We start from the raw sequence: 54,561 nt of genomic DNA on the forward strand, positions 1-54,561 counted from the left end.
TCTCGTTCGACAGATCGACGCCGGTCCGGGAGGGAACATTGTAGAGGATCAGCGGCAGCTGCACCGCCTCCGCCACCGCTTCGAAATGGGCGATCAGCCCCGCCTGGGACGGACGGTTATAGTAGGGCGTGACGACGAGAGCTCCGTCGGCACCGCAGGCCTTGCCGTGAGCGGCCAGATCGATCGATTCGTAGGTCGCGGGCGAACCGGCCCCCGCGATGACCCGGATCCGCCCGGCCGCGACCCGGACGCACAGCGAGGTCACGCGCTTGTGCTCCTCGATGGTGAGGCCACCGCCCTCGCCGGTCGTGCCGACGGCGACGATACCGTGCACGCCTGCGGCAATCTGGCGCTCGACGAGGCGTTCCAGCGCGGCTTCGTCCACGTTTCCGTCACGAAGTGGTGTGATCAGGGCGGTGATCACACCCTTGAACAAGGGGGCGGTCATTGAAACAAGTCTACCTTGCGTGGGGATGGCGACGGGCGCCTGAAACGAGACGCAAGAGGGTAGGTTGCCGGGCTCAAACCCGCAACCGGGATGAATGGGGATCGGACACATCATGCTCGCGACCAGCCTCGCGGCCCTACTGGCCGTTCTCGCGCCTGTTCCGCAGACCGTCGATCTGAACCGACAGCCGACGCCCTATGTGGCGGGCCCGAGCGGATATCAGGCCCGTATTCTCAGCGACGCAGACACCGCTTCCTTCCGTGAGGGTCTGGCCGCCGCCCGCGCCCGCGACGTGATCGGAACCCAGGCCGCCCTATCCCGCATCGGCGACCAGACGGCCCGCAAACTGGTTGAATGGGCTCTGGTCGACACGGCCGCCGCCCAGCTTTCATACACAGAGCTGTCCAACGACGTTCAGTCCCTGCGCGCCTGGCCCCGCGCCGAGACCCGGATCGCCGCGGGCGAACAGGCGCTGGAGCGCGCGGGCATGGGCACCGATGCGACCCTGGCCTTCTTCGGCTCCTCGCGCCCGACCACGGTGCAAGGCGCGATCGCCCTGACCGAGGCCCTCGACCAGGGTGGTCGTCAGGCCGAAGCCCGCGCCCTGATCGGCGAATGGTGGAGGACCCAGTCGTTCGACGAAGCGACCCAGAGCCGCATCCTCGGCCGCTGGGGCTCTTGGCTGACACCGGTCGATCACGACGCCCGCATGAACATGTTGCTCAGCGGCCCCCACGGCCCGGCGACGCGCGCCATGCTCAACCTGGTCTCGATGGAGCGCCGCGCGACAGCCACCGCCGCGATGACCCTGCGCAGTGCCTATTCAGCCGACGGCGTCGTCGCCAACCTGTCGCCGTCGCAGGCGATGGACCCGGCGGTGGTGCTGGAACGCGTCCGCATCCTGCGCGCCGCCAACCGCCAGTCCGAGGGCTTCGCCCTCCTGTCCGCCCTGCCCGCGGCGCCCCTCCATACCGATGGCCAGACCGCTCTTTGGAACGAGCGCCGCAACTATTTCCTCGACGCCCTGGAACGCCGCGAATGGCGCGCGGCCTATGACGCCATGGCCGGTCACGGCTTCCCGGCGGGCGAGCGCAAGGTCGACGCCGAGTTCTTCGCCGGCTGGGCCGCCCTGACCAAGCTCGGCGATCCCGCCCGCGCCGCCGGTCATTTCGAGACCCTGCGCCAGTCGTCCTCGACCCCGATCACCCAGGGTCGCGCCCTTTACTGGCTCGGCCGCGCCGCCGAGGCGCAGGGCGATCAGGCCCGCGCCCAGGCCTTCTTCCAGGGTGGGGCGCGTCACATCCAGACCTTCTACGGCCAGCTCGCCGCCGAGAGGGCCGGGATCACCACCCTGACCCTGCCCGCCGAGCCCGTCCCGACCCGGAACGACGTCGGCACCTTCGAGGCCAACGAGGTCGTCCGCGCCGCCCGCATCCTGGGCGAGACCGGCGAGATGAGCCTGTATCGCGTCTTCGCCTACCACCTGGACGACACCCTGCCGGGCATCAACGACCTGGCGCTGCTGATGGACATGACGCGCGGCTATGGCGACGGCTTCGCGGCCATGATGGTCGGTCGCGCCGCCAGCCAGCGCGGCTTCCTGCTGCCCGAGCGCCAGTACCCGATCCGCATCCCGCCCGAGGTCGCCGGCGCCGCCCCCCTGGCCTTCACCCTGGCCATCACCCGTCAGGAATCCAGCTTCGACCCCCGCGCCCGCTCCGGCGCCGATGCCCGAGGCATGATGCAGTTCCTGCCCTCGACCGCCTCGGGCGTCGCGCGTCGTCTGGGCATGAGCTATTCGGCCGAGCGGCTGTGGGACGCGGACTACAACATGACCCTGGGCAGCTATCATCTCGGCGAGCTGATGAGCCAGTTCCGGGGCTCCATGCTGCTGACCACCGTCGGCTACAACGCCGGCCCGGCCCGGTCTCCGCAATGGGTGGCCCGTTGCGGCGATCCGCGCGGCGGCGTTGCAGGGGGCGGCATCGATCCGGTCGATTTCATCGAGTGCGCGCCCTTCACGGAGACACGCAACTACATGATGCGGGTGATGGAGAACATGGCAATCTACAAGGCCCGCCTGAACGGCGGCTCCGCCCCGCTCACGACTTCGGCCGACATCGCGCGCGGCGCCGGAGGTCCCCAGCCCTACCAGCCCTGAGCGTTCAGGGCTTGAACAACCCCGTGAAAAGGGCGTCGAGCATGGTCCGGGTCAACAGGTTGCGATCGACCCAGCCGAAATAGGGTTTGGTGATCACCAGCGAGACGACGCCGTGCGCTCCTGCCCAAAGTGTCTGGGCCGTGGCGCGGGCATCCCCTCGAAGATGGCCGGCAGCGCCCGCCTCCTCGACGATCGCCTCGAACCCCCGAAACAGGTCGCCGCCCAGCATCTGGGCCGCACTCTGGGCACCGTCCCGCGCCTCGATCGGTCGGGTCAGATAGGTCAGGCGATAGGCGTTGGGGTTCTCGAAGCCGAAATCGACATAGGCCTCCATCAGCCTGCGCAGGATCACGTCCGGCGACCCGCCCTCCGCGACAACCGCCGCGTTCGCAGCCTGCAGCCGCGCGAAGGCCAGGCGGCAGATCTCGTGAAGGATCTCGCTCTTTTCGGAGAAGTGCATGTAGAGCGCCGTCGACGACAGGCCGACCTCGTCGGCGATCCGGCGGATCGTCGCGCCCTCGTATCCAACGTCGACGAAAATGCGCTCCGCAGCTGCGAGAATCTCCGCACGGCGGGCGTACCCCTCGCCTTTCGGCTTGCGGGTCGAGCGGGACGGAGCTGTTGAGGACATTACGGTTTCAGCCGACACGCTGAGCTCCCTGAAGGAGAACCGACGCGCCAACGGGGCCCGCCTCAACCCTGCATAGCCCGATTGCCGCGACGGCGCCAACGGCTTGCCCCATACACAACCTTGAGATATTTCGTTAACCATGGCGAGTATTCAGGGCGGCACGATCACTTCGGCGCGCGGGTATCCCTACCGAGCGGATATGCGGTCGTGCGGCCTCGGCCAATCGATCGTCGCCGCGATGGTCGCCGGTAGTCTGGCATGGGCCCTCGCCACGAACGGCCCCGTCACCGCGTTGGTTCTTGTCCTGCTGGCGCAGATCATCTTCCTCGCCGCATCCGCCTGGCGCGTCCTGCTGATCATGGTGAGCCTTCGCCTCGACCCCGATCCGGAGCCGGCGACCGAACTCCCGCGCTACACCATCCTCGCCGCACTGCTCGACGAGGCGGAGATCCTGCCCCAGCTCATCGAACGCCTCGACTCGATCGACTATCCCCGCAACCGGCTCGAAGGCTTCCTGCTTCTGGAGGCGCACGATCATCCAACCCTTGACGCTGCCGCAGAATGCGCGCTCCCGGCCTGGCTGAAGGTGCTCGTCGTGCCGGACAGGGGGCCGAGAACCAAACCGGCGGCGCTCAACGCGGGCCTCGCGGTCGCTTCCGGCGCGCTACTGACGGTCTATGACGCCGAGGACGATCCGGACCCTCAGCAGTTGCGCGAGGCCGCCGCCCGTTTCGCGGCAGATCCAACGGGCCGGCTGGCCACACTCCAGGCACCGCTGCGGATCCGTCCGCCGGCCGGCTCCGGAAGCCGCTTCCTCGATCGGCAGTTCGCGGTCGAATACGCTGCCCTGTTCGAAGTCACCCTTCCCGCCCTGGCGCGGCTGGGGCTTCCATTTCCACTCGGCGGCACCAGCAATCACTTCAACGTCCAGGCTCTGCGCGCGGTCGGCGGATGGGACGCCCACAATGTGACCGAGGACGCCGACCTGGGATTCCGCCTGTGGCGCAGCGGCTACCGCCTCGGTGCCATCCGGCGTCCGACCTATGAGACACCGCCCGGCGGCATGATCGACTGGCTCCCGCAGAGGACACGCTGGCTCAAAGGCTACATGCAGACCTGGGGCGTCCACACCCGATCGCCGGCCGGGCTGGGCTGGCGCGGCGGCCTCTCACTGACGATGACCCTGGGGATGTCACTCCTGGCCGCCCTCGCCCATGCGCCTTCACTGGCCTGGCTTATTGCCACGATCGCCATTTCAACGATGGCGGGTCTGCCGCCGGAAGCGCCGCGGTTCGCCCTGGCAGTTCTCGTCGCAGGGTTGGCCGCCGCCTGGCTGAACGGAAAGATCGGCGCGCGACGGGCGGGCGCGCCCTACACCGCCGCCGACATGATGGTGGCCCCGGCCTACTGGTCGCTGCTGACGCTCGCATTCGGCCACGCGGCCTGGCGTCTGGCGGCCGAACCCTTCGCCTGGGACAAGACCCGACACCGCCGCGATCCGGCCATCGAGATCGCGGCCCTCGCGGAGGTCGACGCTGGACGCGAGGCCGCCTGACGGCAGGGCTCTTGATCGGTTGAGGAGGAATCGCCACGCGATTCCGCTGATGCCATAGATCAAGGCCCAGCTTGATTCTGGAGCCTGATCTGGCCGGAAAAGCGCTTACACTTTTCCGGATCAGGCTCTAGAGCCATGCCGATGCCGCCCGTCCTGTCCCCTCTGCCCGAAACCCTCGTCACGCGCGGCTGGCCGGATTATGCCCTGCTGGACAGCGGCGATGGGCGGAAGCTGGAACGCTATGGCCGGTACACGGTCGTCCGGCCCGAGCCCCAGTGTTTCTGGAAGCCCCGCGACCCCGCCGCCTTCGACCGCGCCAACGCCGTCTTCGACCCCCAGCAGGAGGAGGAGGACGCCGGCCGCTGGCGCTTCGACGCACAGGGCACGATCGATGCCTTTCCGCTGAGCTGGCGCGATGTCCGTTTCACGGGCCGTTTCACGCCGTTCCGCCACCTCGCCTTCTTCCCGGAACAGGCCGCCAACTGGGACTGGCTGAACGCGCGCATCCGCAACCTGCAGCGCCCGAAGGTTCTCAACCTCTTCGGCTACACCGGCGTCGCTTCCCTGGCAGCCGCTGCAGCCGGCGCCGAGGTGACCCATGTCGACGCCTCCAAAAAGTCCGTCGCCTGGGCCCGCGAGAACGCCGAGCTCTCGGGCCTGTCCGACAAGCCGATCCGCTGGATCGTCGACGACGCCCGCAAATACGTCGCTCGCGAGGTCCGCCGCGGTGCCAAATACCAGGGCATCATCCTCGACCCGCCCAAATACGGACGCGGCCCGACGGGCGAGGTCTGGCGCCTGTTCGAGGACATGCCGGGCCTGCTCGCCGACTGCGCCGCCCTCCTGGCCGACGACGCCGATTTCCTGCTGATCAACGCCTACGCCGCGCGCATCTCCGGCCTGTCTCTGGCGCACCAGATGAAGGAGGCCACGGCCGATCGCGGCGGCCGGATCGACTGGGGCGAACTGGCCCTGTCCGAAGAGGGTCCCGACGCCCGCGCCATCGGTCTAAGCTTCTTCGCCCGGTGGTCGGCGTCATGAGCGAAGACCGCCTGATCACCTCCCTGACCAATGACACGGTCAAGGCCGTCCGCGCCCTGCACATGCGCAAGGAGCGCGAAGCCACCGGCCTGTTCCTGGCCGAGGGTCTGAAATTCATCGGCGAGGCCCTGGACCAGGGCCGCGCGCCCCGGATCCTGCTCATCGGTATGGAAGCCCGTCCGCATCCCCTGCTGGACCGCGCACGCGCCGAGACCCTCAAGGCCGGCGGCGAGATCGTTGTGGTCACCCACCCGATCCTCGAGAAGATCAGCCGTCGCGAGAACCCCCAGACCGTCCTGGGCGTCTTCGAACAGGCCTACACCCCCCTGTCGGCGCTGCAGCCCGGGACCGCGCCCTGCTGGGTCGCCCTGGAACAGGTCCGCGATCCCGGCAATCTCGGCACCATCATCCGCACGGCCGACGCGGCCGGCTGCGGCGGCGTCATCCTGATCGGCGACTGTGTGGATCCCTTCTCGGTCGAGGCCGTCCGCGCCACCATGGGCTCGGTCTTCGCCGTCGCCATCGCCCGGACGAGCCCGACCGACTTCCTGGCCTGGCGCGAGACATGGCCAGGCAGCGTCGTCGGCACGCGCCTTGACGCCACCGTCGACTATCGTTCGGCCGCCTACGCCAGACCCAGTTTGATCCTGATGGGCAATGAGCAGGCCGGTCTGACCGATGCGCTGGCGGCCGCCTGCGACGTCAACGTCAAGATCCCGATGCGCGGAAAGGCGGACAGCCTGAACCTGGCCATCGCCACCGGCGTGATGGTCTATGCGGTGACCGACTAGTCCTCGTCCTTCAGACGGGACATGCCGATCAACGCCAGAACCGTGACCACCGCCGTCGCCGCCAGATACAACCCCACCGCCGGCACGCCATAGGTCTTGGCCAGAGACGTCGCCGCATAGGGCGCGACCGATGCCCCGGCGATTCCCGCCAGGTTGAACGCCATCGACGCGCCGGTGTAGCGGACCGCCGCCCGGAACGGTCGCGCCATGGCGGAACTGAGCGGTCCGTAGGTCGCCCCCATCAAGGCGAAGCCCAGCGAGAAAAAGATCAGCAGCCCCGTCAGCCCGCCGTTGAACAGCGGCGCGATCAGGAAGCCGAACAGGCCGATCCCGACCGAGGCGATGATCAGCACCTTGATCTGTCCGAACCGATCGGCCGCCAGGGCCGAGATCGGGATGAAGGCCCCGAAGAAGATCACGCCGACCAGCTGGGTCGGCAGGATGTCGGCGCGGGTGAACCCCATGGTCGTCGTCGCCCAGCTCAGGGCGAAAACCGTCATCAGATAGAACAGCAGGAAGGTGGTCGTCGCGCCGAGCGTCCCCAGGATCAGCGCGCCCTTGTAGCTCGCCAGCAGGGTCAGAACCGGCGTCCTGACCCGTTCGGCCCGCTCGATGACCCGGCTGAACTCCGGCGTCTCGGTGATCTGGAGCCGAACCCACAGGCCGACGATGACCAGGACCGCGCTGGCCAGGAACGGTGTCCGCCAGCCCCAGCTCAGGAAGGCCTCGTCGCTCATCGTCGAGGTCAGGACGATGAAGGACCCGGTCGACAGGATGAAGCCGATCGGCGCGCCCAGCTGCGGGAACATGCCGAACCAGGCCTTGCGTCCCGGCGGCGCGTTCTCGGTCGCCAGCAGCACGGCCCCACCCCACTCACCGCCCAGCCCAAGCCCCTGACCGAACCGGCATACGGCCAGAAGCAGCGGCGCGATGACGCCGATCTGGGCATAGGTCGGCAACAGGCCGATAGCGACCGTCGAGACCCCCATAGTCATCAGAGCCGCGACCAGGGTGGCCTTCCGCCCGATCCGGTCTCCGAAATGGCCGAACACGACGGCGCCTATGGGTCGGGCGAAGAAGGCAAGAGCGAACGTGGCAAAGGATTGTAGTTGCGCCGTCAGGGGGTCGCCACCGGGGAAGAACAGGGCCGGGAACACCAGCACTGCCGCCGTGGCGTAGATGTAGAAGTCGAAGAACTCGATCGTCGTGCCGATCAGGCTCGCGAACAGGACCCGGCGCGTCGAGGCCGGGCTGGGCGCGATCAGCAGTGCAGGTTCGGTCAACGGTATTCCCCTGGGGCATTATCACTTGAGACAGAACCGCTACGCGGTTCTGGCGAAGGCGTGAATCAGGCTCTCGCTCATTTCTGGGGCCTGATTCACCGCATCGGCGGACTCGCGTAGCGATTCCTCCTCAACGGATCAGGCTCCAAGTCGTCGACCATCGTTGCGTCGGACACCGTCCGCTGGTCAAGCGGTTCAGGTCCCTCTGGGCTTCACCCTGTTGGTCGGCGGCGCCTCGGCGGGGTTTTCGGGCCACGGATGCCTCGGATAGCGACCCCGCATGTCGGAGCGCACATCCTTCCACGACCCGCGCCAGAAGCCCGGCAGGTCCTTCGTCATCTGGATCGGCCGCCGCGCCGGCGACAGCAGGGCCAGGGTCAGCGGCACCCGTCCGCCACCCACCGCCGGATGGGTCGTCACCCCGAACAGCTCCTGCACCCGGATATCCACGCGCGGCCCGCCCTCCGCGCCGTAAGCGATGCCCGACGATCCCAGCGGCGTCGTCAGCCGCGCCGGTGCCAGTTCATCCATCAGCCGCCGTCGATCCCACGGAACCAGCGCCTCCAGCCCCTGGGCCAGCGCCTCGTCCCTGATCTGCGACAGGTCCTCCACACCCTCCAGCAAGGGCCACAGCCAGTCCTCGCGCCGCGTCAGCAGGGCTGCGTCCGAGACGTCCGGCCAGTCGGCGTCCAGCCCATGAAGGAAGGCCAGCCGCGCCCGGAACGCGCTCGACCGTTCGCCCCACCTCAACCCCGCCAGCCCGTCCGCCTCGACCTCGTCGCGGAGTGCCTTCGTGATCGCGGCCCGGTCCGGCACGCCGGTGATCTTCTCGTCGAACACGATGGCCCCGACCCGCCGGATCCGACGCATCACCCTCCGTCCCGAGGGCTCGCGCACCAGCCGGTCCTCGCGCGTCAGCCGCGCCTCCAGCGACGCCGGATCCAGCGGCGCCGCCAGTCGGATGCGGTCCCGCGCCTCCCCGCCCCCCAGATCACCGACCGCCAGCCAGCTCTCCCGCGCCAACGCGTCCGTCGGATCGAGAAACGCCCCGCGCCCGGACGCCAGCAGGACCTCGCCCGGCTTGCCCCTCGCCCTGGCCACCCGTTCGGGGAAGGCCTCGGCCAGCAGATCACCGGGCTCGATATCGCCTCCGCCGGTCCGACCGCCCGCCGCCCGGGCCCAGCGTTCGACCAGCTTGCGCGCGTCCTGGGCCCGCGCCGAGCGATCCCGCTCGAACCCGCGCAGCCGGTCTCTCAGGTCGACGTCGTTCCCGCCCAGTCCCGGCTCGCTCAGCACCGCCGCGATCCGCGCGCCAAGCGCTCCATTCCCGCGATCCGCTGCCACGACGACCAGATGCGCCAGCCTCGGCGCCAGGGGCATCCGCGTCAGCCGCCGCCCATGGGCTGTCAGCCCGCCCGCGTCATCCAGCGCCCCCAGCCGCGTCAGCACGGCCCGCGCCTCCGCCAGAGCCCCGGCCGGCGGCGCGTCGAGCAGCGCCAGTCCCTCCGTCGTCCGCGCGCCCCATCGCGCCAGATCGAGCGCCAGACCGGTCAGGTCCGCTTCAAGAATCTCCGGCCTCTGATGCGGAACCAGCCCCCGCGTCGATTCCTCGTCCCACAGCCGATAGCAGACCCCCGGCTCCGTCCGCCCGGCCCGCCCGCGCCGCTGTTCCGCCGACGACCGGCTGACCCGCACCGTCGCCAGCCGCGTCAGTCCACTGGACGGTTCGAACCGGGGCACGCGCGACAGGCCGCAATCGACGACCACCCGGACACCCTGGATGGTCAGACTGGTCTCGGCCACCGACGTCGCCAACACGATCTTTCGTCGTCCGGGCCGAGACGGCTCGATGGCCCGGTCTTGCGTCTCCTTGTCCAGCGCACCGTACAGGGCGACGACATCGACCGCCGGATCCCGCAGCCGTTCGCCGATCCTGTGCGCCGTCCGATGGATCTCTCCCTGCCCCGGAAGGAAGGCCAGCACCGAGCCCGACTGATCGCCCAGCGCCGTCAGACAGACGCGCGCCGTCGCATCCTCGATCCGCTCGATCGGGTTTCGGCCAAGGTAGATCGTCTCGACCGGAAACGCCCGCCCCTGCGCCTCGATCACCGGGGCACCCTCAAGGAGCCTGGACACCCCCGCGATGTCCAGCGTCGCCGACATGACCACCAGCCTCAGGTCGTCCCTCAGCACCGACTGGCTGTCCCGCGCCAGGGCCAGGCCCAGATCTGCGTCCAGACTCCGCTCATGGAACTCATCGAACAGGACCGCTCCGACGCCCTCCAGACCCGGATCGTCCAGAATCATGCGCGTGAACACCCCCTCGGTGATCACCTCGATCCGCGTCTTCGGCCCGATCCGGCTCTGCAGCCGGGTGCGATAGCCGACGGTGTCCCCGGCCTTCTCGCCCAGCGTCTGCGCCATCCGCTCCGCCGCCGCCCGCGCGGCCAGCCGACGCGGCTCCATCAGCAGGATCTTCCGATCGCCCAGCCAGTCCGCATCCAGCAACGCCAGCGGCACAACCGTCGTTTTCCCCGCGCCGGGAGGGGCAGCGAGGACGACCGCCGGATTCGCCGCGACCGCGATCTTCAGCTCTTCCAGCACGGCGTGAATGGGCAGGATCATCCCGCCTGCACTAGCGCGGTGCCGCCCTGCGACCAAGGAATGTGCGTTCTCATAGTCACTTGCGGGGTCACCAAACCGTTGCGGGCCCTTCATGGATCGGAAACCGCGTTGCGCCTGCGATGATCCGTCGCTAGCGTCCCGCGCTGGAAGGCGGCCCGGGGAGGGTTCGCCGCGTTTTTGTATCGAGGGGGCGCGACGTATGTCCGCAGATGGCCTTAGGCCCAAGGGGAACCGACTGTTCCTCAAAAAATCCGTAGCGCAGATCCAGAAGGAAGCCGCCAAGAGCGAACTGAAGCGCACGCTCGGCAAGTGGAATCTGATGAGCCTGGGCATCGGCGCCATCATCGGTGCCGGCATCTTCGTCCTGACCGGTCAGGTGGCCGCGGCCAACGCCGGTCCTGCCATCATGCTGTCCTTCGTGGTCGCCGGCATCGCCTGCGGCCTGGCCGGCCTTTGCTATGCCGAGCTGGCCTCGACCATGCCCGTCTCGGGTTCGGCCTATACCTACGCCTATGGCACCCTGGGCGAGGTCTTCGCCTGGATCATGGGCTGGCTGCTGGTGCTGGAATACGGCGTTGCGGCCTCGACCGTGGCCGTCGGCTGGTCCGGCTATGTCGTCTCGATCCTGACCGACTTCGGCATCAGCCAGCAGATATTCCCGACCATAGCCTACGCCGGCGGCGAGGGCCCTCAATGGGCGACGCCTCTGGTTCAACTGGTCCAGGACGCGGGCGCCACGTCCTTCCCGCTGACCGGCACCTTCAACCTGGTCGCCGCCATCGGCATCGCCGCAGTCTGCGGCCTGCTGGTTCTGGGCGTTTCGGAATCGGCCAGCATCAACAACGTCATCGTGGTCATCAAGATCATCGTCCTGCTGACCTTCATCGCGGTCGGCATCGGTTATGTGAACCCGGACAACTGGGTGCCCTTCATCCCTGAACCGACCGGCGAGGCGGGACAGTTCGGCGTCGGCGGCATCTTCCGGGGCGCGGCGATCATCTTCTTCGCCTACGTCGGTTTCGAGGCCGTCTCGACCGCTGCGGCCGAGGCCAAGAACCCGTCCAAGGACGTACCGTTCGGTATCCTGGGCGCCCTGTTCGTCTGCACCCTGATCTATATGGCCGTCGCCGCCGTCATGACCGGCGTGGTTCCCTATCTGGAACTGGCCAGCCCTGCCCCGGTGGCCGTCGCCATCGACCGCATGAGCCTGGAGTGGGCCAACACCCCGATCATCCTGGCCAGCGGAGAACCGCTGAACCTGATCAGCTTCATGATCAAGATCGGTGCCATCACCGGACTGTCGTCCGTCATGCTGGTGCTGTGCTACGGCCAGACCCGGATCTTCTACACGATGGCCCGTGACGGCCTGCTGCCGCGCGCCTTCGCCGTGATCCATCCCAAATACCGTACGCCCTGGATCGGCACCATCCTGCTGGGCATCCTGATCGCCATCGCGGCGGCCTTCCTGCCCATCTCGATCCTCGGCGACCTGGTGTCGCTGGGTACGGCCACGGCCTTCTCGATCGTGTGCCTGAGCGTGATCTTCCTGCGCATCAAGCACCCGGACATGCCGCGTCCGTTCAAGGTCCCGGGCGGCATCTTCACCGCCGTCCTTGGCATCCTGGCCTGTCTGTTCCTCGCCAGCCAGAACCTGATCCCGATGTTCCAGCACGCGGCGGAGGACAACCCCCTCCCGCTGATGCTGCTGGGCGGCTACGCCGCCGTCGGCGCGGTGATCTACGCCGCTTACGGCTTCTGGAACTCCAAACTGGCCAAGGGCATCGACATCACCGAGGAGACCACCATGTCCTCCCCGGCCGAGGCGATGGGCACCGGCGTCGACAACCAGAAGGACTGAGTTCTCTCGGTCCAGACAAACGGAAGGCCCGGGAGCAATCCCGGGCCTTTTGCTTTTGAGGGCCTCCGCTTCGGAAACCCCGCGCTCAAGCGGCGAGGCTCCGCGAGCCGAGCGGTAGCGCCCAAGACGCGCTCAAGCAGCGAGCCGCCGCGCGGCGAGCGTTAGCGCTCTAAAAATGTTGGTGCGGATGAGAGGACTCGAACCTCCACATCTTGCGATGCCAGAACCTAAATCTGGTGCGTCTACCAGTTTCGCCACATCCGCGTGGCGGCGTGTCTAGGACCTGACGCCGCCTGCGACAACCGTCATGTCAGTTCAGTCTGGGCTAACTGATCCACCATCCCCTAGGACGGCCCCGCCCGATCCGGCCGGGCACCGTGACTGCCCGGCGAGATCGATCATGACGCCCGGAGCGATCGCTGTCCTGTCTCTGAGCCTGTCCACGGACGCCTTCGCCGCCGCCGTGGGCCGCGGTGCCGCACATCGGCCGTCGTGGTGGTCGGCGGTCAAGGCCGGGGCGGTCTTCGGCGTGATCGAAGCGATCACGCCCCTGATCGGCTGGGGCCTGGGCCTGCTCGCCGCGGGCTTCGTCGAGAGCGTAGACCACTGGATCGCCTTCGTCCTGCTGGCCGTCGTCGGCGGCAAGATGATCTGGGAGGCGGCCAGGCCCGCCCACCCCGACGCGGCTCCGACCCGCTCCGGCCCCTGGGCCCTGGTCGCCATGGCCGTGGGCACCAGTATTGATGCGGCGGCCATCGGAGTGGGTCTGGCCTTTCTGGGCGCCAACATCTGGGTCATCGCCCTCAGCATCGGCCTGACGACCTTCGCCCTGACCACGATCGGCATGCTGATAGGTCGGGCGGTCGGGTCTCGCTTCGGCAAGTTCGCGGAACTGGTCGGCGGCCTCGCCCTGATCGCCCTCGGCACGACGATCCTGCTCGAACACCTCGGGTTTCTGGCCGTCTGAGGCCCGGCCGAAAGGTCACGTTAACCTTGTTCGTCGAGGGTCGGCCTCAGTCTCCATAGCTCCCCAGTGTCGATGAACGCCGCCGAACGTCCGATCATCATCAAGAAGGTCAAGAAGGTGGTCGGCGGCGGCCACCACGGCGGCGCGTGGAAGGTTGCCTACGCCGACTTCGTGACCGCGATGATGGCCTTCTTCCTGCTGATGTGGCTGATCAACACGACCGATCCGGAACAGAAGCGCGGCATCGCCGAGTATTTCGCGCCCGCCAGCGTATCCCAGACCACCTCCGGCTCCGGTGGCATCCTCGGCGGCACCTCGCTCGGGGAGGACGGCTCCAAGAGTTCCGGCTCGATGTCGGTCATGGAGCAACAGGCCCCGGAAGCGCCGGTCGATGCGCCCGAGGAAACCGGGAGCGCCGCCAACCTCGCCGCCGCCTCCGAAGAGCAACTGCGCGAGGAGATCGCCGCCCGCGAGGCCGCCGAGTTCGCCTCCGCCGCCGAATCCCTGCGCCAGGCCATGCAGCGCCTGCCCGAACTGGCCGAACTGTCGAAGCAGCTGATCATCGACCAGACGCCGGAAGGCCTGCGCATCCAGCTGGTCGATCAGGAAGGCCGCTCGATGTTCGAACAGAACTCGGCCCGGCCCAACGCCCGCGCCCAGGTCCTTCTGCGGGCCATCGCCGGGGTCGTGAACCAGCTGCCGAACCGCATCTCGATCTCGGGCCACACCTCGGCGGTCGCCGGCTCGGGGCGCGCTTCGGTCGCCACCGACTGGCCCCTGTCAGCGGGCCGCGCCGACGCATCGCGCGCGATCCTCCAGGGTGCCGGAGTCGACGCGGACCGGGTCTATTCGGTCGCCGGAAAGGCGGGATCCGATCCTCTGTATCCGGACGATCCGTCGCTCGCGGGCAACCGCCGCATCGCCATCGTGCTGCTGCGCGAGGCGCCGGTCCTGCCTACGGACACCAGTCTTTGAAACCCGCGCCGTTCACGGGCGGCGCGAACGGACTTGCGGCCCGGCACGGATTGACGCCAGATCGTCCGATGGAAGCGTGCCTGCCACACCCCGGACGAAATCGGATGCGGACGTAGTGACGTGACGCAGCACGTACCGACACGCCAGCTTCGCTTCTTCATGACGGCGGTCGCGCCCTGCCCTTACCTGCCCGGCATGACCGAGCGAAAGGTGTTCGCCAACCTGCCCTTCTCCGACGGGGCCCACGTCAATGACGAACTGACCCATGCCGGGTTCCGCCGCAGCCAGAACATCGCCTACCGCCCCGCCTGCGAGGGTTGTGACGCCTGCGTCTCCGTGCGCCTGCCGGCACCGGAGTTCGTCTTCTCGCGCGGCCAGCGCAAGGTCCTCGCCCGCAATGACGACCTGTCTCGTGACCTGGTGGAGGCCGAGGCGACCCAGGAGCAGTTCGCCCTGCTGAAACGCTATCTCGCCCGACGCCACCCCGGCGGCGGCATGACCGACATGACCTGGCCCGACTATCTGGCCATGGTCGAGGACACGGCGGTCCGCACCCATCTGATCGAATACCGCCTGCCCTCCACCGACGAGGGTCCGGGCGATCTGGTGGCGGTGACCCTGGCGGACCTGCTCTCCGACGGCCTGTCCATGGTCTACAGCTTCTTCGATCCGGACAGGGTCAAGCGGTCGCTGGGCGTCTTCGCCATCCTGGATCACGTGCGTCAGGCCCAGGCCGTGCGCCTGCCCTTCGTCTATCTGGGCTACTGGGTCGAGGGCTCGCCCAAGATGGACTACAAGGCGCAGTTCCGGCCGATGGAAGTGCTCAAGCCGCTCGGCTGGATGCGGATCGACTAGCTGTGGGGAACTGCGGTCGAGGTCGTCTGCGGCACGGCCATACCCACAGGCAGGCCCGTCTCCAGCAGGTCCGGATCCCAGGCCCCCGGATCGCGTCCGCCGCCGAATTTCACCAGGGCCGCCACGCGCTTGTCGATCGAGGGATGGGTGGCGAACAGGCCGTCGACGAAACCCTCCTTGCGATTGTCCAGAAACAGACCCTGGAGCTCATCGGGCGCTTCCAGCCGCGACCGGCCGGACACTTTCCGCAGGGCTGAGATCATCGCGTCGGGGTTCCTGGTCAGTTCGACCGCCCCGGCATCGGCCACAAACTCGCGGCTGCGCGACAGCATCAGCCGAATGACGATGGCGAGGACGAAGCCGATCAGGGCGATGATGAAGCCGATCACGAGCAGCGGGCCGGCGTTCTTGTTGTCCTTGCCTCCACGCAGATAGAAGATCCCGCGGAAGACGATCTCGGCAATCACGGTGATGATGCCGGCGAAGATCGAGGCGATCACCATGGTCCGCACGTCCTTGTTGATGACGTGGGTCAGTTCGTGGGCCAGGACCGCCTCCATCTCGTCACGGTCCAGCGCCGCGATCAGGCCCCGGGTAACGGTCACGCTGTAGTGACCCTCGCGGATGCCCGAGGCGAAGGCGTTCAACTCCGGCTGTTCGATGATCCTCAGGGTCGGGGTGGTCAGGCCGCGGGAAATGGCCAGATTTTCCAGCAGGTTATAGATCTCCGGTTCCGCCGAACGCTCGACCTTGCGGGCGCCGGTCAGGCCGTCGATGATGGCCTGATTGCCGTTCCAGGCAATGAAGAACCAGAGCCCGGCGATGGCAATCGCCAGGGGAATCGTGCCCCACAACATCGTCAGGGCCAGGGCAATGTCCTGTTCCAGCGTCCCGCCTGAATTTGGCAGATAGCCCAGTCCCATCAGGATCAGCTGGATCCCGAAGATGACGCCGACCAGCATGACCGGAAACCCCGCCAGCAGCAGGGTCGACCGGGTGTTGTTCGCCCAGATGTGGGTCTGGAGACCGACGGCGGCCATAAGAACCTAGAACTTCACCGACGGCGGCGCGGCGGTCATCGCCGCACGATCCGTGGCGTCCACGGCGAAGAAGGGCTTCTCGGTTCCGAAACCGAACATCCCGGCGAACAGCACGGTCGGGAACTGGGCCCGCACCGCATTGAACTCGGCCACGGCATTGTTGAAGAAGCGGCGCGCGGCGGCCAGCTTGTTCTCGATATCCGCCAGCTCGCGCTGCAGCTCCAGGAAGTTGGTGTTGGCCTTGAGGTCCGGATAGGCCTCGGCCACGGCGAACAGCTTGCCCAGAGCCCCGGTCAGCATGTTGTCGGCGGTCACCTTGTCGTCGACCGTGGTGGCCCCGGCGGCGGCGGCGCGTGCCTGGGTCACGGCGTTCAGCGTGTCCTGCTCATGGCTGGCGTAGCCCTTCACCGTCTCGACCAGGTTCGGGATCAGGTCGTTCCGCTGCTTCAGCTGCACGTCGATGTCGGCGAACGACTGGTCCGCCTTCTGGTCCAGCGCGACCAGCCGGTTGTAGGCCCCCATGACCACGAAGATCAGGATGACGGCGATAACGCCGATGACGATGAGTGTGATCATGACAGCTCCCCTGCGATGGCTCTGATTATCGCGCGAAGAGCGAGCGTCGGATAGCGAATTCGGCGTCCTGCGAACGCAAACTCACGGCGGAATTGTTCTTGATTTGTTCCGTTCCGCGCCATAGCCTCTCCTCATGTCTCCCGCTCTCCAGCCCAAGAAAGGACGCGGTGCCCGCACCAACGCCACCGGCCGGTTCGAACCCGTCGTGCACGAGGGGTTCGACGACGGCTGGACGGCGGACGACGCGGCACCGGCCCCGCTCCGGACGACCCTGACGCCCGAACAGGCCCGCACGATCATCACGAAGAACACCAGTCCCGACGTCGGCTTCGACCGCTCGATCAACCCTTACAAAGGCTGCGAACATGGCTGCATCTACTGCTACGCCCGTCCATCCCATGCCTGGATGGGCCTATCCCCGGGCCTGGATTTCGAGAGCCGGCTCTTCTTCAAGCCTGAAGGGCCGCGTCTCCTGGAACAGGAACTCGCCGCGCGCCGGTACGTCTGCAAGCGCATCCACATAGGCGGCAACACCGACCCCTATCAGCCGGTCGAGCGAACGCAGAAGATCACCCGCGGCCTGCTGGAGGTCCTGCAACGGTTCAGCCAGCCCTTCTCGATCATCACCAAATCGAACCTGATCACCCGCGATGTGGATATCCTGGGGCCAATGGGCCGCGACGGCCTGGCCAGCGCCTACGTCTCGATCACGACGCTGGACCGCGACCTCGCCCGCACCATGGAGCCCCGCGCCGCGACGCCCGCGCGCCGTCTCGACGCGGTGAAACGTCTGGCCGATGCGGGCTTCCCCGTCGGCGTCGGCTTCGCTCCGGTCATCCCCGGCCTCAACGATCACGAGCTCGAATCGGTGCTGGAGGCGGCGGCGAAGGCCGGAGCGACCTCGGCCATGTATGTGACCCTGCGCCTGCCGCTCGAGATCAAGACCCTCTTCGCCGAGTGGCTGGCCGACGCCCGCCCCGATCGCGCCGCCCGCGTCATGTCCCTGGTGCGCCAGACGCGCGGCGGCAAGGATTACGACGCCGACTGGTCCCAGCGCATGAAGGGCACCGGCCCCGTCGCCGATCTGATCTCGGCCCGCTTCAAGGCGGCGGTCAAACGCTACGGCCTAGACGGGCCGAGGCGTGAGCTCGACGTGACGAAGTTCAGGGTGCCGGCCGATGCACGGGCGCAACTGGAGCTGTTCGGGTAGGCAAACCCCCTTCCTCCCTTCCGTTCGTCATCCTCCGGCAAGCCGCCGCTTGGCGGCGCAGACCGGGGGACCCGTCGTCATCCTCCGGCCGATCGGAGATCGGACCGGGGGAGGCGCCGAAGGCGACCTGCTCAGTCCCGATGTCCCGAGCAGCGGCGCGCGCGACGGGTTCGCGCTCTCGCGCGCCGCTGGGTCCCCCGGTCTCGCTACGCTCGCCGGAGGATGACGAACGGAAGGGAGGAAGGTTCGGAATCTTTTCTTATAGCTCCCTTGATCGTCGACCTTCGCCGCCCAATTTGTGTTCGTTCTGCGGGTCTTTGACATGCCTGGACTGCGACAGCCGATCGCCCCTGAAACGCGACGAAATGCGCCGACAGGCCCACACAGTGCAAACAATCGCTATCAAGACCTTGCCGCAAGACCCTGCAACAACAACGCTTTTTCTGAATTGCACTATTGGACTCTGTTTTTTCAGAGTCCAACGACCGATGGACGCGACTCGCCCCCGTCGGCACCCTGACCCGATGTGCGATTCCCTCAGCGCCCGGACCTGAACCGGTGCCCGGCTTCTACGAATTCTTCGCCGGAGGCGGCATGGTCCGCGCGGGCCTCGGTGCCGGCTGGGACTGTCTGTTCGCCAACGACTTCGATGCGCGCAAGGGCCTGACCTATCAGGCCAATTGGGGCACCGGCGGCGAACTGACCGTCGGCGACGTCCGCGCGCTCGACGCCGCCGCCCTCCCCGGCAGGCCCGACCTTGTCTGGGGCAGCTTCCCCTGTCAGGACCTGTCTCTCGCCGGGCACGGCGCGGGCCTGGCGGGAGAACGCTCCGGGACCTTCTACGCCTTCTGGGACCTCGTCCGCGGCCTGACCGCAGACGGCCGCGCGCCCCGCCTCGTCGCCGTCGAGAACGTCTGCGGCGCCCTGACCTCGCGCGGCGGCGCCGATTTCGAGGCCATGGCCAGAACCTTCGCCGGGGCCGGCTACCGCTTCGGCGCCCTGGTCATCAACGCCGACCTGTTCGTGCCCCAGTCCCGCCCCCGCCTCTTCGTCGTCGGCATCCACGCAGGAGCCGACGTCGCCGCCGACCTGACCGCCCCCGGCCCGATCGCCCCCTTCCACACCCCGGCCGTCGTCCGCGCCGTCGACCGCCTGCCCGAAGACCTGCGCGCCTCCGCCCTGTGGTGGAACCTGCCCCCGCCGGAGCGCCGCATCTCCACCTTCGCCGACCTGATCGAAGACAGGCCCGACGGCGTCGCCTGGCACACCCCCGCCGAGACCGACCGCCTCCTGTCCCTGATGTCCCCGGTCAACCTCGCCAAGGTCCAGGCCGCCCGACGCGCCGGCCGCCGGATGGTCGGGGGCGTCTACCGCCGCACCCGCACCGACGCGGCAGGGATCAAGGCCCAACGCGCCGAGGTCCGTTTCGACGATGTCGCCGGCTGCCTGCGCACCCCGTCGGGCGGCTCCAGCCGCCAGACCATCCTCGTCATCGACGGCGCCCGCACCCGCTCCCGCCTGATCTCGGCCCGCGAGACCGCCCGGCTGATGGGTCTGCCGGACTCCTACATCCTCCCGCGCGGCTATTCGGACGCCTACCACCTGACCGGCGACGGCGTCGTCGTCCCCGTCGCCCGCCATCTGGCCCGCTATCTGTTCGAGCCGCTGGTCGGCGCAGCCACAGTCGCTCGGGCCGCCGCCTGAAGCCTGATCCGTCGCGCTCTGGCGAGGCGATGAATCAGGCTTCGGAAAGAGCCGGGCCTGCAAGGCCTAGCGCCGGAACACGCCCACCAGTTCGACGTGGGCCGACCACAGGAACTGGTCCACCGGCGTGACCCTCTCGAGCCGGAAGCCGGCGTCGATCAGCACCCGGGCATCCCGCGCGAAGGTCTGCGGATTGCACGACACGCCCACTACGACCGAGGCCTTCGTGTCCTTGATCTGGGCCGTCTGGTCGATGGCCCCGGCCCGGGGTGGGTCGAACACGATCGCCTCACAGCCCTTGAGATCGTAGGGCGACAGCGGTCGCCGGAACAGGTCGCGCGCCTCCGCCGTGATGGGCTTCATCCCCCTGGCCGAGCCGATGCCCGCCTTCAGCGCCGCGATCCCCGCCGCCGAGGCGTCTGCCGCCAGCACGCTGGCCACGGTCGCGAGGGGGAAGGTGAAGGTCCCGGTCCCGCAGAACAGATCCGCCACCTTCTTCGCCCCCTTCACCGCCGCCACGGCCCGCTCGACCATCGCCGCCTCGGCCTCCGGCACGGCCTGCAGGAAACCTCCCGCCGGCAGGGGCACGGTCGCCGGCCCGAACTGAACCCGGGGCTGGCGCGCCATCATCAGGGTCTCGCCGGCCATGCTGAGGCGGGCCACATCCACTTCCCGCGCCGCCCGGATCGCCTGCATCTGCCGGTCCGCCGACAGGCCGCCGGACTTGCGCTCGACCCCCGTCACATCGACGTCCAGGCCGTCCATCGTCCAGGTCACATGCAGGGTCGGGGCCGATTTCGGATGCTCGAGGAACGCCGCCGCCACCCTGGCCAGCGCCGGGAAGGCCGCCACCAGCCGGGGATCCGCCACTGGACAGGTCGAGACCTCCACCAGCCGCCAGGACTTGCGCGCCTTGAACCCCAGCACGACCCGCCCGTCCTCCAGCCGCCGCGCATGCAGGGCCAGCCGCCGCCGCGTCCCCGGCGGCACCGCCACCGTCGCCTCGACCTCGGTCTCGATCCGCTCGCGCGCCAGCGTCGACACGACCAGATCGCGCTTCCAGTCCAGATAGGGCCCGGCCGCCCAGTGCTGCAGCGAACACCCCCCGCAGTCTCCGTAATGGGGCGACACCGCCGCGATCCGGTCGGGACTGGCCTCGAGGATCTCCGGCGCTTCCATTCGCCCGTCGACGACCTCGCCCCGCACGGTCTCCCCCGGCAGGGTCAGGGGCGCGAACACGGGCCCGGCGGGCGTCTGGGCCACGCCATCCCCCTGCCCGGCCACATGGGCGATCTTCAGCGTCATGGTCATCGGCAGCTTCTAGGGCCTGATCCGGAAAAGTGTGAGCGGTTTTCCGATCAGATCAGGCCCCAGCGAACGAGGTCTGACGCTGATCTGAAACCTGAACGAAGATGAACGGCACGCTCAAAACGCGTTCAGGTTGGCGGGCTCATAGATCGACCCAACAAGACGCCGGACCCTCCCGGCGCCGAACAGGGGTTCTCTCTTATGACCGGCTTCGTCAAATCCGCCGCTGTCGCCGCCGCCCTGGCCGCCGCCGCGACTCTCGTCCGCCGCCGCCTCGGCCCAGTCCTACGGCTACGGCAATGGCTACAACCAGAGCCAGGGCTACAATCAGCCCTACGGCTACGATCAGGGCCGCAACCAGAGCTACGACAACGGATATCGCGATCGTTGCCAGACCCTGGGTGAGGGCCGGACGGGCGCGGGCGCCCTGATCGGCGCAGGCGTCGGGGCCATCGCCGGGTCGCAGATCTCGGGTCGTGGAAACCGCACCGAGGGTTCGATCATCGGCGGCGTGCTGGGTGCCATCGTCGGCGCGCAGGTTGGCCGTTCCTCGAACGACCAGTGCCGTTCGAACACCACCTACTCGCAGGCCCCGACCTACTACAGCAGCCGGGACCGCTACGACGACCGCGCATCCTCGGCGAACCGGTATGACGACCGCGGCTATCGCGATGACCAACGCCGCGACGACCGTCGTTATGACCGTCGGAACGACCGTCGGGACGACCGCCGCTACCAGAACGGCTACGAGGTCAGCGCTGACGGCCACTACTATTTCGATCCGCGCCGCGGCTGGCTGCCGCGCTGATCGCCAGAGTTCGCGGCGTCGATAATTTTCAGCCCCCCTGTCGATCGATGTCGTGACAGGCCGCCGGTGGAGCAATCCACCGGCGGTTTGATTTTGTTGGGGTACTCCCGCTCGCGACGCGGTCGCTCGCTGCTTGAGCGAGGGCCTACGCCCGACGCGCCCACAGCAGGAATTCGATGTTGCCGTCGCCCCCGGTGATGGGGCTTTCCGTCGTGGCCTGGACGGACCAGCCGACGGTCACGAGCCAGTCCGAGACCCGACGGACCGCATCCTGCTGGACCTGGGGGTCCTTGACCACGCCCTTCTTGCCGGCGTCCTTCGGGCCTTCGCCCTCGAACTGCGGCTTGACGAGGGCGATCAGGTCGGCGTCCACGGCCGCCAGATCCAGCGCCGCCGGCAACACCTTGGCCAGGCCGATGAAGCTGGCGTCACAGACGATCAGGCCGGGCGTTTCCGGGATCAGGGCCTCGTCCAGCGTCCGGGCGTCGGTCTTCTCCAGGTTCACGACCCGGGGATCGGCCGAGACCTTCGGATGCAACTGCCCCTGGCCGACGTCGATCGCAAAGACCTTCGCCGCCCCGCGCGCCAGACAGACCTCGGTAAAGCCTCCGGTCGACGCCCCGACATCCAGCACCACCCGACCCTCGACCGTCACCGGCCAAAGGGCCAGGGCGTGATCCAGCTTCAAAGCCGCGCGACCGACGAAACCGTGAGCCTCCACCAGGGTCAGGACGGCATCCTCCGCCACATTCTGCGAGGCGGCGCGCGCCGGCCGGCCGTCGATCGTGACGCCGCCCGCCTCAATTGCCGCCCGTGCCCGCGCGCGGCTCTCGACCAGTCCCCTGGCCACCAGAAGAACATCGAGACGCATCAGCGGTCATCCAGGGTCAGGCGCGGAGTCAGATAGTCGAGAAACACCCGCGCCTTGCGCGGCAGTTCGCGATGGGTCCAGAGCGCTGTCAGATCCAGCGCCGGACCGGTCCAGCCGGGCGCAACCCGGACCAGCCGTCCGGTGGCGACATCGGCCCGGACAGCAAAGGACGGCATCATGGCGATTCCTGCACCGGCGACGGCCAGCTCATGGACTACGGCTCCTGCAGTCGATGTCACGGGGCCCGACACCTCGAACGCCATCACGCCTCCCGGCCCCGTCAGGGCCCAGCGCCCCGCGGACGCCATTCCGGAGAAGACGATGGCCCGCCCCGCCAGCTGGTCTTCCAGCGGTACCTCGGGCGGGAGCGAGGCCGCCACGCCCGGTGAGGCCACCAGCCACCGCTCATAGGACCCCAGTCTGCGCCCTGTCATCCCGCTGTCGGCCAGTGACCCCAGACGCAGGATCAGGTCGACGCCCTCGGCCACGGCGTCGATCCGCGCATCCATCGCGGCCAGATCGAGCCGGACCCGGGGCCAGGCCTCAAGAAATCCCGACACCTGCGGGGCAACCTCAGCCGTCGCGAAGACGACCGAGGTCGACACCCGCAACCGGCCGACCGGCTCCCGGTCAGCCCCGGCCGCCGCCTCCAGCAGGGCGGCGTCCTCGGCCAGCAGGCGCTGGGCCTGCTCATAGACCCGCTGGCCCGCCTCGGTGACCGACAGCCGCCGTGTGGTCCGGAGCAGCAGTCTCGCACCCAGATCGGTCTCCAGCGCGGCAATGGCCCGGCTGGTCGCGGGCTGGGACAGGCCGGCGTCGCGCCCGGCACGCGAAAAGCTGCCGGTCTCGACCGCGCGGACGAACAGGCGAAGGGCGGACAGGCGATCCATCCCGCCTGTTTTCATGCGCGGGACGCATAAGTCAAAGACGATCTCCGCGGCTACTGGCGGAGACAACGCAGGCGCACCTTCCTCTCCGACGACGCACCCCGCGTCCGCCCGTTCAAGCAGACCGCCCATGACCCTGTTCCCCGTCCACACTGTCGAATCCGCCCCCGAGGGCTCGCGCCCCTTCATCGCCGGTGCCAAGGCCGCCTTCGGCCTCGTGCCCAATCTGGTCGGCGAGTTCGCCGAGAGCCCTGCTGTGATCGAAGGCTATCTCGCCCTCGCCGGTGCCTATCAGAAGTCCGACCTGACGCCGCTGGAGCGCGAAGTCGTGCTGATCGCCGCCTCGGTCGAGAACGCCTGCCACTATTGCGTTGCCGCCCACACAACGGTGACCCAGGGCCAGCATCTGGACCAGGCAGTGATCAACGCCGTGCGGAACGGCGGTCCGGTCGCCGATACGAAGCTGGAAGCCCTGCGCGACTTCTCCACCCGCGTGGTGCGCGAGCGCGGCTGGGTCTCGGACGCTGATGTGAACCGCCTGATCGCGGCCGGCTACAGCGCCGGCAATGTGCTGGAGGTGGTGCTGGGCGTCGGCCTGAAGACCATCTCCAACTACGTCAACCACATCGCCGAAACGCCCGTGGACACTGCGTTCCAGGCGAATGCCTTCGCCCCGAAGAAGGCCGCCTGACCCGCCCCTCCTTTAACCCCCACCCGTAACCCCATGGCGACGTCGGTCGAAACCGGGCCGACGTCGCTGCCGGAGACCAGACCATGCGCTATCTCAATGTCGCCTTCGCCTTGGCCGTCCTGGCCGTCCTCGTGTTCGCCCTGCCGCTGACCGGCCCTGACAGGCTGATAGCCGCCCGGTCGATCAGCCCGACCATGCCCGCGATTCTGGGCTAAAGGCTTTCCAGCCGGGCCAGCGCTGCGTCCAGACGCGCCTTGCCGGCCTCGGCCTCGGCCAGCTTGGCGCGCTGCTCATCGATGACGGCGGGGGCGGCGCGTTCGACGAAATTGGGGTTGCCCAGCTTCTTCATCACGTGACCGACGTCGCTCTCGAAAGCAGCGATTTCCCTGGTCAGGCGCGCGCGCTCGGCCGTGAGGTCGATGATGCCGGCCAGAGACAGGGCCGCGGCCGATCCGCCGGACACAAAGGTCACCGCTCCCGCCGGCGCGGCGCCGCCCGTCGCGACATCCGACACGCGCGCGAGCGTCAGGATCAGGTCGCGGTGCCGCGTCGCCCGGTCGGAGGTCGCAGGGTCCGGAGCGACGAAGGTCAGCGGCGGCTTGGCACCCGGCGGCACGTTCATCTCGGCGCGCAGGGCGCGAACCTCGGTGACCAGATCAACCAGCCAGCCGATCTCGGCCTCCGCGCCCGCGTCGATGAAGACGTCGGGCAGCACCGGCCATTCCGCGCTGATCAGCATCGCCTCGTCACGCGGTGCCCCCTCCTTGCCCAGTTCGGCCCACAGTTCCTCGGTGATGAAGGGCATCACCGGGTGGAGCAGCTTCAGCGTCTGATCGAGGGTCCAGGCGGTCATGGCCCGCGTCTCGGCCTTGGCGGCCTCGTCGGCACCCTGGAACACCGGCTTGGCCAGCTCCAGATACCAGTCGCAGAAGACGTTCCAGACGAACCTGTAGAGGGCCGAGGCCGCGTCGTCGAAACGACCGCCCTCGATGGCGTCCGACACCGCGCGCTCGGTCCGGGTCAGTTCGCCACGGACCCAGCGATTGATCGTCTGTTCGACGGTCGCGGGGTCGAAGCCCTCGACCCGCGCGCATTCGTTCATCTGGCTGAAGCGGGCGGCGTTCCACAGCTTGGTGCCGAAGTTGCGATAGCCCTCGATCCGCTGTTTCGACAGCTTGATGTCGCGGGTGCCCGACAGGATGGCCATGGTGAAGCGCAGGGGATCAGCCCCCAACTCATCGATGATCACCAGGGGATCGATGACGTTCCCCTTGGACTTGCTCATCTTCTGGCCCTTCTCGTCGCGGACGAGGCCATTGATGATGACGCGTTTGAACGGGACCTCGTCCATGAAGTGCAGACCCATCATCATCATCCGGGCGACCCAGAAGAAGATGATGTCGGCGGCGGTGACGAGGTCCGAGGTCGGATAGAACCGCTCCAGATCCTCGGTCTTCTCAGGCCAGCCCATGGTCGAGAACGGCCACAGGGCCGAGGAGAACCAGGTGTCGAGGACGTCCTCGTCCTGGGTCAGGGCCTTGCCGCCCGACTGGGCGACGGCCTCGGCCTCGGTCTCGGCGACGTAGATGTTTCCGTCGGCGTCATACCAGGCCGGGATCCGGTGGCCCCACCACAGCTGGCGCGAGATGCACCAGGGCTCGATGTTGCGCAGCCATTCGAAATAGATCTTCTCGTAGGACTTCGGCTCGAACACCGTATCGCCCTGCTCGACGGCCTTCAGCGCGGGCTGGGCCAGGGTGTGGGCGTCGACGTACCACTGGTCCGTCAGCCACGGCTCGATGACGACGCCGGAACGGTCGCCGTGCGGGGTCATGATCCGCGCCTTCTCAACTAGCTTGAGCCAGCCCTCTTCCTCGGCGCGTGCGACGATGGCCTTGCGGGCCGTGTATCGGTCGAGCCCCTGCAGCTCAGTAGGAATGACATCAACGGTGGCTGGCCCGGCAAGCCCGTCGCCATCCGCAAGTTGGACGCCGCTTACAACGGCTCGATGACCGAATTCGAAGTCGTCAAAGGTGCTCGATTTCACGCGTGCGAAGCTGTCGAAGATATTGATGACTTCCAGCCCCGCGCGCTTGCCGACGCCGAAGTCGTTGAAGTCGTGCGCCGGCGTGATCTTCACCGCGCCAGACCCCTTGGTCGGATCGGCATAGTCGTCGGCGACGATCGGGATACGCCTGCGGGTGATCGGCAGGATCACCGACTTGCCGACCAGCCCCGCATAGCGCTCGTCATCGGGATGAACGGCCACGCCGGTGTCACCCAGCATGGTCTCCGGCCGGGTCGTGGCGACAACGATGAAGTCGCGGGTCTCGAACTCCGTCGCCCTGCCCTCGTCGTCGAAAGCGATCGGGTGTTCGTAGGTGACGCCGTCGGCCAGCGGATAGGCGAAATGCCAGTAGGTGCCCTCGACCTCGCGCTGCTCGACCTCCAGATCCGAGATGGCCGTCTGGAACTGCGGATCCCAGTTCACCAGCCGCTTGTCGCGGTAGATCAGCCCGTCCCTGTGCAGCTGGACGAAGACCTTGCGGACGGCGGCATTCAGCCCCTCGTCGAGGGTGAACCGCTCGCGTGACCAGTCGCAGGAGGCACCGAGGCGGCGCAGTTGCCGGACGATGGTCCCGCCGGATTCAGCCTTCCATTCCCAGATTTTTTCGACAAAGGCCTCGCGGCCCATGTCGCGACGGCCGACGTTGCCTGCAGCCGCCAGCTGGCGCTCGACCACCATCTGGGTGGCGATGCCGGCGTGGTCCGTGCCGGGCAGCCACAGCACGGCCTTGCCCTGCATCCGGTGATAGCGGGCCAGGATGTCCTGCAGGGTGTTGTTCAGCGCGTGGCCGATGTGAAGCGAGCCCGTCACGTTCGGCGGCGGAATGACGATCGAATAGGCCTCGGCCGCGCCATCGGTCCTGGGCGCAAAAGCACCGGAGACCTCCCATTCAGCATACAGACGGGGTTCAGCGGCCTTGGGATCGAAAGTCTTGTCGAGCATGGTCACGGTCGTTTCGGATTGAAGCGGTTTCATTTCTTTCGTCATCCTCCGGGCCGCGAAGCGGAACCGGGGGACCCAGCTGCGCGCGCGAGCGCGAACCTGTCACGGATCCGTTCCTCGGCTGGAGCCTGCCCGAACCGGCCGCCTTCGGCGCCGCTGGGTCCCCCGGTCTGCGCCGCAAGAGCGACTTGCCGGAGGATGACGAAAGAAATGCGAAGGGGCGGCCCGTGAGAGCCGCCCCTTCTGGTCATAGTCGCCGGTGGCGAGCGGGGCTAGCCCGCGCTGCGGGCGATGCGTTCGACTTCCTTCTTTACCGCCGCCTCGACGATGCCGGGCAGGTTGGCGTCGAGCCAGTCCTTCAGCATCGGGCGCAGCAGGCTTCGGGCCAGATCGTCGATGGTCGGGCCGACGCCGCCGGTCGGGACGGGCTCGGGCTGACGGAAGGCGGCGGACAGGCCGGCGAAGGCAGAGGCGGACGCCGCCGACGCACTGTCGCTGACCAGCGAATCATAGGGCGCGGGCGAGGCGCCGGGCGCTGGGCGCTCCGGCTCCGTGAAAGAGGTGGGGAATGGCTCGGGTTCCGGTTCGGCAGGTGCCGTGACGTCCAGGTCGCCGATCGTCTGCGCGGCCGGGGCCTCATAACGGTCGGTCAGGTCGAGAATCTCTTCCTCTTCCGGTTCTGGCTCCTGCATCGACGGGGTGGCCTCCATCAGCGCCGGCGACGGCTCGGGCTCGGGCTCGGACTCGGGCTCGGGAGCCGGGGCCGCTTCAGCCGCAGGCGCGTCATCTTCGGAGATGATCCGGCGAATGGACGCCAGGATCTCTTCCATCGTCGGTTCTTGGGCGGTGGTGTCGGTCATGATCGGGCCTTCGAAGAACCTGCGCCGGCCGCCTTGGGCCCACGCGTGACGAGCAAAGTGGTTCGGAGCCGACGTTCAGCCCTGCCCCAATTCATTTCGTGGCATCAACGCCCTTGGGAATCAACGGGCGTTTTTCGCCTGACTGGTTAATCCGCCGACGTCAGTTCGAGTTCGGCGCGGTCCGAACGATCTCGCCGTCAAGCTGGGTGTCGATAGGTGCGTTCTCGGTCTCGTTCGCCGGTGTGACCGACGGGGCGCCGATGCGATCGAGCGTCTCGACCAGACCGTCCCACGGCACAGCGCCACGCAGGCGGACCCGCTCTGCGTTTACGGCCGGATCATAGATCTCGATGGCCGGGTCCAGATCCTCGCCACTTAGCCGACCCATGGAGGTCAGAAGCGACGCCTGGGCGACGTAGAGATTACGCTTGGCCACGGCCAGATTGATCTCGGCGTTGCGCAGCTCCAGCTCGCCGTTCAGCACATCGAGCGTGGTGCGCAGGCCGACCTGCTGCTCCTGACGAACACCCTCGGCCGCCACGCGGGCGGCTCTGACGCCGGCTTCGCCCGCTTGAAGCGCGGCGGTGTTGGACACGACCTGGGCGAAGGAATTGCTGACGGTTTGCAGCACGACCCGCTTCTGGCGGTCGATTTCGATCTTGGCCACATTGGCCTGTTCGAGCGCCTGGGCCACTCGCGAGCTGTTCAGACCGCCGGTGAAAAGCGGCACCGAGACGCTGAGACCGGCCTGAAAGGTGTCGGTCCTGTTCGAAAGATCGAACCCGGAGATGGCGGTGGTCGATCCATAGCTGCCGGTCAGGCCGACCGAGGGCAAATAGGCCGATCGAGCCTGAGCGTGCCGAGCCTCTGCCTGTTGCAGGTCATACTCGGCGGAGCGCAGATCCGGATTCTCGACGAGCCCGGTGTCCAGCGCAACATCGAAATCCGTCGGGACACCCGGAAGCGCCGGCGGGTTTTCAAGATTCGCCGGAGCTTGTCCGACGATCGCGGCATAGGCGGCGCGGGACAATGAAAGTTGAGCCTGCGCACCGGCAAGATCCGCCTCGGACTGGGCCAGACGCGCCTCGGATTGCGACACATCTGTTCGCGTGATCTCGCCGACCTCAAAGCGGGCGTTGGACTCTTCCAACTGGCGGCGCAGCACAACGAGGTTGGCTTCGCGAATACGCAGAATTTCAACGTCCCGCTGCACATCGACATAGGCCTGGATCACCGCCCCCAGGACCTGTTGCTCCACGCTTCGAAGAGACTCGCGACCGCTCAGGACGCCAGCCTCGGCGGCGTCTATGGCACGAGCGATCCGGCCGCCCGAGTAAAGCGACTGACTGACCCCGACGCTGGCCCCGACCGAATCGGTTTCCGTGATGCTTTCGGACGGCGGTATCTCGAATACGCCGTCGCCGTTAAGGTCCAGCCCTGCAAAGTCGGGCGCATCCGCGCGCCGGTAGGTCGGGGTGCTACTGAGGCTGATCTCGGGACGAAGGCCTGCGCGAGCCTGGGGGACAGTCTCGTCCAGCGCTCGCTGGCTTGCACGCTGCGCCTGCAGCGTCGGGTTCGTCCGGTAAGCAAGGGCGATGGCCTCCTGCAGGGTTTCAGCCCAGGCGGGGGCTGCCAGCCCCGCAGTGACGGCGATCAGGGCGACGGAGGCGAGTGCGCGCGAGCGTTTGAACATGACTGTATCCCGATGGGCACCGCTAGCGACGCCTGTATCCTATTTCAGGCCTAGTGCGTGAACGGCCACGGCTATGCCAGTTAAGTTTTTTTCACGCGACTGCCAGCCCAGTCCGTCGAAACCGCGGCAATCAGAGGGCGAATGCGGGTGCCGGTGTCATTTCCGCCAGCACCGGCGGGGCGGCGTCGAACAAATCGCGGCGCGATACGCCTTCACGACCCTTCACATAGAGAACTGCCCGGCCGCTCGGGCCAGGACGCTCGACCACCGCCAGACGGCCACCGACACGCAGCGCCGCCAGCCAGGCCGTCGGCCGAATCGCGACCGCGCCTTCGGAGATAATGATGTCCCAGTCCTGGCCCGAAGGCTGCGACAGGGGTGCGACGACAGCGACGACACCGGCGTCGGCGAGAGCCGGTCCAACCAGGTCGAGTACGGCGGCCTCGGCTTCCTGGGCGGTGACGGACACCTTCATCGCAGCCAGCACGGCGGCGGCATAGGGACCGGCGATGGCCAGGGCCGTCTCTCCTTCACGGGCATCCAGAGCCTGGATCAGCTTTGAGACTTCGCGGGCCTGCATAAGTCGGCGGCCGGCCGCGATCTCGACCTCGACCTCGCCATAGGCGGCGAAGGCCTGGTCAGGAGCGCAGTAGCGTTCGCGCGGCACGGTCATCAGGGCGGCCTGGAGCGTGCGGTCGGTGACGTCATTCACCCGGACCTGGGAGTCCACCATGACTTTGCGAGCGGCGGCGTAATCCATGTGAAGCGGAATCCCTGAAGCGAAAGCGACCGGCCGGGCCGCAAATCTGGCGCGCTTATAGGTCCGTGCGTCGCGTGCGACAATCGCGTTGCAGCCACGGGACTGATCTGATAGCGAACGCCCCTCGCGATCCGGGGGCTTCAAAAACCCCTATGGCCTGATGGCGGAGTGGTGACGCAGAGGACTGCAAATCCTTGCACCCGGGTTCGATTCCCGGTCAGGCCTCCATCGCGATCTCGTTGAGATCGATGGTGATCTTTAGATCGGTGCGGTCATCCAGCCGATCGCGCCGGCACCGCCGATAGCCGCCACCACCACGCCGATCGCCACTGCGATGCGCACATTGCGGCTCATGAACCCCAGAATACCAGCCATGTCGTCCTCCCCGGAACTGCATAGCGGCACGGAAGTGGACCTTCATCAAGGTGTATGAAGCGTTAACGCGCTGAAATCACGCGACTGTCAGCGAATCGACACGGCGGTGACCTGGTACAGGGCGAGGGCGCTGGTCACGGCGACGTTCAGGGAGTCGAATCCCCCCGCCATGGGGATGCCGACGGTCCTGACCAGCGCCATGACCTCCGACGGCAGGCCCGGCCCTTCGGAACCGACGAGAATGGCCTTGCGACCCCTACCCTCCAGCCCGGCCAGCGGCTCCGTCGCGCCCGGCGACAGCGCGATGACCTCGAATCGCGCGGCCTGGAGGGCGACGATCAGTTGTTCCAGCGCAGCGGCCCGGGCGCTCGGCGTTCTCAGCACGGCCCCGACCGACACCCGGATCGCCTTGCGATAGAAAGGGTCGCAGCAACGCTCGTCCCTCAGCACCGCCGCCGCCCCGAACGCCGCCGCGTTGCGGAACAGGCCGCCCATGTTGTCGTGATTGCCGATTCCCGCGCAGGCAAGGACGAAGCACTCCTCCGGCAGACCGGCCAGCGTCTCTGCGACGGTCCGCTCGATTGGCTTCTCGCCGAGCGCCAGCAGCCCGCGATGCAGAGGAAAGCCGGCGATCGCATCCATCACCGCCTGCGACGCCGCATAGACGGGCGTCTCCGCCCCAGCCGCAGCGATCAGTTCCCCCTGAGCTTCCAGTCGATTCGCAGCGATCAGCAGCGAACGCGGTCGGCACAGCGACCCAGGCGACAGAAGCGTGCGGATCACGACCTCTCCCTCCGCGATGAACAGCCCTTCGCGCCCTGTCAGGTCGCGTTCGCGGATGTCGCGATACGCCGCCACAAGGGGATCGGCGGGGTCTTCGATGAACTGAACGCTGTTGGCTGACATTTCCCGTTGCACAATCAAGAAGGCCGCTGCTATAGGCCCGCCTCCCGAGCCCCTGTTCCGCGGTAGCTCAGTGGTAGAGCAGCCGACTGTTAATCGGCTGGTCGTAGGTTCGAATCCTACCCGCGGAGCCACTCGGCGCTTTAGCCCGATTTCGAGACGGCGCTACCGCCTTTCTGGCGGACACACAGGCAAGACAGACCATCAGCGCCGTCCCGGCCGCAACCGAGGCTACGCTCATGATTCCGCAGCCCGTGACGATCGGCATCGACTTCGGCACGACCAACACGGTCGTCGCCCTCGCCGACGGTGACGACGAGGCCGTCGTGGTGCGATTCGATGTGCCGGGCGGCGAGGTCGCCACCTTCCGTTCGACGCTGAGCTTCCAGCTACACCCCGGCCCGGGCGGCGCGACGCCCGAGCGCGTCGTCGAAGCCGGTCCCTGGGCCATCGAGGCCTATGTCGAGGATCCGCTCGACACCCGCTTCATCCAGTCGTTCAAGACCTTTGCCGCCAGCGCCGCCTTCACCGAGACAGTGATCGACAACCGCCGCTACGGGTTCGAGGATCTGCTGGCGGCCTTTCTGCTGCGCATACGTCACCATGCCGGCGATCAGCTGGAGGTCCTCCCGCCCCGCGTGATCGTCGGACGACCGGTGGTCTTCGCCGGCGGATCACCGAATCCGGATCTGGCCCTGAGCCGGTACCAGACCGCCTTCGCCCGTCTGGGCTTCACCGACATCCGCTATGCCTATGAGCCCGTCGGCGCGGCCTTCTTCTTCGCCCGCAAGCTGACCGACCCGGCGACCGTCCTCGTCGCCGACTTCGGCGGCGGCACCAGTGATTTCTCAATCGTCCGCTTCGAGCCGTCGCCGGAGGGCCTGCGATCGACCCCGCTGGCGCGGTCGGGCGTAGGCGTGGCAGGCGACGCCTTCGACTACCGGATCATCGACCAGCTGGTGTCGCCGGCCCTGGGCAAGGGCGGGACCTACCGGACCTTCGGCAAGGTCCTGCCGATTCCGCAGCGCTACTACGGCGCCTTCGCGCGCTGGGACCAGCTGGCCCTGCTGCGCGCCTCACGCGACATGAAGGATATCCGCGCCCTGGCCCGAACCGCCGAGGAACCCGAAAAGGTGGACCGGCTGATCGAGGTGCTCGACGACAACCACGGCTATGCCCTCTACCAGGCCGTCTCGCACCTGAAGATGGACCTGTCGGGCGACGAGACCGCGACCTTCGTCTTCGAGGCGGGGTCGATTCGACTGGAGACTCCCGTCGCCCGTTCGGAGTTCGAAGCCTGGATCGCGCCGGAGCTGGCCGCCATCGAAGGCGCCGTCGATCAGGCGATCGATCAGGCCGGGCTGCGGCCGGACGAGATCGACCGCGTCTTCCTGACCGGCGGCACTTCCTTCGTTCCGGCGGTGCGGGACATCTTCCACCGCCGTTTCGACCCCACGAAGATCGAGACCGGAGGAGAGTTTGAATCCATCGCCTCGGGCCTTGCCCTGATCGGGCGGGAAACGGACCTCGATCTCTGGACCGAACGCCGCTGACGAGACTTCCCCCGGATGGCCGGATAAGGTCGGCGCGACCATGATCGAACAGATTTCGCCTGCCCTCGCCAGACGCATGGCCCTGGCTGCCCAGGGCTTCGGCAGACCCCATCCTCCGATGACCGGCACGCGCCAGTTCCGCGACACGGCCCGGCGACTGGGCGTAATCCAGGTCGACAGCGTCAACGTCGTCAGCCGCACCCATTATCTGCCCACCTTCTCCCGCCTAGGCGCCTATCCGCGCGAGTTGCTGGAGACCGAGGCCTGGGGCAGAGGGCCGTCGTTGTTCGAATACTGGGGCCACGAGGCCTCGTTGATGCCTCTGGAGACCCAGCCCCTGATGCGCTGGCGGATGGAGCGGGCGCGCAACGGGGACGGGGTCTGGGGCGGCCTGTCGCGGTTCGGGCGCGAGCGACACGACTATATCGACGGGGTCCTGGCGGAGATCGGGCGGCGGGGTCCCGTCACCGGCGCCGATTTCGCCACGGGCCCGCGCGGCAAGCCCGGCTGGTGGGCGTGGTCGGACGGCAAGCGGGCGCTTGAATGGCTGTTCTGGGCCGGACTCATCACGACCCGGACCCGGCGCGGATTCGAGCGGGTCTACGACCTGACCGAACGCGTCATCCCGTCCGCGATCCAGAACCTGCCGACCCCGACGGAAGCGGACGCCCAGCGGGCGCTGGTCCGGATCGCCGCCGGCGCCATGGGCGTCGCCACGGCCGCCGACCTTCGCGACTATTTTCGCCTGCCGCTTCAGGACGCGCGAGACCGCGTCGCCGAACTGGTCGAGGAGGGTGTTCTGACGCAGGTCGTCGTGCCGGGCTGGAAGGGTCCCGCCTATGTCGCGCAGGACGCCCGTCGACCGCGCAAGGTTCACTGCGCCGCCCTGCTCTCCCCCTTCGACAACCTGATCTGGTTTCGTGACCGGACCGAACGGCTGTTCGACGTCCGGATCCGGCTGGAGATCTACACCCCGGCGCACAAGCGAGCGCACGGCTACTACGTCCTGCCCTTTCTCGAGGACGAGGCGATCACGGCGCGGGTCGACCTGAAGGCCGATCGGCAGGCCGGAGCCCTGCTGGTCCAGGCCGCCTGGCGCGAGCCGCACGCGACACCGGAGACGGCCTCACGATTGGCGACTGAACTGGTCCGGATGGCGGCCTGGCTGGGACTGGAACAGGTCGAGGTCAAGGCGCGCGGCGACCTGGCGTCTGATCTGTCCGACGCCCTGCAGGACTGACGCGCAAGAAAAAGCCCGACGCGGACGCCGGGCTGAAGAAGTTCGGTGACGGTGGGTGTCCTCGAAGGGAACAGCCAACCGTTGAGCCGAATTCGTTAACGGATCATTGCCGGCTTGTCGGGAAACCAGGTCGACTGACGACCGCCGCCGGGGCTCGACCAGGCGATGGTCCAGCCTGCTCCGACCCGGCGCAGGGTATCGGGCGTCGCCGACGCGCCCGGAGCCGGCGCATAGGCTGTTCCATCGATCGTGATCGGCGTCGAGCCGTCTCCGGAGCCCACCAGCCGCCAGCGCCCGTGCGCGTCAGCGGTCACCGCGCGCTGGACACCGCTCTCGATGAGGACCTCAGACCCGGTCGCCGCACGCCCGGAGACGAAGGCCGCCCGTCCGTCAGTGTCCACGGCGTCCAGACCGAAGCCGCCGTCCAGCCGCTGCGTCGGCGCGCCGATAGCCAGAAGAGCGATCGGCGCTGACGGGTCTGCTCCGATCAGCAGGCGGTAAGGCGCGGGGAACCCGGCCTGACCCACCCGTGCCTCCACCAGGAAGAGGGTGTCCTGCGCCGGTCGCGGCACCCGTAGCTCGAACCGCCCTTCCGCATCGGCACCGACCGCATAGGCCAGGGCGCCTGCGCCACTGACCACGACGCGCCCCAGCGGCGGCGCCTGCCCGCGCACGATCAGCTCGCGCCCGCTGGACGCGACCTCGTCGATCCCGGGCGGCATGACCCAGCCGGACTCCTGCGTCATGTCGGCGGCCGGCTGGGCCTGCTCGCCACAGGCCGAGACGGCCAGGGCGCCAGGCACCAGGACAGCGGCGGCCAATGTCGATGCGATCGGTCGTTTCATCCTGCTCGCCGCGTCTGTAGGACTGTTCGCCCAGATAGACCGGCGCGACCGGCCTGTCTCCAATCTTGCGTCTGGTCTCGAGGGTTCATGTCGGCGTCCATCCCCACCATCGCTCCGTTCGAAGGCCAGTCGGTCTGCCTGTTCTGCGGGTCTTCAGATGCGGCAGATCCCGTCTATACCCGTGCCGCCGCCGACTTCGGCGCGGCGACGGCGCGTGAAGGCTGGCGGCTGGTCTACGGCGGGGGTGGTGTGGGCCTGATGGGAGCCTCGGCCCGCGCGGCGCACGACGCCGGCGGCCGTGTTGTCGGCATCATGCCCGCCTTCCTGCGCAGCCGCGAACGCCTGTTCGACGAGGTCGAGACCATCGTCGTTACCTCCATGCATGAGCGTAAACAGCTGATGTATGACCAGTCCGACGCCTTCGTGGTCGCACCCGGCGGCATCGGAACCCTGGAGGAGGTCGTCGAACTCCTGTCGTGGAAGCGGCTGGATCTTCACGGCAAGCCTGTGATTTTTCTCAACATCGGCGGCTTCTGGGAGACGTTCTTCGCCCTGATGCGTCAGAGCGTGGAGACAGGCTTTACGCCGCCGTCCTTCCTTCAGGCGTGGGTCGTCTGCGACACGGTCGAGGAAGCGATCGCGGCGATGCGACATGCTGACGGTTCGCCGGACTTGAAACATGATCAGCGATAAGTGATCATTGGTCAGTCAGAACCACAGTCCGTTCTTTTTGAAAACTTGTATTGACAGTTTCTAATAAAAACGCACTATACCGGTGTTGACGATGGACCGTCCCGGTCCGACCTTGCCCCGGAGTCTCCCAATGCGCGCCGTCCTCCCCCTGCTCGCCCTCTGCGCTGCCTTCGCCGGCGCTCCCGCCGTCGCCCAGTCGACCGCCCCGACCCGCGTGGTCCTGGCCGACGCCTCGCGCGCCCCCGCCCGCGCCACCATCATCGACGGTGCCAACTGGCGTTGCGAAGGCCAGACCTGCACCGCTTCGGGCGGGGCCGATCAGCCCGCCCCGCGCGCCTGCCGCCGCGTCGCTGCCCGTCTGGGTCCGGTGACAGAGTTCTCGTGGAAGGGCACGGCCCTGTCGGCGGAACAACTGGCCGCCTGCAACGCCTAGAAAGCAAAAGGGGCGGTCCATCGGACCGCCCCTTTCTTTTTCGCCCGGGCCCGATCCGGACAAGTGTCGCCGGTTTCCCGGCCGGATCAGGTCCGGCATCAATCTGGACCTTGAGTCACGGTATCGGAGAGATCGCGAAGCGTTCCCTCTCAGCCGATCACGGTGGTCTAGGCGATTTCGCCCCTCAACCGCTTCTCGATCCGTTCGCGCCCGATCAGCGGTACGATTGTCGCCATGTCAGGCCCGTGCGGCTGGCCGGTCAGGATGTGGCGCAGCGGCATGAACAGGGCCTTGCCCTTGGCGCCGGTGCTTTCCTTCACCGCATTGGTCCAGGCCGACCAGGCGCCCGCGTCAATCACCTCCGGCAGCACGGCCAGCGCCGCCGCCGCGAAGACCGGGTCCTCGATCACCGGCGTCACGGGGCCCCGGACCATCCGCGCAAGATCGACCACGTCGGCGAAACGGGTCAGGTTGGCCTGCACCCCGTCCCAGAAGCTCTCGCCGAGGTCGCAGCCCAGAGCCTCCAGCCGCGCCTTCGCCGTCGCATAGGGCATGACGTGCAGGGCCTGGGCATTCAGCCGATCCAGATCCTCGGTGTCATAGCGCGCCGGCGACCGCCCCATCTTGTCGAAGCTGAAACCCAGACCCAGGGCGTGGATGTCGGCGGCCACCTCCAGCGGATCCGACGTGCCGATCCGGCCCAGATGGCTGGTGATGGCGATCGGCTCATAGCCCTGGTCGCGCATCTCGGCGACCGACAGTGATCCCAGACGCTTGGACAGCGCAGCGCCGTCCGCACCGACCAGCAGCGGCATGTGGGCGAACTTCGGCACCTCGGTCCCCAGACCCGCGGCGATCAAGGCCTCGAAAATCTCGATCTGGGCGCCGGTGTTGGTGGTGTGGTCCTCGCCCCGGATGACGTGGGTGATACCCATGTCGATGTCGTCGACGACAGACGGCAGGGTGTAGAGATAGAGGCCGTCCTCGCGGATCAGGACCGGATCGGACATGGAGGCCGTATCGACCTCGGCGTGGCCGCGCGACAGGTCCTCCCAGGCGACGCGGCGGCCGTCCAGCCTGAAGCGCCAGTGGGGTTTGCGCCCCTCGGCCTCGAAGGCGGTCTTTTCCTCGTCCGTCAGCGCCAGGGCGGCGCGGTCGTAAATGGGCGGCAGCCCGCGCGACAACTGCACCTTGCGGCGACGGTCCAGTTCTTCCGATGTATCGTAAGCGGGATAGAGACGCCCGGCCTTCTTCAGGCGCTCGGCGGCGTCGTCATAGCGGTCGAACCGCCTGGACTGATTGTAGCGTTCGTCCCACAGCAGCCCGAGCCAGGTCAGGTCGTCCTCGATCCCCTGTTCGAACTCCGGCGTCGAACGCGCCAGGTCGGTGTCGTCGATGCGCAGGACGAACGAGCCCCCTTGACCCTTGGCGAACATCCAGTTGACCAGCGCGGTGCGGACATTGCCGACATGCAGCTTGCCGGTAGGCGACGGGGCGAAACGGACCTTGACGGACATGGGAGGGTGAGACCTTGAAAGCGAGGCGCGTAGGTCGGTCACGCGCCGCCCCAAGTCAAGGAGGGGCGCGATCCGGCAATTCGGTCGCTTTTCGGCTTTTTCCGCAACGATCTTGCGGCATAAGGCGTCGATGACCGCCCCTGCTTCCCTGACCATCGACCTGAACGCCCTTTCGCACAACTTCCATGCGCTGGAGGCTGTGACCGGCGTGCCCGTGCATCCGGTGGTGAAGGCCAATGCCTATGGTCTCGGGGCCGTTCCGGTGGCCAAGCGGCTGCTGGCCGAGGGGGCGCGGACCTTCTTCGTGGCCCGCGTGAACGAGGGCGTCGCCCTGCGCGAGGCGCTCGGGCCGGAGCCCGTCATCTATGTGCTGGACGGCTGCGTCGGCGACACAGCGGGCGCGTTGAAGGCCGCCGATCTGTGCCCGATCCTCAACCACAGCGATCAGATCGCGTCGTGGAAGGCGGCCGGCGGCGGGGCCTGCGGGCTGCAGATCGACACTGGCATGAACCGACTGGGCTTCCGCCCGGAGAACGCGCCCGAACCGTTCGACGGCCTCGAGCTGGTCATGAGCCACCTCGCCTGCGCCGACGATCCGGGCGAGCCGATGAACCGGCTCCAGCGCGACGCTTTCGCCGTCGCGTCAGGACGTTACCCGAATACCCTGAAGTCCTTTGCTAATTCAGGCGGTTGCTTCCTCGGCCCTGAGTACGCCTTCGATGCCCTGCGACCGGGGATCTGTCTTTACGGCGGCGGACCCGAGGGTCGGCCCGACGACCGAATTCGGCCGGTGGCGACCCTGACCGCCGAGGTCTTGCAGGTGCGCGAGGTCCCGGCGGGCGACACCGTCGGCTATTCGCGCGGCTTCATGGCCGACGGCCCGACGCGCATCGCGACCTGCGCCACCGGCTACGCCGACGGCGTGCTCCGCAGCTACAGCCCGAACGGCCAGGTTATCGTCGCGAGCCAACTGCGCCCCCTCGTCGGGCGGGTGTCGATGGACGTCTGCGCCGTCGATGTGACCGGACTGGACGTGGTGGTCGGCGACACGGTGGAACTGTTCGGCCACGGCCGGATGATCGACGACGCGGCAAGCGCGGCGGGGACCATCGCCTATGAACTTCTGACCTCGGTCACAGCGCGGGTGCCACGCATCTATATCTGATGAGCGATCAGCGCGCGTCCCGGACCACGACGCCGCCCTTCACCACCACCGGCACCGTCTCCAGCATCCGCACATCAGCCAGCGGGTCACCGGCGACCGCGATGAGATCGCCGTATCGGCCGACGGCGATGGTGCCGACGTCCTGTTCCCTGCCCAGCGCCAGACCGGAGTTCCAGGTCGCCGAACGGATTGCCTCGGCGGGGGTCATGCCGTATTCGACCATGACGGCGAACTGTCTGGCGTTCTGGCCGTGAGGATAGATGGCGGCGTCGGAGCCGAAGACCATCCCGGCACCGGCCCTGTGGGCGGCGCGGAAATTGTCGCGCTGCAACTGGCCGATCTCGCGGTCCTTGCGCAGGTTGTCCTCGGTCGTGCCGAACTGTGTGCCGGTCGCCTGGGTAAAATCGGTGTTGTAGATGTCCATCGACAGCCAGGTGCCGTGCTGGACCGCCAGCCGGATGCCCTCGGCGTCGATCAGCGAGGCGTGTTCGATGGTGTCGATTCCGGCCCGGATGGCGTCGGCAATGCCCGCGGCCCCATGGGCGTGGGCCGCCACCTTCAGTCCCCACATATGGGCCTCGTCGGCGACGGCGGTCAGTTCAGCCAGGGTCATCTGCTGCTGGCCGGGTTCGGTATTGCGCGAGAACACCCCGCCGGTGGCGCAGATCTTGATCACCTGGGCCCCGTATTTTCGCACCTCCCGCACGGAGTGGCGGGCGTTCTCGACCCCGTCGGTGTTAAAGGGACTGGCCTGGGCGAACGAGTATGGCAGGCCGGTCGTGTCGCAGTGGCCGCCGGTGGCGCCGAACGAGGCACCGGCCGGGATGACGCGCGGTCCCGGCACGAAGCCGCCGTCGATCGCCTGCCGCAGGGCGACGTCGGCGAAGGCGGGCCCGCCGAGGTTGCGCACGGTGGTGAAGCCGGCGTTCAGCGTCGCCAGCGCATTCGGGACCTGCAGCACCGCGCCGAAGCCGTCGGCATAGTCCAGCTCGTTCCAGCCCGACACATAGGGGGTCGAGGCCAGGTGCACATGCATGTCGATCAGACCGGGCAGCAGAGTCAGGCCAGGAAGGTCAAGGCGGCGTGCGTCCGCGGGCAGGCCGGCCGGGACGGTGGTCCCGACTGCGGTGATGCGACCGTCCGTGACGACGACGACCGGGTTTGCGACATAGCGACCGTGCTCGACATCGACCATCCGGGCGGCCGTGACGACCAGGGTGTCAGCGTGGGCGGGTGCGGCGAGGCCGAGCGTGAGCGCAATGGCGGCGGCCAGACGGTTCAACATGAGTAGTCTCCCTGTGACGTCCACGCTCGCACAGGGAGGGCGGCAGGGGCAACGGGTTGAACCGGCGTCAATTCCGGACGTACCCCACGCCGCGCCCCCTGCCCCGGCGCGCGCGACTCCTGTAAGGCGGTCTCATGGCGAGAGACGGCGCGATCTATGTTTGTCAGTCCTGCGGGGCGGTCCACGGCAAGTGGTCCGGCCAGTGCGGTGCATGCGGCCAGTGGAACACCATCGTCGAAGAAGGGCGTTCGGCCTCGCCGCCGGGTGCCCTGAAGCCTTCCGCGACCGCAAAGGCGCGTGGTCTTCAGTTCGAATCCCTGCAGTCCGAAACGCCCGAGCCGCCCCGCATCGTCACCGGCGTGGCCGAGTTCGACCGCGTCTGCGGCGGCGGGGTCGTGCCGGGCTCGGCCATCCTGCTCAGCGGCGATCCCGGGGTCGGCAAGTCCACCCTGCTGCTCGACGTCGCCGGCCGCGCCGCCCTGTCCGGTGCCCGCGTCGCCTATATCTCGGGCGAGGAGGCGATCGAACAGATCCGCGCCCGCGCCAAACGGATGGGCCTGTCCGAAGCCCCGGTCCAGCTCGCCTCCGCCACGGCGCTGCGGGACATCCTCGGCACGCTGAAGCGCGACAAGTTCGACATCGTCATCGTCGATTCGATCCAGACCCTGTGGTCCGACGCCCATGAGGCAGGACCGGGCTCGGTGACCCAGGTTCGCGCCTGCGCCGGCGAACTGGTCCGCCTCGCCAAGGCCGGCGGCCCCGCCGTCGTCCTCGTCGGCCATGTCACCAAGGACGGCCAGGTCGCCGGCCCCCGCGTGGTCGAACACATGGTCGATGCCGTCCTGAGCTTCGAGGGCGAGCGCGGCTATCCCTTCCGCATCCTGCGCGCCGGCAAGAACCGCTTCGGCGCCACCGACGAGATCGGCGTCTTCGAGATGGGCGACGCCGGTCTGCGCGAAGTCTCCAACCCATCTGCCCTGTTCCTCGGCGAGGGCAAGGATCGCGCGCCCGGTGCCGCCGTCTTCGCCGGCATCGAGGGCTCCCGCCCCGTCCTGGTGGAGATTCAGGCCCTGGTTTCCAAATCGGCCTACGGCACGCCCCGCCGCGCTGTCATCGGCTGGGAGACCGGCCGCCTCGCCATGATCCTGGCGGTGCTGGAGGCCCGCTGCGGCTTCGGCTTCGGGGATCAGGACGTCTATCTGAACGTCGCGGGCGGTTTGCGCATCAACGAGCCCGCAGCCGACCTCGCCGCCGCCGCCGCCCTGATTTCCTCCGCCACAGACATGCCCCTGCCCCAGGGCTGTATCGTTTTCGGTGAAATCAGCCTGTCGGGAGAGGTCCGCGCCGTGGGCCGCGCCGAGGCCCGCCTCCGCGAAGCCCGGAAGCTCGGTTTCGACCAGGCCCTGTCGCCGCCCCTGACCGTCAAGGGCGGCGGTGTTTTGGTCACAGGCGTCAGCCGATTGACCGAGGCCGTCGAACGAATCTCGCAGAACAGGTATTGATGTCTGAGGTCCGCACGGGAACCGAATGACCGGCTTCGACGCCTTCGCCATTATCGTCATCCTCGCCTCAGCCGCCGCCGGCTGGGTTCGAGGGGGCACGCGTGAGCTGATCACCCTGCTCAGCTTCGTTCTCGCGGCCTTCATCGCCCTTGTCGCCCTGCCCCTGACGGCTCCGATAGGTCGCGGCCTGGTCAACCCCGACTGGGCCGGCTCCATCGCCGCCGCCATTGCCTCCTTCCTGCTGGTCTATTTCGGAATCCGGATCTTCGGCTCGATCCTGTCCAGGCACGCCCAGGCCCACCCGACCCTGGGCGGAATAGACCGGTTCATCGGCATCCTGGTCGGCGCCGGCCGGTCACTGGTCCTTCTGGGTGCCATTCATCTGGTCATTGTCGCGGCCATGCCGGGCGAGAAGACCCCGCGCTGGCTGTCCGAGGCGACCCTGCGTCCGGTCAGCGCCGGTGCGGCCCGCGCCATCCAGATCATCCTGCCCGGTATCGGCCGCGGCGCAGACGCCATCAGCCCGGTGGTCGATTCGTCCGTCCGCAGAGGCTTTTCGAACGATCAAGCCTTGCCCTCGCCCCAAACCGGCCCTAACTCGCGCCCGTCCGCCGCCCAGTAAAATTTCGCCTGTCATCGGAGCCCCCACGATGCGCAGCCTGCCTCACGACATCCAGCCTCCGGTCGTTCACCGGGAGCACTATCGAGACGCGGATGACGACCATCCCCGTCTGGAATGCGGCGTCTGCGGCGTCTGGGGTGCCGACAAGGACGAGGCCTCGGGCATCGTCGCCCTCGGCCTTCACGCCCTCCAGCATCGCGGTCAGGAGGCTTGCGGCATCGCCTCGGTCAATGCCGAGCGCTTCCACACCGAACGCCATATGGGCCACGTGGGCGAGGCCTTCGGCGGCACGGACCTGGCCAAACGAATGCCGGGCTCGGCAGCCGTGGGCCACACCCGCTATTCCACCGCCGGCGGCAGCTTCCTGCGCAACATCCAGCCGATGTTCGCGGACCTGGACCAGGGCGGCATCGCCATCGCCCACAACGGCAACCTGACCAATTTCCACTATTTGCGGAACCAGCTGGTCGGCGAGGGTTCGATCTTCCAGTCCACCTCGGACTCCGAAGTCATCCTCCACCTGATCGCCCGCAGCCGTAAGGCCAGGATCGTCGACCGCTTCATCGACGCCCTGGCACGGATCGAGGGCGGCTATGCCCTGGTCGCCCAGACACGCACCAAGCTGATCGGTGCCCGCGACCCGCTGGGCATCCGCCCCCTGGTGCTGGGCAAGCTCGGCGACGCCTGGGTCATGGCGTCGGAGACCTGCGCGCTGGACACCATCGGCGCGACCTTCGTGCGTGATGTCGAGCATGGCGAAGTCATCGTCATCGACCACGAGGGCCTCCGCTCGCTGAAGCCCTTCCCGGCCCGCGCCGCCCGCCCCTGTCTGTTCGAATACGTCTACTTCTCGCGCCCCGACAGCGTCGTGAACGGCCGTTCTGTCTATGGTGTGCGCAAGCGCATGGGCGAAGGCCTGGCCCGTGAGTTCCCGATCGACGCCGACGTCGTCGTCCCTGTCCCCGACTCGGGCGTCCCGGCGGCGCTCGGCTATTCCCAGGCCAGCGGTATTCCCTATGAAATGGGCATCATCCGCAGCCACTATCTGGGCCGGACCTTCATCCAGCCCAGCCAGGGTGCCCGCCAGAAGGGTGTGGCCATGAAACACAGCCCCAACCGCGCAGTGATCGAAGGCAAGCGGGTCGTCCTGATCGACGACTCCATCGTGCGCGGCACCACCTCGGTGAAACTGGTCCGCGCGGTGCGTGACGCCGGGGCGACCGAGGTCCACCTGCGTTCCGCCAGCCCGCCGATCCTGTGGCCCGACTTCTACGGCATCGACATGCCGGAGCGTGACCAGCTGATCGCCGCCAACAAGACCGTGGAAGAGATGCGCCAGGTGCTGGAGGTCGATTCGCTCGGCTTCCTGTCGGTCGACGGTCTCTACAAGGCCATGGGCGAGACGGGCCGCAACGATGCCGCGCCCCAGTTCACCGACCACTATTTCACCGGCGACTATCCGACCCGGCTGGTGGACCGCGAGATCGAGGACGGCGGCCGCGACGCCGTCAGCCGGCAACTTTCGCTGCTGGTGAGCGCTTAACGGGCGTGATCCCGAAAAGCGGGCGACGGATCCCGGATGCGAACGCACCCAGCAAGGAAGCCATGACGAACCTCGGCTACTTCACGCTCGACACGCCCGATATCGACAGGGCAAGGGCCTTCTACGGTGCTCTGTTTGGCTGGGTCTTCGACGATGACGCATCAGGATCGACCTATGCCCATGTCGCCGACAGCAACCCGCCGTTCGGCTTCACCAAGGTCGAGCGTGCGCGCAACCACCCCAATCTCTACTTCCGCGTCGAAGACATAGCGGCGACCTGTTCCCGTGTGACCGAGCTCGGCGGAAAGGTGGCCATCCCGGCAGAGAGCCCCACCGGCCTGAGCTGCGCCGTCAGCGACGACCAGGGCGTCTGCTTCAGCCTGTGGCAGGCCGGCGAAGGGTTCTGATCTGTCTTTCGCCGGTCCGGTCGCCGCGCTATCAGGCGCGATGACTTCCGACCTCCCCCTGAATGATCGTATCGCCCTCGTCGTCGGGGCCTCACGCGGCATCGGCTATGAGGCCGCGCTCGCCCTGGCCGTCGCCGGCGCCCACGTCGTCGCCACCGCCCGGACACAGGGCGCGCTCGAGGAGCTGGACGACGCCATCTATGCCGCGACCGGCCGTCACGCGACGCTTGTGCCCTTCGACCTGATCGACGGCGGCGGCATCGACCGTCTGGGCGGTGCCATCTTCGGCCGTTTCGGCAAGCTCGACATCTGGGTCAACGCCGCGGCCACCCTGGGCGCCCAGGGCCTGACGCCGGTCAGCCATATCGATCCGCGCGGCTTCGCCAGGATCGAGAAGACCAACTTCACCGCCACCTATCGCCTGATCCGCTCGCTGGAGCCCCTGCTGCGCGCCTCCGACGCCGGCCGTGTCATCCACCTGACCACCAGCCTTGCCCGCGAGCCCAAGGCCTTCTGGGGCCTCTACGCCGCGACCAAGGCGGGGGCCGAGGCCCTGATGCTGGCCTGGGCCGACGAGATCGAGACCACCAACGTCCGCATCAGCGTCCTCGACCCCGGCCGCATGCGCACCCAGATGCGCGCCCAGGCCTTCCCCGGCGAGGATCCGGATTCGCTGCCGCATCCGTCGGAACTCGGCCCTCTGATCGTCGAACTGGCGCGTGGCGACCTGACGCCGCCCCAGAAGGTGTCATTCAAGGACTGGAAGCCCGGGTTGCCAGCGGGCGCGCTGATCTGAGACTGGAGTCCTCTCCGGGCGGCAACCGGTCATCCGGCTTGGAAGAGATCGTCACAAATCGAAGCCAAGCCTGATTTGAACCCAGGTGCCGGGCGGCGCCATCACGGTCTGGACCTCCAGGGATTGAACCATGACGCTCTTTTCGGGCCTGTCGGCCTTTCCGATCACGCCAGCAACGCCTGCGGGCGAGGTGATTGCCGCTGACCTGCGAAAACTCGTTCGGAACATTGAGATGGGCGGTGCCGACTCGGTTGGCCTCCTCGGCAGCACAGGGACCTACATGTTTCTCAGTCGGGAAGAGCGGCGCCGGGCGGTAGCGGTCGCCGTGGAGGCCACAACCGCCATCCCGGTGATGGTCGGCGTTGGCGCTCTGCGGACGGACGAGGCGCAGGCCCTCGCGCGCGACGCCGAAGCTGAGGGGGCATCGGGCCTTTTACTGGCGCCGGTCTGCTACGGCCGCTTGACCGAGGAAGAGGTGTTTCAGCACTTCGTCGCGGTCGCGTCAGCCGGCAACCTGCCGCTATGCATCTACAGCAACCCATCGACGACGAATTTTACCTTCCAGCCGGATTTTGTCGCGCGTCTGGCGAGCATCCCCACGGTCGCCGCCATCAAGCTGCCGCTCCCGTCGGTCGGCGACGTGGCCTCCGACCTGGCCGCCTTCCGTGATGCGGCCCCCCGGCTCGCAATCGGGTATAGCGGCGACTGGGGTTGCAAGGAGGCTCTGCTGGCGGGTGCCGATTGCTGGTTTAGCGTGGTCGGCGGTCTCTTCCCGCAGCATGCAGCGGCCCTGACCACTGCGGCCATGGGTGGAGATCGTGAAGAGGCGGATCGCCGGGACGTCGCGTTCGCAGACCTTTGGGAGCTGTTCCAGGTCCACGGGGGCATGAGGCTCATGTATGCGGCGGCAAACCTTTTAGGCCACACCGAGGCCCAGCCCCCCCGGCCACTCCTTCCTCTCGATGACGTCGTCATGGAGCAACTCGCGTCCGCTCTTCCGACACGATCGACGTTCTGAACTCCGCGCCCTTCTGGACGGCTACCGAAGACCCGGCCTTTTTCGAGGCGCTGTTCTTCACCGCCCAGATGATGCGGGGCCCGCCGACGCGGGTCTTCTTCTGCTCCAGCGCCTTGCCGGGCAGCCGGGATTCCTCGTCCGCCTTCTTGCGGACCGCGAGCGGCGCGGTTCGGGCGTCGTCCTTGTCGGGTTCGGGGCCGGACCTGGCACCGCCCGAGGGATAGGGGTTCTCCGACCCGCCCTTGATCGTCAAGCGTCGGCCGTCCCCACCAGCCGCCGTTCATCCCTTAAGGGAGGCGCTGGGGCAGGAGTTGAGGGACAGGTCAGACATGACCTCGTTTCCCGATCCCTTCACCACCCTCCTCGTCGTCCATATCTGTTCCGGCCTCTGCTGCGTCGGCATCGGCATGGCACCGATCCTGGCCCGCAAGGGTTCACGCCTGCACCGACTGGCCGGTCGCGGCTTTGCCGCCCTCATGACCGTGTTGCTCATCTGCGCGTGGGCCATGACGATCATCCGGCCCGACGCTTATTTTCTCGCCCTGTCGGCGGCGGCCTCCCTGACCCTGTTCTCGGGCCTTCGCGTCCTGGGTCGCAAACGCCCGGACCTCAATCCCGGTGACCGGGCCCGCCCGCTGGACTGGTTCGCGACGTTCGGAGCCGTGAGCGTCGGCGGCCTGACGATCTGGCTGGCGCTGACGGGCCGCAGCGAGGCTCCGCCCCAGATCCTGATTGCTCTGGCCTATGGCTCTCTATCGATCGCTGGCTGGGACCTGTGGCGGTTTATGCGCCCGCTGGACTGGCCGTTCAGCCCACAGCTCTGGATGTACGAACATCTCTGGAAGATGCTAGGCGCCTATAGCGCCGTGCTATCGGCATTCTCGGGCAATTTCCTGACTGCCCTGCCCCCGCCCTGGAGCGCGCTTTGGCCGACGGTCCTGTTCCAGTCGATCAGCATGGTCTGGCTCGCCGTACTGCTGGTCCAGAAACGGCGACGCCCCCTGTTCGCCTGACCATGCGGCGCTTTCCCTTTCCCGCTGTTATCAGCGCCCTGGCCGCTTACGGCTATGGGGCCACGGTCCTGTCGGCGGCCTGGTTCCTGCGGCGCGATCACGGCCTGGACCTGGCCGCGTCGATCGCCTGGGCCGCCCTGCTGTTCTCGCCCTGGATCGCGGTCGGGTTTCTCGTCTGGGCGGTTCTGAGGGGATCGCGCGCGCAGGAGCGGGCGATCGCTCTCTTGTTTGCTCTCGCCGTGCCGATCGCGCCTCTCGCGGCACTGGCGGCGACGGTCGTCTACCGCAGCATGCGTCAGGCCGTTTGGTCGATGCCGGAGACGCTCGTTCGGACAGTGGATCGTCTGCCCGTGGCGATCCTCCTCTATACCGCCGTGGTGGCGGCCGGGTTGGCTGCGGCCTACTGGCGACGCGCCGATGCAAACCGGCAGGAGATGGAGGCGTTGAAAGCCGCCCTTCAAATCGCAAGGTCTGTCACCGAGTCATCGAAGGCGGCGACAGTCCTCATCGTCTCTGTAGGTCGCCGTCGCGTGCCGGTCAGTCCACAGGAGATCGAATGGGTTTCATCCGCCGGCAACTACGCCGTCATTCATTGGCGTGATCAGGAGGGACTGCTTCGCGAAACCCTGCAACAGCTGGAGGCGAGACTGGGGACCGCTCGGTTCGCGCGCGGCCACCGCTCTACGCTGATCAACCTCGCACGGGTCGCTGACCTGCGCCCCTTGTCCGACGGAGCCTGGCGGGCGACCATGGACAGCGGTGCAGAGCTCGTGATCAGCCGCACCTATCGGGACGCCTTCCTGGAGCAGCTCGGCCGCCGCTAGGATCTGCCGCCTACTTCTTCGGCGCGTGCTTCTGGCCTGTCCGCACCCGGCCCGACCGAGACACCTGCCTCGCCCCACCGCGCGCGCCCTTCTGGACGGCCACGGACGAGCCCGCCTTCTTGGAGGCCGAGTTCTTCACCGCCCCGATGATGCGCGGCTTGGCGACGCGGGTCTTCTTCTGCTCCAGCGCCTTGCCGGGCAGATGCGATTCTTCTTCCGCCTTCTTGCGGACGGCGCGCGGCGCGGTCTTGGCGTCGCCCTTATAGCGTTCCGGCCCCGACTTGGCACCACCGGTCGCATAGGGGTTCTCCGACCCGCCCTTGACCGTCAGCCGGATCGGCACGCCGGGCAGGTCGAAGCTCTCCCGGATCGAATTGGTCAGATAGCGGATATAGTGTTCGGGCAGATTGCCGCCCCGGCTGGCGAACAGCACGAAGGTGGGCGGGCGGGCCTTGGTCTGGGCCATGTATTTGGTTTTGATCCGCTTGCCGTCGACGGCGGGCGGCGGATGCCTCTGGGTCGCAAGGGACAGCCAGTCGTTGAGGTCCTTGGTCTTGACCTTCACCGACCAGGTTTCGTGGGCCTTCAGCACCGCCGGCATCAGCCGGTCGACGCCGCGCCCCGAGTGGGCCGACAGGGCGACGAAGGGCGAACCCTTGAGCTGCGGCAGCTTGTCCTCGGCCAGATGTTTGAGCTCGGCCATCCGCGCCTGCGGATCTTCTTCCAGATCCCATTTCGCGGCGACATAGACCAGGGCCCGGCCCTCGCGCTCGACCAGATCGGCCAGCTGCAGGTCCTGCACATCGAAGGCGTTGTCCTTGTCCATGACCAGGACGACCACCTCGGCGAAGGTGATGGCGCGGATGGTGTCGGCGACCGACAGCTTCTCCAGCTTCTCCTGCACCCGCGCCTTGCGACGCATCCCGGCCGTGTCGACCAGGCGGATGTTGTGGCCCTCGTATTCCCAGTCGACCGAGATGGAATCGCGGGTGATCCCGGCCTCGGGACCGGTCAGCAGACGGTCCTCGCCGATCAGCCGGTTGATCAGGGTCGACTTGCCGGCGTTCGGGCGGCCGATGATGGCGATCCGGATCGGCTTGTCGGGCTCGTCGAGCTCCTCGATGAAGATGTCGGCCGAGGCGTCGCGGATGGCGGCGTACAGATCGGCCATCCCCTCGCCGTGCTCGGCCGAGATGGCGACCGGCTCGCCGAAGCCCAGGGAATAGGCCTCGCCCACCCCGCCGCCGCTCTCGCGGCTCTCGGACTTGTTGGCCAGCAGGATGACGGGCTTGTGCTGTTTGCGCAGCCGCTCGGCAAAAATCTCGTCCAGCGAGGTCACGCCTTCGCGGGCGTCCATCATGAACAGGATGAGGTCGCCGTCTTCCAGCGCCAGCTCGGTCTGCTCCCGCATCCGGCTTTCCAGACTGTCGTCGTTGACGTCCTCATAACCCGCCGTGTCGATCAGCGTCAGGTCCATGTCGCCGATATTGCCGTCGGCATAGCGACGGTCGCGGGTCACGCCCGGGCGATCGTCGACCAGCGCAAGGCGCTTGCCGACCAGCCTGTTGAACAGTGTCGACTTGCCCACATTGGGGCGGCCGACGATGGCGAGCTTCAGTGCCATGTCGGCCTTCTAGCGTGTTTTGCGGTCTTTGGTCAGCGAATGCTGATCAGTTCGCCGTCGTTGGTCAGAACCAGCAGAGCGCCGTTGTAGGCGGCCGGCGCTATATAGATGGGCGCGCCGAGGTTCAGCGTGGCCGTCAGGGCACCCGTCTTCGGATCGAAGGCCACGGCCTCGCCGTCCGAATTGACCAGCACCAGCCGGTTCGACGCCAGGATCGGGCCGGACCACTCCGGCCGCACGGTGCGGTCGAAGAAGCCCATGAAGCCGCCTTCCTGACGCACGCGGCCTTCGTTCAGGTCGCGGGTCCAGTAGACCGCACCCGAGTCGCGGTTGATCACGGTCAGTTCGCCCGACTTGGACACGACATAGACGACGTCGCCGGCCGGCAGCGGCGCGTTGACGCCCGCGACCGGCAGGGTCCATTTCGGCTGGCCGGTGCGGATGTCCATGGACTGCAGCACGCCGGAGTGGCTGACGGCATAGACGAAGCCGCGCGAGATCACCGGACGTCCGGCGATGTCGCGGATCTCCGACAGGGCGCTGGTGCGGCTGGTGCGCGACAGGACCTGGTTCCAGACCGGCTGGCCGTTGGTGGCGCGCAGCGCGATGACCTCACCCGACGAGAAGGGCGCGATGACCGTATCACCGCTGACCGAGGGGCTGGAGGCGCGCATGACGCGGGCCGGCTCGACGATGCCGCGATAGGACCAGTCCTGCAGACCGGTCGTGGTGTTGAAGGCGATGATCTGGTTGTCGACATCGATGACATAGACCCGGCTGCCCGCGACCGTCGGCGCGCCGTGGATCGGCACATCGACCGGCTGGGTCCAGACGACGGCACCCGTCGCGGCGTCCAGCGCCGTCATGGTCCGATAACCCGATGCGACGAAGACCTTGCCACCGCCGACGGCCACGCCGCCACCGAAGCCGCCGCTCAGCGAGCCGCCGCCCTGGGTGACGAAGGGAATCGGCAGGCCGAAGGCCGAAACGCCGCCGGCCGCTTCACGACCGGTTGGCTTGACGTCGACCTTCCAGACCACGTCGCCGGTCGCGGCATCCACGGCCGTGACCGTCGATTCGCCGTCCATGACGAAGACCTTGCCGGCGTCGGCCACGACCGGCGCCATCACCTGACGCGTGCGAGCCGAGCCTTCGCCGATACGGCGGCGCCAGCCGACGGTGAACTGCGGCGCGGCGATCACATGCTCGATCGAGGCCTCGGCGTTCCCGCCCGGCATCGGCCAGGACGTCGCGGCCACAGGACCCGGGACGAAGAAGTCACGGCCGGCCAGGCCTGCGGCCGGTGCCAGTTGCTGTTCAAAGGCCAGGATGGAAACCCGTTGCCCTTCGCTCGCCGTGGCCTGGGGCGTGTTGTCGTCGCCCAGCCCGAACGGCAGGATGCGCCGGGCCGAGGCGCAGGACGCCAGAGAGGCGGCCAGCCCAAGGACGATGGCGGTCTTCAGTACGCGCGTCACGGTCGTCATCCGAACTCCGGTCGTCATCAGGCGGGTGTTCACTGTTGGGCTGCCTGGGCGGCCTGAGCGAGTTGCTCGGGGCTCGGACCCGCCGGAGCGGCCGGCGGGGGCACGGACTGGGCCGCGACGATGGCCGGCAGACCTGCGGCGACGCCCGTGTCGATCATGCCGATGGCGGCCTGGGCGCGCTGGCGCACCGAATCAGGCACGTCCTGGCCGAGCGTCAGCAGCACGAACACTTCGCGCGCCTCGGCGGGCTTGTTGAACTGCAGACGCGCCATGCCGAGCGCTTCCTGGGCGAAGGGCAACATGGGACGGCCCTCCTTGGTCAAGGGCTCGAGCCTGGCTTCCAGATCTTCGAGGGTCGCGCCGTTGTCCATCATCAACAGGACCGCCTTGTAGACGGCTGTGTCGTGCAGGATCGGATCCCCCGAGGCCTTGGCGGCATCATCGAACAGCTGGATGGCGTCCGGGATCCGGTTGGCGGCGACGGCCAGACCGGCGCGCTGCTGCAGGGCCAGGGCCTTGTAGGCGCCATTGCCGGACTTCCCGGCCTCGGCGAAGGCGGTCTCCGCCCCGGCCGAATTACCGGTCTGCAGGGCCTCAAGGCCGCGCTGATAGGCAATGGAGCCCGCGTTCGCGCGGCTCGTCTGGAAGCTCTGCCAGCCCCACCAGGCCAGTGCGGCGACCAGGGCCACCAGAAGAATTCCGCCCAAGATGGGCAGCCAATTGCGCGCCAGGCGCTTGAGGCGTTCGGAGCGGATATCCTCCTCGACCTCTTCGAAGACATCAGTCACTAGCGGAGCCGCCCTAAAAAAACGCTGAAAAGCCAATCGGCGCGGACCCTAGAGGGTCGCCCTCGCCCTCGCAACGCCTCTTGGAAGACAAGACGGGGACTACGGCAGAGCCGGCTTTTTGGAGAAGTAGGTCTCGACTTCGGCAGGAAAACGGCGGGCCTTCACATCGGCCGCATAGGTTTCGACCGCCCGGCCGATCTCGCCGCGCAGATCGGCGTATTTCCGCACGAATTTCGGCGTCCAGTCGAACAGGCCCAGCATGTCGGGCGTGACCAGCACCTGACCGTCGCAGGCGGCCGAGGCGCCGATGCCGATGGTGGGTCTGGCGATCGCCTCGGTGATCTCGCGGGCCAGCGGCTCGGCCACCCCCTCGATGACCACGGCGAAGGCACCGGCGTCGGCCGTGTCATGAGCGGACTGCAGGATGCGCGCATGCTCCGCCGCTTCCCGGCCCTTGGCCCTGAACGATCCGTCGATATTGATCGACTGCGGCAACAGGCCGACGTGCCCCATCACGGGCACGCCGCGCCGGACCAGATACTCGATGGTCGCGGGCACTTCCGGCCCGCTCTCGACCTTCACCGCCTGGGCTCCGGTCTCCTTCAGGATACGGACGGCGTTGGCGTAGGCCTGCTCGACCCCGGCCTCATAGCTGCCGAACGGCATGTCGATGACGACCAGGGCCCGCCTGGCGCCTCGCATCACCGCCTGGCCGTGCAGGATCATCATCTCCAGCGTGACCCCGACCGTCGAGGTCATGCCGTGAACCGCCATGCCCAGACTGTCGCCGACCAGCAGGATGTCGCAGTGCGGATCGAGGAGTTCGGCCGTGGGGGCGTCGTAGGCCGTCAGGACCACGATCGGCTCGCCGCCCTTGCGGGCGATGATGTCCGGGACCGTGATCCGCTTCACGACTTCCTGTTTCTGGCTCGACATAGGCTCTCCGCTGGCAGCGGCGGAGAGATAGGCGTCCGGGTCGGCTACGTCGACCCGGACACCTAGATCACGCGTCCTGCGACAGCCTGACCACGCCCGCAGCGGCCACAGCGATCAGCGCTCCGGCGGCAATCCAGAACATCTGCATCGCCCCCATCGACCCGACGGCCATGTTCGCCAGACCCAGCTGCGACAGGCCGGAGCCCACGGCGTCCTGGACATTCAGGCTGGCGGCCTGAATCCCCTGGCCGATGACCCGCCCGGCGACAGGCGCCCGATCGTCGGACAGAGTCAGGTTCAGGTTCATCGATTCCTTGACCGCGATGACCCCGCCGATCAGGCCGGCGACCGTCAGCGCCAGGGTGCGCACCCGGCTGGAGGAATGAAGCTTCGTCTCCACGTCCGCTGCGAACAGGGTCGCGTCGGCCATCTGGGGCGAGCGAGCGAACAGCCGCTCGATCATCGGATCGAATTCATCAGCCGACATGGGTCGACCTCCCCGATTGTCCGACATCCGGCGAAAGCCGGGCGCGGAGTTTATCCAGACCACGTTTGACATGAGACTTCACCGTTCCAAGCGGCAGATTCATGGCGGAGGCGATCTCGGGATGAGAAAGCCCCGCGCCATGGCACAGGGACACACAGAGACGTTCCGTTTCGCTGAGCGATTTCAGCGCCTCGTCAAGGTCGACCAGCCCCGCCTGATCGGGCCCGGGAGCGGACTCTTCCTCCCCCGGTTCGATCTCGGCGACATAGCGGGCGTCCCTTGCCTTGCGCTTCAGATAGAGGCGCGCGGCGATACGCTTGACCCAGGCGGCGAAGGTGCCTTCGCCCCGGAACTCGGCGCATTTCTCGAACGCCTGCAGAAAGGCGTCCTGGGCGACATCGTCGGCTTCGGCACCCTGCGCTCCCATGCGTCGCAGCAGGGACCGCACGGCCGAGCCGTGGCGGCGGACCAGTTCGCCGAACTCTCGACGTCCACCCGCCGCCGCCAGGGCGGCGAGTTCGACATCGTGATGGTCCATCAGGGCCTTGGCCATGATCAGGTTCCCCCTGTCAGAGCCCGGCTCAGTCCCTGTTCTTGTTGAAGAAGCTCAGAACGATATACGCCAGACCGATGGTGACCGGGATGGCCGCGATTCCCAGCAGGCCGCCGTCGAAGTTCGGGCCGTCGTGCCAGTCGTCGCCGACGCCCCGCAGGTCGTTGATCAGGCTGAAGGCTGCGATGCCGATGCCGGTCGCCAGCCAGATCACGCCACGGCGAATGTCACGGGTCCGCGAAGGAATATTTCGGATTGCCTCCTTGCTCAGCGAGTCGATCACCTCAGGCGGCAGAGGCTGACCCTTCTCGATCGCCGTGCGAACCGTTTGCTGAATGTCGCGCCGT

General features: G+C 67.7%; 51 protein-coding genes and 3 tRNA genes (2 of these 54 only partly in view). 28 read left to right on the forward strand and 26 right to left on the reverse strand.

The annotated features are described in order from the left end of the window. Window positions 1-448, reverse strand: the 5' portion of a protein-coding gene (dapA, locus tag ACW18A_RS07790) for a 4-hydroxy-tetrahydrodipicolinate synthase (RefSeq protein ID WP_492024202.1). It extends 443 nt beyond the left edge of the window; only the first 448 of its 891 coding nucleotides appear in the window; the start codon lies at window positions 446-448; the stop codon falls past the left edge of the window. Window positions 449-560: 112 nt separating this feature from the next. Here dapA and ACW18A_RS07795 point away from each other — a divergent pair, with 112 nt between their 5' ends. Then, a complete protein-coding gene (locus tag ACW18A_RS07795) occupies window positions 561-2,609 on the forward strand; it encodes a lytic transglycosylase domain-containing protein (protein ID WP_492024203.1) in 2,049 nt (682 codons plus the stop codon). A 4-nt stretch (window positions 2,610-2,613) separates the two neighbouring features. Here the strand turns inward: ACW18A_RS07795 and ACW18A_RS07800 are convergent, their stop codons facing one another. Then, window positions 2,614-3,240: a TetR/AcrR family transcriptional regulator gene (locus tag ACW18A_RS07800; protein WP_492024204.1), complete on the reverse strand. Its 627-nt coding sequence runs from the start codon at window positions 3,238-3,240 to the stop codon at window positions 2,614-2,616. 139 nt (window positions 3,241-3,379) lie between these two features. On the opposite strand from ACW18A_RS07800, the gene ACW18A_RS07805 reads away from it, so the two are divergent. From ACW18A_RS07805 to ACW18A_RS07815, 3 genes are all read left to right on the forward strand, one after another. Beyond that, a complete protein-coding gene (locus ACW18A_RS07805) occupies window positions 3,380-4,795 on the forward strand; it encodes a glycosyltransferase family 2 protein (RefSeq protein ID WP_492024205.1) in 1,416 nt (471 codons plus the stop codon). 141 nt (window positions 4,796-4,936) lie between these two features. Then, the gene (locus ACW18A_RS07810) at window positions 4,937-5,836 is read left to right on the forward strand and encodes an RsmD family RNA methyltransferase (protein ID WP_492024366.1); all 900 of its coding nucleotides are present in this window, start codon (window positions 4,937-4,939) and stop codon (window positions 5,834-5,836) included. After that, window positions 5,833-6,627 carry a TrmH family RNA methyltransferase gene (locus ACW18A_RS07815; protein ID WP_492024206.1) on the forward strand — a complete coding sequence of 265 codons (795 nt, stop codon included), beginning with the start codon at window positions 5,833-5,835 and terminating at the stop codon, window positions 6,625-6,627. Before ACW18A_RS07810 ends, ACW18A_RS07815 begins: the two co-directional genes overlap by 4 nt. Here ACW18A_RS07815 and ACW18A_RS07820 read toward each other — a convergent pair. Together ACW18A_RS07820 and hrpB are read right to left on the reverse strand one after the other, a co-directional pair. Then, a complete protein-coding gene (locus ACW18A_RS07820; RefSeq protein ID WP_492024207.1) occupies window positions 6,624-7,910 on the reverse strand; it encodes an MFS transporter in 1,287 nt (428 codons plus the stop codon). The two genes, ACW18A_RS07815 and ACW18A_RS07820, sit on opposite strands and share 4 nt — an antisense overlap. Window positions 7,911-8,105: 195 nt before the next feature. Further along, the gene (gene hrpB / locus ACW18A_RS07825; RefSeq protein WP_492024208.1) at window positions 8,106-10,535 is read right to left on the reverse strand and encodes an ATP-dependent helicase HrpB; all 2,430 of its coding nucleotides are present in this window, start codon (window positions 10,533-10,535) and stop codon (window positions 8,106-8,108) included. 199 nt (window positions 10,536-10,734) lie between these two features. On the opposite strand from hrpB, the gene ACW18A_RS07830 reads away from it, so the two are divergent. Further along, window positions 10,735-12,393: an amino acid permease gene (locus tag ACW18A_RS07830; RefSeq protein ID WP_492024209.1), complete on the forward strand. Its 1,659-nt coding sequence runs from the start codon at window positions 10,735-10,737 to the stop codon at window positions 12,391-12,393. Window positions 12,394-12,572: 179 nt separating this feature from the next. Here the strand turns inward: ACW18A_RS07830 and ACW18A_RS07835 are convergent. Beyond that, window positions 12,573-12,657: transfer RNA gene (locus tag ACW18A_RS07835), tRNA-Leu, on the reverse strand. A gap of 136 nt (window positions 12,658-12,793) precedes the next feature. Here ACW18A_RS07835 and ACW18A_RS07840 point away from each other — a divergent pair. The 3 genes from ACW18A_RS07840 to ACW18A_RS07850 all read left to right on the forward strand — a co-directional run bounded on the left by ACW18A_RS07840 (window position 12,794) and on the right by ACW18A_RS07850 (window position 15,190). Then, the gene (locus ACW18A_RS07840) at window positions 12,794-13,360 is read left to right on the forward strand and encodes a manganese efflux pump MntP (protein WP_492024210.1); all 567 of its coding nucleotides are present in this window, start codon (window positions 12,794-12,796) and stop codon (window positions 13,358-13,360) included. 72 nt (window positions 13,361-13,432) lie between these two features. Then, a complete protein-coding gene (locus tag ACW18A_RS07845; protein WP_492024367.1) occupies window positions 13,433-14,335 on the forward strand; it encodes a flagellar motor protein MotB in 903 nt (300 codons plus the stop codon). Window positions 14,336-14,455: 120 nt separating this feature from the next. Next, a complete protein-coding gene (locus ACW18A_RS07850) occupies window positions 14,456-15,190 on the forward strand; it encodes an arginyltransferase (protein ID WP_492024211.1) in 735 nt (244 codons plus the stop codon). On the opposite strand, the gene ACW18A_RS07855 is transcribed toward ACW18A_RS07850, so the two are convergent. Both ACW18A_RS07855 and ACW18A_RS07860 read right to left on the reverse strand, forming a co-directional pair. Continuing rightward, on the reverse strand, window positions 15,187-16,230 hold the full coding sequence (locus tag ACW18A_RS07855) for a M48 family metallopeptidase (RefSeq protein ID WP_492024212.1): 1,044 nt from the start codon (window positions 16,228-16,230) through the stop codon (window positions 15,187-15,189). The two genes, ACW18A_RS07850 and ACW18A_RS07855, sit on opposite strands and share 4 nt — an antisense overlap. Window positions 16,231-16,236: 6 nt before the next feature. After that, window positions 16,237-16,806: a LemA family protein gene (locus tag ACW18A_RS07860; protein WP_492024213.1), complete on the reverse strand. Its 570-nt coding sequence runs from the start codon at window positions 16,804-16,806 to the stop codon at window positions 16,237-16,239. A gap of 133 nt (window positions 16,807-16,939) precedes the next feature. On the opposite strand from ACW18A_RS07860, the gene ACW18A_RS07865 reads away from it, so the two are divergent. Both ACW18A_RS07865 and ACW18A_RS07870 read left to right on the forward strand, forming a co-directional pair. After that, entirely contained in the window at window positions 16,940-18,016 is a 1,077-nt protein-coding gene (locus ACW18A_RS07865; protein ID WP_492024214.1) for a PA0069 family radical SAM protein, read from the forward strand. Window positions 18,017-18,574: 558 nt separating this feature from the next. After that, complete coding sequence (locus ACW18A_RS07870; protein ID WP_492024215.1) at window positions 18,575-19,720, forward strand: DNA cytosine methyltransferase; 1,146 nt, start codon at window positions 18,575-18,577, stop codon at window positions 19,718-19,720. A 66-nt stretch (window positions 19,721-19,786) separates the two neighbouring features. On the opposite strand, the gene ACW18A_RS07875 is transcribed toward ACW18A_RS07870, so the two are convergent. Beyond that, window positions 19,787-21,025 (reverse strand): class I SAM-dependent RNA methyltransferase, encoded by a 1,239-nt coding sequence (locus tag ACW18A_RS07875; protein ID WP_492024368.1) that lies wholly within the window; start codon window positions 21,023-21,025, stop codon window positions 19,787-19,789. A gap of 514 nt (window positions 21,026-21,539) precedes the next feature. Here ACW18A_RS07875 and ACW18A_RS07880 point away from each other — a divergent pair. Next, window positions 21,540-21,836, forward strand: a complete 297-nt coding sequence (locus tag ACW18A_RS07880) for a hypothetical protein (RefSeq protein WP_492024216.1) — start codon at window positions 21,540-21,542, stop codon at window positions 21,834-21,836. Window positions 21,837-21,981: 145 nt separating this feature from the next. Here ACW18A_RS07880 and ACW18A_RS07885 read toward each other — a convergent pair whose 3' ends face one another. Next, window positions 21,982-22,707, reverse strand: coding sequence for a TlyA family RNA methyltransferase (locus ACW18A_RS07885; protein WP_492024217.1), 726 nt, complete (start codon window positions 22,705-22,707; stop codon window positions 21,982-21,984). Continuing rightward, a complete protein-coding gene (locus ACW18A_RS07890) occupies window positions 22,707-23,597 on the reverse strand; it encodes a LysR family transcriptional regulator (RefSeq protein WP_492024218.1) in 891 nt (296 codons plus the stop codon). Before ACW18A_RS07890 ends, ACW18A_RS07885 begins: the two co-directional genes overlap by 1 nt. Before the next feature lie 127 nt (window positions 23,598-23,724). On the opposite strand from ACW18A_RS07890, the gene ACW18A_RS07895 reads away from it, so the two are divergent. After that, on the forward strand, window positions 23,725-24,285 hold the full coding sequence (locus tag ACW18A_RS07895; RefSeq protein WP_492024219.1) for a carboxymuconolactone decarboxylase family protein: 561 nt from the start codon (window positions 23,725-23,727) through the stop codon (window positions 24,283-24,285). An 83-nt stretch (window positions 24,286-24,368) separates the two neighbouring features. Next, window positions 24,369-24,500 (forward strand): hypothetical protein, encoded by a 132-nt coding sequence (locus ACW18A_RS07900; protein ID WP_492024220.1) that lies wholly within the window; start codon window positions 24,369-24,371, stop codon window positions 24,498-24,500. Here the strand turns inward: ACW18A_RS07900 and ACW18A_RS07905 are convergent. The 4 genes from ACW18A_RS07905 to ACW18A_RS07920 form a co-directional block, all read right to left on the reverse strand. Beyond that, complete coding sequence (locus ACW18A_RS07905; protein ID WP_492024369.1) at window positions 24,497-27,295, reverse strand: valine--tRNA ligase; 2,799 nt, start codon at window positions 27,293-27,295, stop codon at window positions 24,497-24,499. The genes ACW18A_RS07900 and ACW18A_RS07905 overlap by 4 nt on opposite strands. Before the next feature lie 272 nt (window positions 27,296-27,567). Beyond that, a complete protein-coding gene (locus ACW18A_RS07910; protein WP_492024221.1) occupies window positions 27,568-28,155 on the reverse strand; it encodes a DUF2497 domain-containing protein in 588 nt (195 codons plus the stop codon). A 160-nt stretch (window positions 28,156-28,315) separates the two neighbouring features. Then, complete coding sequence (locus tag ACW18A_RS07915) at window positions 28,316-29,848, reverse strand: TolC family outer membrane protein (protein ID WP_492024222.1); 1,533 nt, start codon at window positions 29,846-29,848, stop codon at window positions 28,316-28,318. A 130-nt stretch (window positions 29,849-29,978) separates the two neighbouring features. Further along, window positions 29,979-30,608, reverse strand: a complete 630-nt coding sequence (locus ACW18A_RS07920) for a protein-L-isoaspartate O-methyltransferase family protein (RefSeq protein ID WP_492024223.1) — start codon at window positions 30,606-30,608, stop codon at window positions 29,979-29,981. 154 nt (window positions 30,609-30,762) lie between these two features. Here ACW18A_RS07920 and ACW18A_RS07925 point away from each other — a divergent pair. Beyond that, window positions 30,763-30,836 (forward strand) — tRNA-Cys (locus ACW18A_RS07925). A 234-nt stretch (window positions 30,837-31,070) separates the two neighbouring features. On the opposite strand, the gene ACW18A_RS07930 is transcribed toward ACW18A_RS07925, so the two are convergent. After that, a complete protein-coding gene (locus ACW18A_RS07930; RefSeq protein ID WP_492024224.1) occupies window positions 31,071-31,889 on the reverse strand; it encodes a TrmH family RNA methyltransferase in 819 nt (272 codons plus the stop codon). Window positions 31,890-31,945: 56 nt separating this feature from the next. Between ACW18A_RS07930 and ACW18A_RS07935 the strand changes: the two genes are divergently transcribed. The 3 genes from ACW18A_RS07935 (at window position 31,946) to ACW18A_RS07945 (ending at window position 34,679) form a co-directional block, all read left to right on the forward strand. Then, a tRNA-Asn gene (locus tag ACW18A_RS07935) sits at window positions 31,946-32,020 on the forward strand. 105 nt (window positions 32,021-32,125) lie between these two features. Next, window positions 32,126-33,439 (forward strand): Hsp70 family protein, encoded by a 1,314-nt coding sequence (locus tag ACW18A_RS07940; protein ID WP_492024225.1) that lies wholly within the window; start codon window positions 32,126-32,128, stop codon window positions 33,437-33,439. 40 nt (window positions 33,440-33,479) lie between these two features. Next, window positions 33,480-34,679: a winged helix-turn-helix domain-containing protein gene (locus tag ACW18A_RS07945; protein ID WP_492024226.1), complete on the forward strand. Its 1,200-nt coding sequence runs from the start codon at window positions 33,480-33,482 to the stop codon at window positions 34,677-34,679. Window positions 34,680-34,774: 95 nt separating this feature from the next. Here ACW18A_RS07945 and ACW18A_RS07950 read toward each other — a convergent pair whose 3' ends face one another. After that, complete coding sequence (locus ACW18A_RS07950) at window positions 34,775-35,524, reverse strand: hypothetical protein (RefSeq protein ID WP_492024227.1); 750 nt, start codon at window positions 35,522-35,524, stop codon at window positions 34,775-34,777. Between the two features lie 87 nt (window positions 35,525-35,611). Between ACW18A_RS07950 and ACW18A_RS07955 the strand changes: the two genes are divergently transcribed. Together ACW18A_RS07955 and ACW18A_RS07960 are read left to right on the forward strand one after the other, a co-directional pair. Then, a complete protein-coding gene (locus ACW18A_RS07955) occupies window positions 35,612-36,217 on the forward strand; it encodes an LOG family protein (RefSeq protein WP_492024228.1) in 606 nt (201 codons plus the stop codon). A gap of 130 nt (window positions 36,218-36,347) precedes the next feature. Further along, entirely contained in the window at window positions 36,348-36,650 is a 303-nt protein-coding gene (locus ACW18A_RS07960; RefSeq protein ID WP_492024229.1) for a DUF8200 family protein, read from the forward strand. A 167-nt stretch (window positions 36,651-36,817) separates the two neighbouring features. On the opposite strand, the gene gltX is transcribed toward ACW18A_RS07960, so the two are convergent. After that, window positions 36,818-38,167 carry a glutamate--tRNA ligase gene (gene gltX / locus ACW18A_RS07965; protein WP_492024230.1) on the reverse strand — a complete coding sequence of 450 codons (1,350 nt, stop codon included), beginning with the start codon at window positions 38,165-38,167 and terminating at the stop codon, window positions 36,818-36,820. Between the two features lie 130 nt (window positions 38,168-38,297). On the opposite strand from gltX, the gene alr reads away from it, so the two are divergent. Next, complete coding sequence (gene alr, locus ACW18A_RS07970; protein ID WP_492024231.1) at window positions 38,298-39,332, forward strand: alanine racemase; 1,035 nt, start codon at window positions 38,298-38,300, stop codon at window positions 39,330-39,332. A gap of 7 nt (window positions 39,333-39,339) precedes the next feature. On the opposite strand, the gene ACW18A_RS07975 is transcribed toward alr, so the two are convergent. After that, entirely contained in the window at window positions 39,340-40,617 is a 1,278-nt protein-coding gene (locus ACW18A_RS07975; protein WP_492024232.1) for a Xaa-Pro dipeptidase, read from the reverse strand. Between the two features lie 134 nt (window positions 40,618-40,751). Here ACW18A_RS07975 and radA point away from each other — a divergent pair, with 134 nt between their 5' ends. The 6 genes from radA (at window position 40,752) to ACW18A_RS08005 (ending at window position 46,505) form a co-directional block, all read left to right on the forward strand. Then, the gene (gene radA, locus ACW18A_RS07980; RefSeq protein ID WP_492024233.1) at window positions 40,752-42,119 is read left to right on the forward strand and encodes a DNA repair protein RadA; all 1,368 of its coding nucleotides are present in this window, start codon (window positions 40,752-40,754) and stop codon (window positions 42,117-42,119) included. A 25-nt stretch (window positions 42,120-42,144) separates the two neighbouring features. Further along, window positions 42,145-42,741 (forward strand): CvpA family protein, encoded by a 597-nt coding sequence (locus tag ACW18A_RS07985; RefSeq protein ID WP_492024234.1) that lies wholly within the window; start codon window positions 42,145-42,147, stop codon window positions 42,739-42,741. 28 nt (window positions 42,742-42,769) lie between these two features. After that, the gene (gene purF, locus ACW18A_RS07990; RefSeq protein ID WP_492024235.1) at window positions 42,770-44,284 is read left to right on the forward strand and encodes an amidophosphoribosyltransferase; all 1,515 of its coding nucleotides are present in this window, start codon (window positions 42,770-42,772) and stop codon (window positions 44,282-44,284) included. Window positions 44,285-44,346: 62 nt separating this feature from the next. Further along, window positions 44,347-44,691 (forward strand): VOC family protein, encoded by a 345-nt coding sequence (locus ACW18A_RS07995; RefSeq protein WP_492024236.1) that lies wholly within the window; start codon window positions 44,347-44,349, stop codon window positions 44,689-44,691. A gap of 40 nt (window positions 44,692-44,731) precedes the next feature. Beyond that, window positions 44,732-45,487: an SDR family NAD(P)-dependent oxidoreductase gene (locus ACW18A_RS08000; RefSeq protein WP_492024237.1), complete on the forward strand. Its 756-nt coding sequence runs from the start codon at window positions 44,732-44,734 to the stop codon at window positions 45,485-45,487. A 130-nt stretch (window positions 45,488-45,617) separates the two neighbouring features. Further along, window positions 45,618-46,505, forward strand: coding sequence for a dihydrodipicolinate synthase family protein (locus ACW18A_RS08005; RefSeq protein ID WP_492024238.1), 888 nt, complete (start codon window positions 45,618-45,620; stop codon window positions 46,503-46,505). On the opposite strand, the gene ACW18A_RS08010 is transcribed toward ACW18A_RS08005, so the two are convergent. After that, on the reverse strand, window positions 46,459-46,758 hold the full coding sequence (locus ACW18A_RS08010) for a hypothetical protein (RefSeq protein ID WP_492024239.1): 300 nt from the start codon (window positions 46,756-46,758) through the stop codon (window positions 46,459-46,461). The genes ACW18A_RS08005 and ACW18A_RS08010 overlap by 47 nt on opposite strands. Window positions 46,759-46,834: 76 nt before the next feature. Between ACW18A_RS08010 and ACW18A_RS08015 the strand changes: the two genes are divergently transcribed. Beyond that, the gene (locus ACW18A_RS08015) at window positions 46,835-47,518 is read left to right on the forward strand and encodes a DUF2306 domain-containing protein (RefSeq protein ID WP_492024240.1); all 684 of its coding nucleotides are present in this window, start codon (window positions 46,835-46,837) and stop codon (window positions 47,516-47,518) included. A gap of 2 nt (window positions 47,519-47,520) precedes the next feature. Further along, on the forward strand, window positions 47,521-48,342 hold the full coding sequence (locus ACW18A_RS08020; RefSeq protein ID WP_492024241.1) for a LytR/AlgR family response regulator transcription factor: 822 nt from the start codon (window positions 47,521-47,523) through the stop codon (window positions 48,340-48,342). Window positions 48,343-48,352: 10 nt separating this feature from the next. On the opposite strand, the gene der is transcribed toward ACW18A_RS08020, so the two are convergent. From der to ACW18A_RS08055, 7 genes are all read right to left on the reverse strand, one after another. Next, entirely contained in the window at window positions 48,353-49,966 is a 1,614-nt protein-coding gene (gene der / locus ACW18A_RS08025; protein ID WP_492024242.1) for a ribosome biogenesis GTPase Der, read from the reverse strand. Window positions 49,967-49,998: 32 nt separating this feature from the next. Continuing rightward, window positions 49,999-51,450 (reverse strand): PQQ-like beta-propeller repeat protein, encoded by a 1,452-nt coding sequence (locus ACW18A_RS08030; RefSeq protein ID WP_492024243.1) that lies wholly within the window; start codon window positions 51,448-51,450, stop codon window positions 49,999-50,001. 29 nt (window positions 51,451-51,479) lie between these two features. Further along, complete coding sequence (locus ACW18A_RS08035) at window positions 51,480-52,238, reverse strand: tetratricopeptide repeat protein (RefSeq protein ID WP_492024244.1); 759 nt, start codon at window positions 52,236-52,238, stop codon at window positions 51,480-51,482. Window positions 52,239-52,337: 99 nt separating this feature from the next. Beyond that, window positions 52,338-53,174: a 3-methyl-2-oxobutanoate hydroxymethyltransferase gene (panB, locus tag ACW18A_RS08040; protein ID WP_492024245.1), complete on the reverse strand. Its 837-nt coding sequence runs from the start codon at window positions 53,172-53,174 to the stop codon at window positions 52,338-52,340. A 67-nt stretch (window positions 53,175-53,241) separates the two neighbouring features. Continuing rightward, window positions 53,242-53,661: a hypothetical protein gene (locus ACW18A_RS08045; protein ID WP_492024246.1), complete on the reverse strand. Its 420-nt coding sequence runs from the start codon at window positions 53,659-53,661 to the stop codon at window positions 53,242-53,244. Continuing rightward, window positions 53,651-54,214 carry an RNA polymerase sigma factor gene (locus ACW18A_RS08050; protein WP_492024247.1) on the reverse strand — a complete coding sequence of 188 codons (564 nt, stop codon included), beginning with the start codon at window positions 54,212-54,214 and terminating at the stop codon, window positions 53,651-53,653. Before ACW18A_RS08050 ends, ACW18A_RS08045 begins: the two co-directional genes overlap by 11 nt. 28 nt (window positions 54,215-54,242) lie before the next feature. After that, window positions 54,243-54,561 carry the 3' portion of a DUF6249 domain-containing protein gene (locus ACW18A_RS08055; protein WP_492024248.1) on the reverse strand. 89 nt of this gene lie beyond the right edge of the window, so 319 of the gene's 408 nt are visible here — the last part of the coding sequence; the start codon falls outside the window, past its right edge; it ends in the stop codon at window positions 54,243-54,245.

Source organism: Brevundimonas sp. AVps5, from assembly GCF_058681515.1.

Excerpts from the sequence above, each read along its gene's own strand:
- ACW18A_RS07795 (WP_492024203.1), top strand. The coding sequence starts at position 561 with ATGCTCGCGACCAGCCTCGCGGCCCTACTGGCCGTTCTCGCGCCTGTT.
- ACW18A_RS07800 (WP_492024204.1), bottom strand. The coding sequence starts at position 3,240 with ATGTCCTCAACAGCTCCGTCCCGCTCGACCCGCAAGCCGAAAGGCGAG.
- ACW18A_RS07805 (WP_492024205.1), top strand. The coding sequence starts at position 3,380 with ATGGCGAGTATTCAGGGCGGCACGATCACTTCGGCGCGCGGGTATCCC.
- ACW18A_RS07810 (WP_492024366.1), top strand. The coding sequence starts at position 4,937 with ATGCCGCCCGTCCTGTCCCCTCTGCCCGAAACCCTCGTCACGCGCGGC.
- ACW18A_RS07815 (WP_492024206.1), top strand. The coding sequence starts at position 5,833 with ATGAGCGAAGACCGCCTGATCACCTCCCTGACCAATGACACGGTCAAG.
- hrpB (WP_492024208.1), bottom strand. The coding sequence starts at position 10,535 with ATGATCCTGCCCATTCACGCCGTGCTGGAAGAGCTGAAGATCGCGGTC.
- ACW18A_RS07830 (WP_492024209.1), top strand. The coding sequence starts at position 10,735 with ATGTCCGCAGATGGCCTTAGGCCCAAGGGGAACCGACTGTTCCTCAAA.
- ACW18A_RS07840 (WP_492024210.1), top strand. The coding sequence starts at position 12,794 with ATGACGCCCGGAGCGATCGCTGTCCTGTCTCTGAGCCTGTCCACGGAC.
- ACW18A_RS07845 (WP_492024367.1), top strand. The coding sequence starts at position 13,433 with ATGAACGCCGCCGAACGTCCGATCATCATCAAGAAGGTCAAGAAGGTG.
- ACW18A_RS07855 (WP_492024212.1), bottom strand. The coding sequence starts at position 16,230 with ATGGCCGCCGTCGGTCTCCAGACCCACATCTGGGCGAACAACACCCGG.
- ACW18A_RS07860 (WP_492024213.1), bottom strand. The coding sequence starts at position 16,806 with ATGATCACACTCATCGTCATCGGCGTTATCGCCGTCATCCTGATCTTC.
- ACW18A_RS07865 (WP_492024214.1), top strand. The coding sequence starts at position 16,940 with ATGTCTCCCGCTCTCCAGCCCAAGAAAGGACGCGGTGCCCGCACCAAC.
- ACW18A_RS07875 (WP_492024368.1), bottom strand. The coding sequence starts at position 21,025 with ATGACGCTGAAGATCGCCCATGTGGCCGGGCAGGGGGATGGCGTGGCC.
- ACW18A_RS07885 (WP_492024217.1), bottom strand. The coding sequence starts at position 22,707 with ATGCGTCTCGATGTTCTTCTGGTGGCCAGGGGACTGGTCGAGAGCCGC.
- ACW18A_RS07890 (WP_492024218.1), bottom strand. The coding sequence starts at position 23,597 with ATGGATCGCCTGTCCGCCCTTCGCCTGTTCGTCCGCGCGGTCGAGACC.
- ACW18A_RS07895 (WP_492024219.1), top strand. The coding sequence starts at position 23,725 with ATGACCCTGTTCCCCGTCCACACTGTCGAATCCGCCCCCGAGGGCTCG.
- ACW18A_RS07900 (WP_492024220.1), top strand. The coding sequence starts at position 24,369 with ATGCGCTATCTCAATGTCGCCTTCGCCTTGGCCGTCCTGGCCGTCCTC.
- ACW18A_RS07905 (WP_492024369.1), bottom strand. The coding sequence starts at position 27,295 with ATGCTCGACAAGACTTTCGATCCCAAGGCCGCTGAACCCCGTCTGTAT.
- ACW18A_RS07910 (WP_492024221.1), bottom strand. The coding sequence starts at position 28,155 with ATGACCGACACCACCGCCCAAGAACCGACGATGGAAGAGATCCTGGCG.
- ACW18A_RS07915 (WP_492024222.1), bottom strand. The coding sequence starts at position 29,848 with ATGTTCAAACGCTCGCGCGCACTCGCCTCCGTCGCCCTGATCGCCGTC.
- ACW18A_RS07920 (WP_492024223.1), bottom strand. The coding sequence starts at position 30,608 with ATGGATTACGCCGCCGCTCGCAAAGTCATGGTGGACTCCCAGGTCCGG.
- ACW18A_RS07930 (WP_492024224.1), bottom strand. The coding sequence starts at position 31,889 with ATGTCAGCCAACAGCGTTCAGTTCATCGAAGACCCCGCCGATCCCCTT.
- ACW18A_RS07940 (WP_492024225.1), top strand. The coding sequence starts at position 32,126 with ATGATTCCGCAGCCCGTGACGATCGGCATCGACTTCGGCACGACCAAC.
- ACW18A_RS07945 (WP_492024226.1), top strand. The coding sequence starts at position 33,480 with ATGATCGAACAGATTTCGCCTGCCCTCGCCAGACGCATGGCCCTGGCT.
- ACW18A_RS07950 (WP_492024227.1), bottom strand. The coding sequence starts at position 35,524 with ATGAAACGACCGATCGCATCGACATTGGCCGCCGCTGTCCTGGTGCCT.
- ACW18A_RS07955 (WP_492024228.1), top strand. The coding sequence starts at position 35,612 with ATGTCGGCGTCCATCCCCACCATCGCTCCGTTCGAAGGCCAGTCGGTC.
- ACW18A_RS07960 (WP_492024229.1), top strand. The coding sequence starts at position 36,348 with ATGCGCGCCGTCCTCCCCCTGCTCGCCCTCTGCGCTGCCTTCGCCGGC.
- gltX (WP_492024230.1), bottom strand. The coding sequence starts at position 38,167 with ATGTCCGTCAAGGTCCGTTTCGCCCCGTCGCCTACCGGCAAGCTGCAT.
- alr (WP_492024231.1), top strand. The coding sequence starts at position 38,298 with ATGACCGCCCCTGCTTCCCTGACCATCGACCTGAACGCCCTTTCGCAC.
- ACW18A_RS07975 (WP_492024232.1), bottom strand. The coding sequence starts at position 40,617 with ATGTTGAACCGTCTGGCCGCCGCCATTGCGCTCACGCTCGGCCTCGCC.
- radA (WP_492024233.1), top strand. The coding sequence starts at position 40,752 with ATGGCGAGAGACGGCGCGATCTATGTTTGTCAGTCCTGCGGGGCGGTC.
- ACW18A_RS07985 (WP_492024234.1), top strand. The coding sequence starts at position 42,145 with ATGACCGGCTTCGACGCCTTCGCCATTATCGTCATCCTCGCCTCAGCC.
- purF (WP_492024235.1), top strand. The coding sequence starts at position 42,770 with ATGCGCAGCCTGCCTCACGACATCCAGCCTCCGGTCGTTCACCGGGAG.
- ACW18A_RS07995 (WP_492024236.1), top strand. The coding sequence starts at position 44,347 with ATGACGAACCTCGGCTACTTCACGCTCGACACGCCCGATATCGACAGG.
- ACW18A_RS08000 (WP_492024237.1), top strand. The coding sequence starts at position 44,732 with ATGACTTCCGACCTCCCCCTGAATGATCGTATCGCCCTCGTCGTCGGG.
- ACW18A_RS08005 (WP_492024238.1), top strand. The coding sequence starts at position 45,618 with ATGACGCTCTTTTCGGGCCTGTCGGCCTTTCCGATCACGCCAGCAACG.
- ACW18A_RS08015 (WP_492024240.1), top strand. The coding sequence starts at position 46,835 with ATGACCTCGTTTCCCGATCCCTTCACCACCCTCCTCGTCGTCCATATC.
- ACW18A_RS08020 (WP_492024241.1), top strand. The coding sequence starts at position 47,521 with ATGCGGCGCTTTCCCTTTCCCGCTGTTATCAGCGCCCTGGCCGCTTAC.
- der (WP_492024242.1), bottom strand. The coding sequence starts at position 49,966 with ATGGCACTGAAGCTCGCCATCGTCGGCCGCCCCAATGTGGGCAAGTCG.
- ACW18A_RS08030 (WP_492024243.1), bottom strand. The coding sequence starts at position 51,450 with ATGACGACCGTGACGCGCGTACTGAAGACCGCCATCGTCCTTGGGCTG.
- panB (WP_492024245.1), bottom strand. The coding sequence starts at position 53,174 with ATGTCGAGCCAGAAACAGGAAGTCGTGAAGCGGATCACGGTCCCGGAC.
- ACW18A_RS08045 (WP_492024246.1), bottom strand. The coding sequence starts at position 53,661 with ATGTCGGCTGATGAATTCGATCCGATGATCGAGCGGCTGTTCGCTCGC.
- ACW18A_RS08050 (WP_492024247.1), bottom strand. The coding sequence starts at position 54,214 with ATGGCCAAGGCCCTGATGGACCATCACGATGTCGAACTCGCCGCCCTG.